Here is a 57,456-nt window from a genome sequence, read left to right on the forward strand (position 1 = left end):
TCCTCGCAAAAGTCGATGGCCAGGTCGGCTTCGCGATATTGCTGGTCGGCGGATACTGCCGAACCCGGCACCTCCTGGACAATGCGCTTTTCCAGTTCGGTGAGCCTGCGCCTGTTTTCCCGGCGTTCGTCAGCGCTTGCCGCGAAAACCCGGATCATCTTTCGCGTTGCCTGATCATAAGCGAAATAAAAAGCGCCATTTTCGCCGACCACGCCGGTGACCGGCCAGAACCGGGCAATCATGTCGCACCAGCCTGCCGGTCTCCCGGTAATGGGAGCAACGACAAGGCCCGCCTCGTGCAGGCGTTCGAGCGCACGGTAGGCGTCGGCCGGAAGACGACCCTCAGTGGTCAAGGTGTCGTCGATATCGCAGAAGACGCCGCGAATGCGCGATGCAGTTTCGGGTCCGAATTCGGCGAGGTCGCGCATCCGGTCAGGCTTCCCCACGCGCAAAATCCTCCAGCATTCCTGCATCCGCAGCAATGTCGAGGAACGAGAAGCGATTGCGCATCTCCCGGCAATGAACGACGGCTTCGCGATAGAAATCGGCCGGCGTGCCCAATTCGCCCGCTGAAATCGGCCCGCCGGTCGATTTCAGCAGGCGCTGCATCTCGTCGACAGGCACCATGAATTGCTTGAGCTCCTGCCTGAGTGTCGGCCAGAGCTCCTGCAACCGCTCGTTGAATGCCGCGGCGGAAGTCTCGTCGAAGGCCTTCTTCTTCAGTTCGTCGAGACATTGTGCGGCGACAGCCGGGCCCATGCGACGGATCATGTCGTCAGGATCGATCTTCGTCGCCTTCACCAACGGCGGCTTGTCGCTTGCAAGCATTGCCTGCTGCAATCGCGCCATGGTGAGCGAAGCGACGCCGACCTGGGTGCCGTGCAGCGTGCCGGGGTGACGCTCGCCGGCGAAACAGTCGATGTAGTGCGATATCTGATGCTCGCCCATGGAACCGTGATTGGAGACGCCGGTGAAGGAAATTCCGAGACCGCAGAGCGTCAGCACGCGATAGAGGTAGCCATTGGCCTCGATGTCGTGTTCGGCAAGCTTTGCCGCACGCTGGTTGAGCGCCGCCTCATCCTTTTCCTGGATGAGAAACGGGACCTGATGGTAGGCCGTGCCAAGCAGGCGGTGCGACATCCACCAGTCGATCTGGGCGACCGAGCGGCAAAGGCAGTCACCGAACCCCGCTGCCGACAGATAGGTCGGGGCGGCAGCGGAGACGCCAAGATCGACGAAAAAGCCTGATGGGGCGTGGGAAGGCAGCGATACCTTCAGGCCGCTTTCAAGTGTGATGGACGCAGTCGTCGATGTGTAGCCGTTCATCGAACCGGCCGTCCCGAACACGCAATAGCGCCGTCCATTCCTTCCGGTGACGAACTTGCAGAGATCGTTGATCGTCCCAGAACCGACCGCGACCACAGCGTCTGCATCGGCGAGTTTGACGGCCAGGCTTTCGACATTGGCCATGTCGGCATGTGGGTGATCCAGGATCACCACATCGACAGGGCCGAGCGTCTTCAGTTCGCGCGCAACGCGCTCGCCAAGCGCATCATAGGTGGCGCCATCCGCCACGACCGTGAACCGTTCGCCCAGATCGAGCTCCGAAACGAGATCGGCCGCCCGCCCTTCGAGGCTTTCTTCAATGACAATCCGGTCATACGGGACCACCGCCTTTTTCCCGGTCTCCGGGTTGGTCCAGCGCCCGTCCAGAATGTCGTCGATTAACGTCGTCCAGTATCCGGCTGCCGGATTCGTCATGGCGTCCTCATTCTGGGGCAACCCTCTAATCGAGGCGGAGGAGCGTTGCGTCATTGAACAATAGTCATCTATCTCTGTCTTTTGTCAAGCATTCGCCCGCGACGCTTGACTTCGTTCTGCAAACCTGCGGAAAAAGGGACATGAATGCCAACGCCGACATCGACATGGTCCGACCATCTGGGCTCTCGGCACTGCCGCCCGAATTCGACAGCGCGGTGGCGTGGGCTGCCTGGCTCTACTATGTCGACCAGCTCAACCAGAGCGATGTGGCCAAGGTCATGAACGTCTCCAGGGCGAGCGTGGTGCACTATCTGCAGGAGGCACGCGAAAGCGGACTTGTCGCCGTGCAGGTCGATCACGACGCTTTTGCCCGCACCTTGACCTCGCGGCGTCTCATGGAAAAATACGGGCTTCGCGGCGCCGCGGTTATCCCCGACCTTGATCCAAACGATGCCGACCGCCGCATCGGCGAAGCGGCAGGACGGCTGCTGGCGTCGATGGTCGATCCGGGCGACACGATCGGCGTTGCCTGGGGAAAAACGGTGCTCGCTGCCGCCCGCTCGATCCCACGACTACGGCATGATCGGAACCTCACCGTCGTCCAGCTCTCGGGAAGCTCGATCGGCACCAGCGATTTCTCGCCGGAATTCTGCACCTCGCTGATGGCCAACCGGCTCGGCGCCCGCTGCATAAACCTGCTTGCCCCGGCGATCGTCTCCACCGACGAACTGCACGACCAACTCATGCAGGAGCCGATGCTCGTCAACCAGTTCCGCATGATCCATGCCGCCGGCAAAGTCATCTTCGGGATCGGCGATATCGGGCCGGAGAGCACCTATGCCCGAGCCGGGATATCGGATGCCACAGCACTTGCCGGCATGATCGAGCAGGGCGCGCTCGGCGTCATCATCGGGCGGTTCATCGACGCCCAAGGAGCCCCTTTCGCAACACCGCTCGACGGACGCACCGTCGGCATCACGCTCGATGAATTGAAAGCGGTGCCGGTCCGCATCTGCGCCGCCGGTGGCGCCCGCAAGATGGCGGCGATCAGGGCCGGGCTCGGCGGCGGATATGCGACACATTTTGTCACCGACATGGCCACCGCGAACAGTCTCTTGGAATAACCGGCACTTGGACCAACCAGCACCGGTGGAACTCATCGTCTCGGGAGGACAATCATGGGCAGCAGCGACGGACCTCTTGTCGTCGGCCTCGACAGTTCCACCCAATCCTGCAAGGCGATTGCCTGGAGCCGGGACGGACGAGCCGTGGCGGAAGGCCGGGCGCCGCTCGAACTGATGAAGCCGAGGCCGGACTATGTCGAGCAGGATGTCACCGACTGGTGGCAGGCCGCAACAGCGGCGCTGCGACAGCTTGTCGACGCGGTCGACGCGACACGCATCGCCGGGATCGCGATCTCCAACCAGCGCGAGACCGTTGCCCTCATCGACGGCGCCGGCGCGCCGATCGGACCCGCCAGCCTGTGGCTCGATGAACGCGCCGCCGGGCTGGTCGACCGTTTCGCGGCGGAGATCGGCCGTGAGCGACTGCACCAGATCACCGGTAAGCCGATCGACGTGACGCCGGTCGTCTATCGCCTGAAATGGCTGCGCGAGAACGAGCCGGAACGGTTGGACCAGGCGAACAAAATCCTCGACGTGCATGGCTATCTGACGCTGAGACTGACGGGAACGCCAAGCGCGAGCTGGACCAGCGCCGATCCGTTCGGTCTCTTCGACATCTCGCGCAAGGCATGGTCGCAGCCGATCCTCGATCATCTCGGCATCAAATCGTCGCAACTTCCCAATGCGGTGCGGTCCGGCACGCGAGTCGGGACTGTTCATGCCGCAGCCGCCGCCGCAACCGGCCTTTCGGAAGGAACCCCGGTGATTGCCGCCGGCGGCGATGGGCAATGCGCCGGGCTCGGCGTCAATGCCATGCGCGACGGCGTCGTCTATCTCAATCTCGGAACCGCGATCATCGCGGGAATCTGGTCGCCAGAACCGGTGGTCGGCGCCTTCTGGCGCACCATGACCTCGCCAACCGGCGATGGCTATTTCCTCGAGGCCGTGCAGCGGGCGGGTGTCTATTTCGTCAACTGGTTCGTCGACATGTTTGCCGGCGGGCGCTCCGATCCGGCGATCTTCGACCGCCTCGAAAGGGAAGCGGCGGCCGTGCCGATCGGCGCGGACGGACTTCTCGCCGGCACCACCCTGGTCGGCTGCATGGACCCGCACTGGGATCCGAGCGCACGCGCCAGCTTCATCGGCATGCACCCCTCGCACACGCTCGGTCATTTTTATCGTGCAGGGCTCGAGGCAATGACGCTGCAAACCGCCCGGGCTCTCGAAGAGATGCGCAGCCATGGTCTTTCGCCGGCGCAAATGGTGGCGATCGGCGGCGGCGCCAACAGCAGGCTTTGGACAAAGATGATTGCGGACGCGACCGGGATCGCGATCCATAAGGGTCACAATGCCGAAGCCTCCTCGCTCGGCGCAGCGATCAGCGCGGCGGTCGGCATCGGATGGTTCGAAAGTTTTGCTGAGGCTGCGGATGCGATGACGAGCATTGCCGAGACAATCGAGCCCGACCCCAGCTGCCGCGCAGCGTGGGACGCGCTCTCGGCCAGGCAGGCCAAGGTCTTTTCCGCTACCCAATTCGCCTGGCGAACTGGAGCGTGAAAAGCGTCCGTCCGGCTACTTCAACCCACCTACCGCCTGCTGATAGACATCAGGCTTGAAGCCGACGAGGATACGATCGCCGAGATCGAGGACCGGCCGCTTGATCATCGTCGGTTTGGCCAGCATCAGCGCCTTGGCCTTCCTCTCGTCGAGGCTCAGCCTGTCCGTGTCCGACAGTTCGCGAAACGTCGTGCTCGACTTGTTGAGCAGGGTTTCCCAGCCGACCTTGCTGGACCAGCCGTCGAGCCTATCCGCCTCCAGCCCCTCGACCCTGTAGTCGTGAAAACGATAGGCGACATCGTGGCTTTCCAGCCAGATGCGCGCCTTTTTGATCGTGTCGCAATTGGTGATGCCGTACATGGTGATCGTCAATATTTTGGCCTCGGGCTGGTCGCTCATCGAATCAGCCGCACCCTAAACCACCGTTCAAGCATTGCCAGCCCCGCAGGCATGTGACGCGAGGAGACGACATGACCGTGGCAACAAACCTGCACTCCACCAGCCAGCAGTCGATCGACCGTGTCTTCCGGGCGCTTGCCAATCCAACGCGGCCGCCGAGCTGTCGAGCGACTGAACAGAAGCCCCGTCTCGGTCAGCGAGCCAGCTCAGCCGTTCGATATGGCCTGCCCTCCTTGGTCGAGCATCTCAGGGTTCTGGAAATCCGGTTTCAGCCTCAATAATAGAAGCGCTCTTCGGCAATTTTGCCGTTCTTGACCGTGTACAGACCAACCTCATCCATGCTGACACGCTCGCCTGTAGCCTTGGGCGTTATGTCAAACTTGAAGCGCACTGCGAACTGGTCGCCGTTGACATATGGGCCCTCGACCGAGCCGTCATGAATTCGTTGTTCTCCTCCCACCACTGGCCCTTCTGCTTCACGGCCTCCTTGCCATTGCAGACCGCCATCGGCCCTTCCATTGCTTCGTAGCTGACGATGTCGTCGGCCTTGTACTTTTCAGCCGCAACATCGTTCTGACCTTGCTTGAGCAGATCTGTGAAATCCTTGGCAATTTCCGCGGTGGTCATATGATCCTCCTGTTCAGGCTAATGGCCTGCAATTGTCGCCGCTTTTGATGCGACGAAGGCGTGAAACAAAACAGGAACAAACTGGAGCATCAAGTGGAGATCGAGTCGGCCGGGTAAGGCCGGTGCTCGTATGTAATGCGCTTTTGCATTACGTTTGCTGCCAATCAGAAGATTCTGCCATGACGACACTGACCGTAACGGCACGGGGGCAGGTCACTTTTCGGAAAGAAGTGCTTCAACACCTCGGCATCAAGCCAGGAGATAAAATCGAACTGGATTTGCTGCCGTATGGCCGCGCAGACCTAAAGGCATCGCGGCCGATGGGATCGTTTCGGGACCTTCATGGCTTCCTGAAAGGGAAGACGAATGGCCAAGCCCTCACTATTGAGGAAATCAATGAGGCAATTGCCGAGGCTGGTGCCGCCACCGGGACGGGCAAGGAATGAAGATCAAGGCTGGATACGAATGTTCCGCTCCGCGCCTATGTGGCTGACGACGCCAAGCAGGCGAGTGCCGCTGTCGAGTTGCTGGCAAGTGCTGAAATCGTGGCTGTAAGCTTACAGTCCCTTTGTGAATTCACTTGGGTCTTGGCGCGCCAATACAAGACTGCCTGTGAAGACATTTCCGCCGCGATCCGTGCCCTGCTGAACACGGAAAATGTCGTGGTCAATCGACCCGCAGTTGAAGCTGGCCTATCGGTCCCTGATGCTGGCGGTGATTTTGCTGATGGTGTGATTGCCTATGATGGAGCTGGCTAGGCGGGGAAGTCTTCGTTTCCTTTGACAAAAAGGCTGTGAAGCTTCTTTCTTCACAAGGGCGTTCCGCCCACCTCCTCAAGGCGAGCGCCTGATAAAAATGTCTCATACCAGATAGCAGCCGCGCTCGATGGCGAGGCGGCGCACCAGCGCCAGCACGCTGTCGATGGTCGGCGTCGGCTGGCCGGTCAGCCGGCCGAGTTCCTGGACCGCCGTCACCAGCGCGTCGATCTCCATCGGCCGGCCACGCTCCAGATCCTGCAGCATCGAGGTCTTGTGCTCGCCAACGTCGCCGGCACCCTTGATGCGGCGGTCGACCGAGATCGGGAAACGAACGCCGAGGCTTTCGCCGATCGCCTGCGCCTCCAGCATCATGGTGCGGGCAAGCGCGCGGGTGGCCTCGTCGGCAGCGATTGCCGCAAGCGTGCTGCCGGTCAGCGCGGAAATCGGGTTGAAGGAGAGATTGCCCCACAGCTTCACCCAGATCTCGCTGCGGATGTCGTCGCGAACCGGCGTCTGCAGCCCCGCCGCAACCATCTCCTCGGCAAGCCGCGTGACACGCTCGCTCTTCTCGCCCGAGGGCTCGCCGAGCGAGAACCGCTTTCCCTCGATATGGCGAACCAGGCCGGGCGCATCCACCTCGGCCGCGGGATAGACGACCGAGCCGATGACGCGATCCGGCCCAAGCCGGTCCCAGATCACCCCGCCGGGATCCACCGCTTGCAACCGCGTGCCTTCGAGCGGCCCGCCGATCCTGTGGAAATACCACCACGGCACGCCATTCTGCATGGTGACGACGGCCGTTCCCTCGCCCAGCAGCGGCGCGATCTGGTCGAGCGCTGGTGCGACCGAATGGGCCTTGAGCGCCAGCACGACATAGTCCTGGACGCCTAGCTCCTGCGCCTGCGCGGCGGCCCTGACCGAGGCGACGGCTTCATGACCGTCTTCGATCAGGCGAAGACCGGCCGTCCTGATCGCGTCGAGATGCGCGCCGCGCGCCACGATCGACAGATCGACGCGGCCGGCCATGGCAAGCTTGGCCGCGAGATAGCCGCCGATCGCGCCAGCGCCAAAAATGCTGATCCGCATTATCCCAGCCCAGGTTTGGCAAGACCGAGTTTGGTCGCGAGGCCGATGCGCTGCAGCTTTCCGGTCGCGCCCTTCGGGATTTCGTCCAGGATCAGGACAATGCGCGGCACCTTGAAGTCGGCAAGCCGTGTCGCGGCAAAGCTGCGGATGTCGCCTTCTGTGGCGGCCATGCCCTCGCGCAGCACGATCGCAGCCGCGACCTCCTCGCCGAGCTTGTCGTGCGGCGTGGCGAAGGTGACGACCTGCGCCACCGCCGGATGGTCCATCAGCACGTCGTCGACCTCGAGCGGCGAGATCTTCTCGCCGCCGCGGTTGATGATCTCCTTGAGCCGGCCGGTGACGCGCAGATAGAAGTCTTCATCGAGCACGCCCTGGTCGCCGGTATGAAACCAGCCATGCGCAAAAGCCGTGGCATTGGCGTCCGGATTGTTCTCGTAGCCCGCGGTGACATTAGGCCCGCGAATGACGATCTCGCCGGTGTCACCGGGCTGCAGCAATCGCCCGTCCGGCGCCATCACCGCCACCTCCGGTCCGGCGGCGGCGCCGACGCTGCCCGGCTTGCGCAAGCCAGGCGGCAGCCGGTTCGAAGCCATCTGGTGCGCGGCCTCGGTCATGCCGTAGGATTCGATCACCGGGCAGCCGAAGGTCGCCTCAAGCTCGGCCATCACTTGCGGCGGCAGCGATGCCGAGGACGAGCGGATGAAGCGTAAGGGCGCCACCGCCAATGCCTCGGCATTGCGCGTTGCGCGCGGCAGTATCGCCTGATGCATGGTCGGCACGGCCGTGTACCAGCTCGGCCGCGCCTCGCCCAGCCAATGGAAGAAGCGCAGGGCGTTGAAACCCGGCGTGCAGAAGACGCTGCCGCCGGCGGCGAGCGAGGACAGCACCGCCGCGATCAGCCCATGAATGTGGAACAGCGGCATGATGTTGAGGCAGCGATCACCGGCCGTCAGGCCGAGCGTCGCGCCGATATGGGCGGCCGAGGCGGCGAGATTGGCGTGGCTGAGCGGCACCAGCTTGGGCCGTGACGTGGTGCCGGACGTGTGCAGCAACAGCGCGATGTCGCCGTCTTCAGCCAGGTCGGGCGAAACAGACGGACCAACCGGTTTGCCCTTGATCTCAAAACTGCCGGCTGGTGCGTCACGCAGTGCCGTGAGCCTGAGCACCGCTATGCCGAGGCGCTCGGCCACGGTCACCGCCGGGCCGCTTTCGTCTTCGGCGACGAGGATCGCCTTGGCGCCGATGTCGGTCAGATAGAAATCGAGCTCGTCGGCCCGGTAGGCCGGATTGAGCGGCGCCGTCGACGCCGCCGCCGCCACTGCGACAAAGGCCGTCGCCATCTCCGGCCCGTTCGGCAGCACGATGGCCACCCGGTCGCCACGGCCGAGGCCCAGTGCATGCAATTGCGCTGCCGTCTCGGAGATCAGGCGGCGCAGTCCGCCATGCGCGAGCGTGATCCTGTCGGGTGCCGAAATCGCCGGCGCATCGTCGGCCCCGGCGGCAAGCCGCTCAATGATCGAGGCCGCTTCAGACAACGCGAACCTCTAGGTCGCCGACGCCATCGATATGACCGCGAAGAACATCACCGCGCACGACCGCGCCGACGCCCGCCGGCGTGCCGGAAAGAATGATGTCCCCCGGCATCAGCGTGAAGAGCCCTGAGAGATAGCTGATCATTTCCGGAACCTTCCAAATCATCTGGTTGAGGTCGCCGGTCTGCTTTCGCTGACCATTGACGTCCAGCCAGATCGCGCCCTGGCTGGGATGGCCGGTCGAGCTTGCCGGAACCAATGGCGTGCATGGCGCCGATGCCTCGAAGGCCTTGCCGACCTCCCATGGACGGCCCATGTCCTTCGCCTTCCCTTGCAGGTCGCGCCGCGTCATATCGAGACCTACGCCATAACCGAACACGCAGTCCAGAGCCTTTTCGACCGGGATGTCGGTACCGCCGCTCTTCAGCGCCACGACCATTTCGATCTCGTGATGAACATCGTTAGAGGCCGGAGGGTACGGAAATTCTCCTGTCGTATCGAGGTTGTCGGGGTTCTTCTGGAAGAAGAATGGCGGCTCCTTGTCGGGGTCGTGTCCCATCTCGACGGCATGCGCGGCATAGTTCCGCCCGACGCAATAGACCCGGTGCACCGGAAACAACTTGTCGGTTCCCGCCACCGGGATGCTCGGGATTGCGGTCGGTTCGATGACGTAGCTTGAAGTCGTGCCGTGCATGTTCACTGTCTTGCTCCTGCGTAGTATTCGACTTTGGCTTCGGCCCGTTCGATCAGTTCGGCGATCAGCAGGGCGAAGGCAAAAAGGATGATGGTCAAGGCCCAGAATTCGGCCATGCGGAAATTTCGCGAGAAGGTTTCGAACAGCGCACCGTAGCCGACTATGGCGACGAGCAACTGGCCGATGACGACGCCCTTGACGCCGCGGATGAGGCCGAGGCGAATGCCGGCAAGGATTTCCGGAAGGGCCGCCCACAGGATGATCTTGCTATAGAGCGCCGGGCGCGAGGCGCCGTAAGAACGCGCCATCTCGATCAGCGACGGCGAGATATGACGGACCCCGGCGCGGGTGTCGAGAACGATGATCCAGATCGCAAACAGGAACACCGCCGCAACGATCGTCTTCTCGCCGAAGCCGAACAGGATCATCAGCACCGGGACGATCGCCGAGAGCGGTGCGCTTGAAAAGATGTTGACCCACATGCCGAGCAGGTCGTCGGCGATCTTGACGCGTCCCATCAGGACACCCAATGGCACGCCGACAACAATCGACAGGGCCATGCCCGTCGCGAAGGCGCGAAGGGTCGTGACTGTCGCGCTCTGCCAGGACGGCGTCTGCACCAGGCTGACCGCTGCAACCAGCACGTCGCTAAACGGCGGCAGCAGAAAGACAAGGTCGAGCCGGCCGACGATTTCCCATACGACGCACCAGACCAGCAGGGACGCCATCATTGGCACACGGTAGCCAAACAAGGTCACGGCCGCTCACTCCACATACTGCTTCAGCCCCTGCCAGATCTCCTCGACAGTATCGAGATAGTGCCTGTCGCGATGGATGCGCTCGGGGTCGCCGGAGCGATCGATTTCCGGTTCGATGATCTGCGAAACCCGGCCGGGTCTCGGCGACAGCAAGACGATGCGGTCGGAGATGTAGACCGCTTCCTCGATCGAGTGCGTCACGAAGATGAAGGTCTTGTTCTGGTTGGTGCGCAGCCGGATCAGGTCTTCTTGGAATTTCCGCCGGTTCTGCTCGTCGACCGCCGAAAACGGTTCATCGAGCAGCAGGACGTCGGCATCGACCGACAATGCGCGCGCCAGGCCGACGCGCTGGCGCATGCCGCCCGACAGCTGATGCGGATATTTGTCCTCGAATCCGGCGAGCCCCACCTCGGCGATGTAGCGTCGGGCGATCGCTTCGCGCTCGGCCTTGTTGGTGCCGCGCAATTCAAGTCCGAAGGCGACGTTGCGCATCACGGTCGCCCACGGCATCAGCGCAAAATCCTGGAACACGAAGGCGCGTTCGGGGCCGGGTGCGGTGACGTGCTTGCCGTTGATCGCGACGGTGCCGCCATCGGCTCGTATCAGCCCCGCTATGATCTTCAGCAGCGTCGTCTTTCCGCAGCCGCTGGGTCCGAGAAGGCTGGTCAGCTTGCCCCTGGGAAAGTCGAGGTCGATGCCGCGCAGCGCCTCGACATTGCCGTAGGTCTTGGAAATCCCTCTCACTTCCACGACTGAATCGATCGGTGCGGGAACCGGCGACGGTCCATTTCGCAATGCGGTCGCGCCCATCTTAAGCACCTCTGCTCTCGGGCCTGAAAACGCGGACTTCCACCCACTGCAGAAAGACGAGCGTCAGGGTGGAAAGCGCAATGATCGAGGCGATTGTTGCGTACATCTCGGCGTAGTCTGCGCGCGAGCGGTGAAAGGTGATGAGGTCGCCGATGCCGGTCGGGGTAATCAGCAGTTCGGCGAGCACCACGCCGACGAAGCCGGCAGCGACTCCAAGGCGCAAGCCGGCAAAAATCACCGGGCTGGCGTCCGGAAGGATGATCTTGGCGACGGTCTGCCAGCGGGTGCCGAGGAAGGATCGGCACATGACCAGCAGCGACTCGTTGACGTTGCGCACGGCCTTGTAGGTGTTGAGCACGATGACCGGCAGCGCCAGGATCATGACGGCGAGCGTCTTGGCGGTCATGCCTATTCCATAGACAAAGGTGACCATCGGAATGAAGGCGGCGACCGGTGCTGCCTGAAGCACGATGAACACAGGGATCACCAGCCATTCGCCGGTGCGCCACAGGCCACAGATCGTGCCGAGGCCGACACCCAGGAACGCCGACAGGACAACGCCAAGCACCAGCGGCTGCAGCGTCGAAAGGTAGGCGGTCGCCAGGCTGCCGTCGGCGAGCAGTCCGAAGAACGCGACGACCGTGTCGGAAAAGGTCGGGAAAGCGAAGCTGACGGGAATACGCCCGGCCACCTCCCAGATTCCCGCGAACAGGGCGATCGACACCAGCCTGAGCAGGACCGGCTGGTCCCACGATGCGCCCGTTGCGCTGCGATTGGAAAGAGGAGCGAGGCCGGCAGCCTCGCCGTCGGTTCTGATGCTTACGGCCATCCGCTTGGGCGCCTATTTCTTGCCGAGCTTGGCGACGGCGCGGTCGATTGCGGAGACATCCCAGAAGTCCTCGACCTTGAGGCTGGCGGGATCGCCTTCGATCTGGCCGGCAAGGCTGAAGAAGGCAAAGTCGTCCTTGGCCGCATCGGCTCCGCCGCCATTCAGCGCAAGGCTGCCGGCTTCCGCGGTTTCCTTGTAGTATTCGGTGATCTCGCTGTCGGCTTCAGCGCCGAGATCCGGCAGCAGATTGTATTTGTTGCGAAGCTCGACCGCGACCGCCGGGTTCGCGGTGATCTCGCGCGCGGTCTTCATCAGTTCCTCGACCAGGATGTCGACGTCGGCGGCGCTGTTCTTCAGATAGTCCGCGGTCGCGAAAAGCGCTTCGTCCGAGGCGCCGAGATCCTCGACCGGCAGAACGATGAACTTGCCGGGGGCTTCGGCCTCGAGCGCGCGCCTGTTGGCGGCATCGACGATCGACGCCTTGATGGTCCCCTGGAGCAGCGCATTGCGGCGAACCTCGGAACCCGGGACATAGCTGATGTTGCCGAGCTTGATGCCGTGGTTTTTCGCCATCAGCAGCATGACCGCTTCGGTGCCTGAGCCGCGCGCCTGGACGGCGACCTCCTGCCCGTCGAGATCCTTCCATTCCTTGTAGAATTCGCTGTTGACGACGGGAAAGAAGCGCAGCGTCGATATCTGTGCGAAAATGCGGATCGGCACGCCGACCTTCTGGATCAAGGTATAGGGCGCGCCAATGCCGACATCGGCCTGGCCGCCGACAATGGCCTGGGCAGCCAGATCCTCGTCATTGAGAACAATGAGCTCGACATTCACGCCGCGCTCCTTGGCCCGCTCTATCGCGGCGAGCGTCTGAATGGATTCGATCCCGGGAAGGTCGCCGAATGCGATGCGCATGTCGCCCGCATTTGCGGCCAACAAGGGCGCTGCACATGCCAGGACCGCGGCGAAAGCGGTGGCAAGGATGGTACGTCTGGACACGCCGGCCATTGTCATTCCTCCCGTTTTTTGTAACCATTCTTTGATTGGTTAAGACTACGGGATGGATTGGTCAAGGAGAAACTGCACCGTATCGAACGGGCGTGCCCAGAAAACTCGGCAGTTGACGGTTTCCACTAATCGTTTTAACACCGGCAGAGGAAAATCATATGCGGATTGGTTAAATTGATGGACGATCCCGGTAATGGCGGCCACGCCGCCCTGGTTCAGCTGCAGGCCTATCTTGCCCAGATGGATCATGCCGGTGAGACGCGGCTGCCTGCCGAGCGGGAACTGTCGGAGAGCCTCGGCGTATCGCGCGGCGATCTGCGCAAGGCGCTGGCGGTTCTCGAGAAGGACGGCCGCATCTGGCGTCACGTCGGCAGGGGCACCTTCGTCGGCAGCGGGCCGGTCGAGGAGACGATCGGCATTTCGGAAATCGCCGGGCGCACCAATCCGGCCGACGTGATGCGCGCGCGCCTCATCCTTGAGCCCGAAATTGCGCGCGAAGCGGCGCTGCACGCCACGCTTTCGGATATCGCCGCGATGCGGCAATCGCTGGTGCAGACGCGGGAGGCCGTCACGTGGCGGCAATATGAGAATGTCGACAATCTGCTCCACCGGCAGATTGCGCAGGCGAGCCGCAACAATGTGCTGCTCGGCCTGTTCGACGTGCTGAACGCCGTGCGCCGCACCGTGGTCTGGGGACGTCTGCGTTCAGAAGGCGCCCGCCCTCCGGCAGACCATCACAGCTTCGCCGACCATGAACGGATCGTCGAGGCGATCGCCGAGCGTGACCTCGGCGGCGCGGCGGCAGCGATGCGCCTGCATCTCCAGCAGGTCGAGCGGCGCCTGATCCCTGTCCGCGAAGCCGCCGAATAGCTCAGATGACCCGCTACAGCGACCTTCTTGGATGCGCGGCGCTGTTCGGGTTAAGCCCTACGCGCCGTAGCCGATGATGCCCTTGATCTCGAGGAAATCGTGGATCGCCCAATCGGCATATTCGCGGCCGTTGCCGGATTGCTTGTAGCCGCCGACGGCGCGAAGGTGTCCCACCCCGGATAGTTGATCGAGACCTGCCCGGCGCGCAGCCGGCCGGCGACTTTTCGCGCGTGGTCGATATCCCCTGATTGCACGTAGGCGGCGAGGCCATAGACAGTGTCGTTGGCGATCTTCACCGCGTCATCGTCGTCATCATAGGAGATGACCGAAAGCACCGGCCCAAAAATTTCCTCCCGCTCGATGGTCATGCCCGGCGTGACGTGGCCGAAGACGGTCGGCCGCACGTAATAACCGCGATTAAGATGCTCCGGCCGGCCGGGACCGCCGGCGACCAGCGTTGCACCCTCGGCGATGCCGGCCTCGATCAGCCGCTGGATCTTGTCGAACTGGATGTTGCTGACCACCGGCCCGAGCTTGGTCTCTTCCGAGCGCGGATCGCCGACCTTGTGCGCCTCGGCCGCCTTCTTGGCGATCGCCAGCGCCTCATCGTGGCGGGCGGCCGGCACCAGCATGCGCGTCGGCGCATCGCAGGACTGGCCGCTGTTGCCGAAACACGCGTTGACGCCCTTGCGCACGGCCTTCTCGAAGTCGGCATCGGCAAGCACGATGTTGGGCGATTTGCCGCCGAGTTCCTGCGCTACGCGCTTGACCGTCTCGGCAGCCGTCTTGGCGACGATGATGCCGGCCCGGGTCGAGCCGGTGAAGGAAACCATGTCGACATCGGGATGTCCGGCCATGACCTGTCCGACATCCGGACCGGTGCCGTTGACCATGTTGTAGACCCCCTTCGGCGTGCCGGCCGCTTCCATCACTTCCGAAAAGACGATGCCGCTGATCGGCGCGATCTCGGAAGGCTTCAGCACGACCGTGCAGCCGGCGGCGATCGCCGGCGCCACCTTGCAGACGATCTGGTTGAGCGGCCAGTTCCATGGCGTGATCAGCGCGCAAACGCCGATCGGCTCCTTGACCACCATGGTGGTGCCGCGCTTCTCGCTGAATTCGTAATCCTCCAGCGCATGAATAGTGGCTTCCATATGTGCCCTGCCCGCCCAGGCCTGCGCCTGGCGCGCCCAGGTGATCGGCGCGCCCATCTCCTGGCTGACAGCCTGGGCGATGTCCTCGTAGCGCTCGTTGTAGACTTCGAGGATGCGCTTCAGCAGCTTCAGGCGCTCGGCCTTGCTGGTTTGCGAAAAGGCCGGAAAGGCCCCCTTCGCCGCCGCCACGGCGCGATCCACATCGGCCTTCGAGCCGACGGAGATTTTGGTGTAGGCCTCTTCGGTGGACGGATCGATCACATCCAGCGTCGCCGGCACCACCGGCGCGACCCATTTGCCGTCGATGAAGAAGTTCAAGTGATTGCTCATGGGTGGTGCTCCGGTTTTCTGGAAGGATAGGGTCAGATGGGCAGCATAGGGCAGTTAGCGCCGCGGCGCAGGCTGATATGCGCCACGTCGCCGACGCTGAATTGAAAACCTTCCGCCCGGCGTGGCGCATCGATCACCACTGGTATCCCCTGCCCCAATTCGGCGTGCAGGCGCAAGGTGCGGCCGTGAAAGACGATGCTGCTCACCCGCACCGGCGCGGTGCCGGTCGCTGCTTCGGTCGCCGCCAAAAGATCCTCCGGACGCACTCCGATGGTTCGCACCGCGCCTTCTCCCGGCACTTCGCCGGCTTCCGACGTGGCTTCGAGCGGCAGGGCGCCGGCGGCGAAACGCAACCGATCGCCGTCACGGCCGACAAAGCGCGACTGCAGCAGGTTCATCGTGCCGATGAAACTGGCGACGAATTTGGTGGCGGGCCGGTCGTAGAGCGTGGCCGGCGGCGCAATCTGCTCGATGCGGCCCTTGTTCATGACGACGATACGGTCGGAGATCGACAGCGCCTCGGTCTGGTCGTGGGTGACCATGACGAAAGTGGTGCCGAGCCGCGACTGCAGCCGCTTCAATTCGACCTGCATCTGTTCGCGCAGATGCGCATCGAGCGCCGACAGCGGCTCGTCGAGCAGCAGCACACGTGGTTCGCAGACAATCGCACGGGCAAGCGCGACGCGCTGACGCTGGCCGCCAGACAATTCGGACACGCGGGCGCCGAGCTTCTCGGCAAGGCCAACCATGTCGAGCGCTTCGCCGACGCGCTTTGCCTGTTCTGCCCCGGAAAGCTTGCGCAGCGACAGGCCGAAGCCGACGTTTTCGGCGACGTCCATGTGCGGAAACAGCGCATAGTCCTGGAACACGGTGTTGACGGGACGGTCGAACGGCCGCAGCGAAGTAATGTCACGGCTGTCGAGCAGCACCCGTCCGCTCGACGGGCTTTCGAATCCTGCGATCACCCGCAGGCTAGTGGTCTTGCCGCAGCCAGATGGGCCGAGCAAGGTCAGGAACTCGCCGCGGGCAATGTTGAGATCGACGGCGTCGAGTCCGACAATGCCGCCGGGGAAAATCTTCGACACCGCCTCCAGCCGGACGACAGGATCAGGCGCCATCGCGAACCTCGGACGGCTTGGTCGTGTTGACCCAGAGGATCTGGCAGCGCTCGGCGCCCGGATTGCGGAAGGCATGCAGCAAGGTGCTCTTGAAGGCGAAGCTGTCGCCGGTCTTCAGCCCGTAGGTGGTTGAATCGATCACGAGTTCGACCTCGCCCGACAGGACGAAACCGAATTCGTGGCCGGGATGGGCGTAGGCTTCGACGGTGCCGCCGCCGGCTTCCACCGTCACCAGCATGCCGTTGAGCGTCGCGGCCGGCGGCGACAGCAGCGCCTTGGCGATGCCTTCCGACTTCACCGGGATCTGGCGCCGACTGTTGGCGCGCACGCAATAGAGATCGCTGACGGCATCGTTGCCGTCAGCAATCAGCGCCGACGGCTCGATGTCGAGAGCGGCGGCGAGCGGCCAGATCACCTTGACGCGAAGCGAGGACAAGCCGCGCTCGATCTGGCTGAGCGCACCGATCGAAACGCCGGCCTTGGCGGCAAGCTCGGCCAGCGAAAGACTGCGTTCCAGCCTGAGCGCCCGCACGCGCCGGCCGACCCGCACATCGGCGTCGTCTTTCGGCTTTTCAGCCGCTTGGTCCAGTATATCCATGCATACTTCCTCGTTCGCCAGCACTTTCCCTTCTCCCCCTGTGGGAGAAGGTGGCCGAGCCCACGGGTCTTACCTCCGGCAAGCCCGAGGGCAGGCTCCGCTCGGACGGATGAGGGGTGTTCCAGCTTGGCAAACCCCGCATTCTGTCCAGCACCCCTCTACCGTCTCGACGCTACGCGCCGATCCACCTTATCCCACAAGGGGAGAAGGAAGAGCGAACTCAGCCGCCTGCCTTGACCTTCTCGAACATCTTGGCGAGTTCGTCATTCTGTTTCATCGGCCCGGTGAAGACGGTAGTCTTCAGCATCACTTCCGGATCGGACGGCAGTTGCAGCTTTTCCAGTTCCTCCTTCGGCACCGCGGCGAAGGCCGAGCTGTTTGAGCTGCCGTAACCATAGGTCTGAATCAGGTATTTTCCCGAATCCGTCTCCAGCCGGCTGTTGATGAAATCATAGGCGAGGTCGACATTCTTGGCGTCCTTGAGCATGACGAAGCCGCACGACCAGGTCAGCATGCCTTCCCTAGGCTTCATGAACTCGACCGGCACGCCCTGCTTCTTCAGCGAGGTGGCCGACGCGTTCCAGGTCATGGCGGCGACCAACTGGCCACTCGCCAGCGCCTGTTCGACCGAGGTCATGTCGGTGGTGTAGTTGGAGAGCAGCGGGCGCTGCTCGCGCAGTTTTTCAGCCACCTTTTCCATCTGTTCCGGCGTCATGTCGAACGGATTGACACCGGCGAGAAGCGCCGCCACCACCGGCGTGTCGTGGACGGCATCGATCGTCGCCATGCGCCCGGCATATTGCTTGTCCCACAAAAGGTTCCAGCTCGGCTCCGGGTTCTTCACCAGATCGGTGCGGTAAAGGATCGAGGTGTTGCCCCAGTCCCACGGCACCATCCAGACTTTGCCGTCGCCGGCCTGCAGGTCGGGCAGGTTCTTGAAAACCGGAAAGATCGAATCCCAGTTCTTGATGCGCTTGGTGTCGATTGGCTGCAGCAGGCCTTCCCTGTTCCAGCGCGCCACCTTGTCGTAGCAGGGATGCGCGACGTCAGGACGGAAACCGGCCTTGACCTTGGTGAAGGCGTCATCGTCGTCGCCGAACATCGAGGCCTCGACGCCATCGGGGTGTGCGGCGAGGAAGCTCTTGTTAAAGTCGGGAAGTTCGTAGCCCGACCAGGTGAAATATTGCAGCTTGTCGGCCGCAAGCGCGACGGTCGACGAAAGCGCCAGCGCGAAGGCTGCCAATCCGGCTTGGACTGTCTTGCGATTTATCGATTTCAGGTCGAATGCCATTGCAGTTCTCCTCTTTCGGTTTCTTCTGGTTTGGGCAGGTTGGCGGGCACTGGCCGCTGAGCGGCGGCGAGCCCGCGATGGCGCAGGATTTCGGCAATTGCCGCGATGACGAAGGACACGGCCAGGATGGCCGTGCCCAGTGCCATGACGGTCGGCAGCGATTTCGGGAAACGCAGTTGGCTCCAGATATAAAGCGGCAAGGTCGGTTCGGTGCCGGCGAGGAAGAAGGCGACGATGAACTCGTCGAAGGAGATCAGGAAGGCCAGCATGAACGCTGATACAATGGCGGGCAGGCTGAGCGGCAGCATGACCCGCCTGAATGTCGTCCAGTCGGAGGCGCCGAGATCGAGTGCCGCCTCGTGGATGGTCTTGGGTATAGCGGCGAAGCGGCTTTTCATGATCACCACCGTCGTCGGCAGCGCCACCAATATGTGGCCGAGCACGATGGCGGTGCGTGACGGACCGAAGCCAATGAGGTTGACCAGGATCAGCAGCGAGATGCCGACGATGACGCCGGGGATCAGTATCGGCAGCCGCGCGATAGCGCTGATCGTGAAGGCAAGCGGCGAACGGCCAAAAAGATCCATGTAGGACACGGTGATGCCGCAGAGCGTGGCACCGGTGGCGGCAATTGCACCGATGACGAGGCTGTTGGCAAGCGCGCCGGACAGCGCCGAATTGCCGGACAGCGTCGTGTACCATTCAAACGTGAAGCCTTGCAGCGGAAACGCCGCCTGGATCGAATCGTTGAAGGAAAACAGCGGGATCAGCGAGATCGGCAAATAGAGGAATACCAGATAGACAAGCACGTAGGCGCCGAGCCAGCGGCCACCTTGCGTTGCGTCTATGCGCGCGGCGCTCATGTGCGGCTGCCAAACCTGCGGTCGGCGGAACGCACGACCAGCACCACGGCAAGGATGACCAGCATGACGGCAACGGCGAGTGCTGCGCCGAACGGCCAGTCATTTGCCTTGCCGAACTGGGCCTGGATCAGCGAGCCGATCATGGTGCTGGCAGGGCCGCCGACCAGCGCCGGGGTGACATAATCGCCGACCGTCGGCACGAAGACGACGAGAGCCGCCGCCAGCACCCCCGGCATCGAATTCGGCAGCACGACGCGGCGAAAGCTGGTGAACGGTCTGGCGCCGAGATCGGAAGCAGCTTCGAGCAGCGATTTCGGGATCGTGTCCAGCGCCACATAGATAGGCAGGATGGCGAACGGCGCATAGGCGTGAGCCAGCGTGACGACGACGGCGGCCGGCGTGTTGAGAAACGCCAGTGTCGGTTCGGACCAGATGCCGCTTTCGATGAGCGCCGAGTTCAGCACGCCATTGTAGGCAAGCACGATCTTCCAGGCGAAAACGCGCAAGAGATAGCTGGTCCAGAACGGCAGCGTCACCAGAAACAGCAGCAGCCCGCGCCGCCGTCCGGCATGGAAGGCCAGGTAGTAGGCGACGGGATAGGCGGTGACGACCGTCGCCAGCGTCACCAGGCCGGCAATGGCCAGCGAGCGCAGCGTTACCGTCCAGTAGAGCGGGTCGGATGCCACGGTGATGAAATTCGCAAATGTGAAACCGGCGCCCAGCAGCGAACCGTCATTGCCGCGAAGGGCGAGGAAAACTACGAGGCCGAGGGCAAACAGGATCAGGAAGAAGGTGACCAGCCCGCCCGGCAGCAGCATGGCCAACCGGAAACCCGTCGAGGATCGGGACTCCGGCAGCGGCTGCCTTGCAACGATGGTCGACATCGGGGTTGCCCATCGAAATTTGAAATCACTCAAGAGTTTTTCAGAATCATGAAACTGTCAAGCTGATTCCTGCATCGGCATAAAATCAGCGCTCGAATGCATCCAGCATACGATACCAGGCGATCGTCGCGGCGACGCCGACCTGCCGAAAGACGTGGAATGGGATCGGCCGGATCTGCGAGACCGGGAACGGCAATTGCCTGGCGTCGCCGCTCGCCAGATAGCCAGCAATGCGCTCGCCAAGCGCGGTCATCAGGCCGACGCCACGGCCCTGGCAGCCGACCACTGCCATCAGGCCCTGCTCGGGCTCGTGGATATGCGGGAGGTGATCCGACGTCATCGCCACCCGGCCAAACCAGCGCTTTTCGATGGCGACTCCGGATAGCGCCGGATAGAGCCGGAGCAGCGCGCGCTCGAGATGCGCCCAATCACTTTCGCTGGTCGGCAGCGCCATTCGGCCGCGCCCGCCGAGCACCAGCCGCCCGTCGGCACTCTTGCGGTAATAAACGAGGATGCGACGTGAGTCCGATACTGCTTGCCGTTCCGGAAGAATCCCGGCCGCCAGATCGGACGGCAGCGGTGCTGTCGCGATCTGGAAGGAGTGCAGCGGAACGATCGTTTCGGCGAGACCAGGGAGCAGGTCGCCGGTATAGGCGTTCGTCGCCAGAATGACCGCTTTGGCCTGCAATTCGGCGCCGCCCTCCGTCGAGATGCGCCAAATGCCGGCGTTGTTGTCGAGGCGTATCACCTTCTGGTGTTCGGCGATCTTCACGCCCGCGGCCGAGGCGATCCGTGCCAGTTCCGACGTATAGGCAAGCGGATCAATCACGCCGGCGCGGCGGTCGAGCCAGCCACCGAGATAGCCCTGCGCGCCAGTCAACGCGGCGATCTCGGTCTGGCTCAGAAGCCGGACATCGGCGCCACGGTTCCGCCACTGCCGGTCCCTGTTCGCCGCCGCCTTCAGCGCCGTCTCGGTGTGCGCTGCCTGGATCCAGCCATTGCGGACGAACGGAACCGCCAGTTTCTCGTCGCGGATCAATTCGAAGACGGCGTCCGCCGTCGAGGCGGCAAAATTGACGAGGATCTCGCCGCGTTCGGAGCCAAAATGCTCCAGCAGCCATTCCGGATCATATTTCAGGCCGGGGATGACCTGACCGCCATTCAGGCCCGATGCGCCTTGGCCGATTTCGCCGGCTTCCAGCACCTGCACGGCAAGGCCGAACCGGGCTGCATGCAAGGCTGTCGACAGACCGAGAATCCCGCCACCCACAATGACGACATCGGCACGCTGGCGGCCGGGAAAAAGCGACCGGAACGCAGGGGCCGCCGGCGGCTTCCGCCAGATCGGATCGGAAAACGGTAGGGGCAAGAGTCACCTGAATGTACTTCGTCAAATGAAAATCCTAGTGACGATTTCATGATTTTGAAAGCGCCTTTGATCTCGGCATCAGGGGGATTGAAGAGGAAGGCGTCCGCCACTGCGAAATGCAGCGCAGGGGCTCGACCGCGAGGAACGGGATAGACCTTTGTCGGGAATTTGTTGAAAGTGCCGCCGCCGCGGCCAGGCTTTTGATGAACCATCGGTCCGCAGCGACGACGCAGAACAAGACAGCAGAGGACCGCAAGCCATGACGAACGCCACCCTCCTGCCCGACGAGGGCCTCTTCATTGGCCGCGCCCGGACGAGCGAAGCATCGCATCCGCTGGTGGTCACGGTACGCGGCGGCACGGTCTTCGACATCACCTCCAGCATGGCACCAACCGTGCGCGACGTCTGCGAGATGCCGGACCCAGCAGGCTACGTCCACACCGCCGCGGGCGAACCGATCGGATCGCTCGATGCAATCGCCGCCAACAGTTTCCAGGCCGCGCGCGATCCGCAAAAACCGTACCTGCTCTCTCCGGTCGACCTGCAGGCGGTCAAGGCATCGGGCGTCACCTTCGTCGTCAGCCTGCTCGAACGGGTCATCGAGGAGCAGGCGCGCGGCTCCGCGGAAAAAGCCGACGCCATTCGCGCCGACATTGCCGGGCTGATCGGCCACGATCTGTCGAAGCTCAAGCCAGGCTCGCCGGAGGCGATGGAGATCAAGACCAAGCTGATCCAGCGCGGCGCTTGGTCGCAATATCTGGAAGTGGGCATCGGCCCCGACGCCGAAATCTTCACCAAATGCCAGCCGATGGCGTCGGTCGGCTTCGGCGCCGATGTCGGCCTGCATCCGGTCTCCACCTGGAACAATCCCGAGCCGGAGATCGCCATGATCGCCGCCGGCAGCGGCAAGATCGTCGGCGCCACGCTCGGCAACGACGTCAATCTGCGCGACGTCGAAGGGCGCTCGGCGCTGTTGCTCGGCAAGGCCAAGGACAACAACGCTTCGGCCGCGCTCGGCCCGTTCATCCGGCTGTTCGACGATACCTTTTCCATTGGTGACGTGAAGCAGGCCACCGTGCGGCTGAAGGTCGAGGGCGAGGATGGTTTCTCGCTGGAGGGCGCCAGTTCGATGGCCGAGATCAGCCGCTCGCCCGAAGAACTGGTCGCCGCCGCCATGGGCCCGCATCACCAGTACCCCGACGGGCTGGCGCTCTATCTCGGCACCATGTTCGTGCCGTCGAAGGACCGCGGCGAAAAGGGCAAGGGCTTCACGCACAAGGTCGGCGACATCGTCACCATCTCATCGGAGAAATTCGGCGCCCTGATCAACCGGGTACGGCTGTCTCCCGACTGTCCCCACTGGACCTACGGCGCCAGCCATCTGATGCGCGACCTTGCCAGGGCCGACCTCATTTAGCTTCCGTCCCGCCTGCGCCTCGTCTTCGGCGCCGAGGCCGCTTGCCGCAAAAGATATCAGCCAAACTGATGCGATCTGATGGGATGGCTGATGGCGCATTGTCGTGCGCCAACTACCACTGGCAAATGGAGGCTTGCCATTGATCGAAAAAGCGGATGCTCTGATGCATCCAGATCGCCGCTGGCAAGAATACGGTCAGGCTTGCCGTGATCGTCGCCGGAGCTGGAGGACGTTTTCAAAATGGGAGGAAATCAAATGCTGACGAGGCTACGACTATTTGTATTCGGCTTGATCGTGGCGCTGGCGATTCCGGCGGCGGCACAGGCCAAGACCTTCTACTGGATTTCGCATGGCGGCCCGGCCGACCCGGTCTGGACCTACTTCCTCGCCGGCGCCAAGCAATGGGCGACGGACACCGGCAACACCGTCAACACCTCGTTCCACAATGGCGACGTGTCGTCCCAGCAGGAGGCTGTTCGCGCCGCCATCGCGGCAAAGGCCGACGGCATCACCACCACCAGCCCCGACCCGGGAAGCCTTGTCGAGCTCGTCAAGGAGGCACGAGCGGCAAACATCCCGATCATCAACTTCAACACGCCCGATCCGAAGGCGGACTTCAACGCCTATGTCGGCGGCGACAACGTCACCTTCGGCAAGAACTGGGCTCAGTATCTGGTCGACAAGGGCATGGTGAAGAAGGGCGATTTTGTCTGGATGCCGGTTGAAATCCCCGGCGCCACCTATGGCGTCCAGGAAGAAGAGGGCATCAAGAGCGTCTTCGAGCCGCTCGGCATCACCTATGAAATCACCGAAGCCACGCTCGACCAGGCCGAAGCAATCAACCGCATGGTCGACTATCTCACCGCCAACAGGGCCAAGGTCAAGGCGATCATCGGTCTTGGCGACCTGGTGACCGGCTCGATCAAGCGGGTGTTCGACCAGGCCGGCATCAAACCGGGCGAAATCCCGGTCGTCGGCTGGGGCAACTCGCTCGACACCACCCAGGAGGTGCTGACCGGCTACGTCAATGCCGCGCAGTGGCAGGATCCGCAGGCGACCAGCTATGTGGCGCTTTCGATCGCCAACATGGCCGCCAGCGGCATTCCGCCCGGCTTCGACGTGATCACCGGCGCGCTCTACGAAAAGGACACCGCGCAGGTCTACGACGACATCCTGTCCGGCAAATAAAACCGCGATCGGGATGGTCGCGGGCGCGCTTGCCGCAGCGATCATCCCCATCATCCCGCTGAGCCTCGAACCGCCTCATGCGGCGCCGGACTTGGCCAGTTCCAACCATGTCGCGGGTCCAACGTGGAAAACAGTTCCATCGTCCAACGCTCGATTGCCAGGCCGGAATTCGGGCCCTTCGTGCTGCTCGTCGTCGAGCTTGTCGTGTTCTGGGGGTTCAACCACGACTTCCTGTCACCGCAGAACATCAGCAACATACTCGCCTTCACGGTCGAGCTCGGCCTGATCGCGCTGGCGATGACGCTGTTGATGACTTCAGGCGAATTCGACCTCTCCGTCGGATCGCTGTTCGGCTTCTCGCCCGTCTTGATGTGGACGCTCTTCAACAGCGGCCTCACCTCGCTGGAGGCCGGCTTTGTGTTGGCCTTGCTGGTTGCCGCCTTCATCGGGCTGGTCAATGGCTGGTTCGTGACGCAACTCAAGATACCGTCCTTCCTGGTGACGCTCGGCATGCTGCTGGTGGTGCGCGGCACCGCTCTGTTCGTCACCAGCGGATTCCCGCAGCGGACCTGGAGCGCCGAAGGCAGCTGGCTCGCCGAGGCGCTGGTCGGTGATTTCTTCATCGGGCCGTTTCGTATCTACATGTCGCTGTTCTGGTTCATCGCAGCCGCGATCGCACTTGGCTACGTGCTGACGCAGAGCCGCACCGGCAACTGGATCCAGGCGGCCGGCGGCAACCCCAATGCGGCAAGGGCGCGCGGCGTCAATGTCAGCGGCGTCAAGATCGGCCTGTTCATCCTGTCGTCGATCATGGCCTCGCTTGCCGGCGTCATCAGCTCGCTGCGCACTTCGGCCGCCAACCCGAACAGCGGCACCGGCTACGAGCTCGAAGTCATCGCCATGGTGGTGATCGGCGGCACCGCGCTGACCGGCGGACGCGGCACCATCATCGGTACTGTGCTCGGCATCCTGATCCTGCGCGTGATGCGCAACGGCATCGTGCTGATCGGCGTGCCTGGGCTTGCCTACAACATCTTCATCGGCGCGATCATCCTCGGCATGATGGCGCTCCACTCATGGCTGGAACGCCGGCATCAGGCGGGGACTTGAACCATGGCTGAGCCGCTTGTCCGCATGGAAAACATCCGCAAGTCCTACGGGCGCGTGCAAGCGCTGGTGGACGCCAATTTCCATGTTAACGAAAAGGAGATCGTCGGTCTGCTCGGCGACAATGGCGCCGGCAAGTCGACGCTGATCAAAGTCTTGTCGGGTGCGGTCCCGCTGACCAGCGGCGACATCTTCATCCGCGGCAAGAAGGTGGACTTGCGCAGCACCAGCGACGCCATCGCCCACGGCATCGAGACGATCTACCAGGACTCCGCACTGGTCACGCAATTGTCGATCGCGCGCAACCTGTTCCTCGGGCGCGAGCCGATCAAGCCGCCGCGTTTCCTCAACCGTATGGACCAGGAGGCGATGAACGTGGTTGCCCGCGATCTGCTCAAGCAGGTCGGCATCTCGAAGGACATCCCGCCGACCACACCAATCGGCTCACTCTCAGGCGGCGAGCGGCAGGCGGTGGCGATCGCGCGCGCCATGCATTTCGACAGCGACCTCATCATCCTCGACGAGCCGACCAACAATCTCGGCGTCGCCGAGACGCAAGGTGTGCTGAGCTTCGTGCGCAGCGCCCGCGATTCGGGCCATTCCTGCATCTTCATCGCCCACAACATCCACCACGTCTTCCAGGTGGTCGACCGCATCGTCGTCATGCGCCGCGGCAAGGTGGTTGCCGACGATATCGATCCGAAGAACACCAACGTCGCCGAAGTCGAACGGATCATCACCGGCATGTCCGACAAGGAGATCCACGACGCCATCGCGCAGGGGAAGCAACCACAAGGCTGAGTGGCCAGTTGGAAGCCGGGTTGGCCGTATCTCTGGTACAAGATCACATCGGCTCCTATGACTGCGACTATGAAAGCCACCGTTGCGGACATCGCCAGAAGCTGCGGGCTGTCGACCGCGACGGTCGACCGGGTGCTGAACAACCGGCCGGGCGCCAGCGCCGCCAACCGGCAGCGGGTGATGGAGGCGGCCAAGCAGCTTGGCTATCTGCCGGTCGTGGATCAGGTCACGCTGCCCTCGCGGCCGGCGCATCTCGAGTTCTTCCTGCCGATCGGCTCGAACGCCTTCATGACGGATCTGGCAAATCATATCGAGGACTATGCCGCACGCTTGCCACTTGTCGCCTCCTGTCGGATCCACAAGCTCGCCGGGATCTCGCCGAACGCGTTGCAGGCGGCCGTCGAAAACCTCTCGCTTAGGGCGAACGGCGTCGGTGTCATTGCGATCGATCACCCGAGAACGCGCAACATCCTGCGCGAGATCGTCGAAGCCGGCATCCGCCTGGTCACGCTGGTGTCGGACGTTCCGGGCGCGCCGCGATCGGCCTATGTCGGCATCGACAACCGTGTCGCCGGGCGCACCGCAGCCCTTTTGATGGGACGTTTCCTGGGCGGCCGCACGGGCCATCTGGCAATGATCGTCGGCTCACGCTCCTATCGCGGGCATGAAGAACGCGAAATGGGCTTTCGCTCGGTGCTCAGCGAGGAGTTCCGCAATTTGACCGTGACCAGCGCCGTCGAGATCAACGACGAGCCTGATATCAGCTACACGGCGACGATGAAGGCGCTGCACAACGAGCCGGAACTGCTCGGCATCTATTGCGTCGGCGCCGGACGCTCTGGCGTGGCGAAAGCGCTGCTGGAAGCCAAGCCGCAAAGGAAGCCGGTGTTCATCTGTCACGACCTGACAAGGGCGACACGCGGCTATCTCGTCGACGATCTGCTCGATGTCGTCATCGACCAGAATGCACGGCTGATCGCCGAGCAATCAGTCATTCGCCTGCTCGGCTCGATCGCTTCCTCGGCGCCCTATCTGACGCGGAAATTCATCGAACCGCGCCTGATCTTCAAGGAGAACGTTCCGGTCCAGTGATGCCACGCAAGCGCCACGGTTGGTCGCGGCGATGGTTAATATTCGGTTGATAGCGCGAATCTGCACATCTGCTATGCATCTTTTGCTATTGCCGAATCATTGGGCAACCGCTAGTTTCGCAGTTGTCGGCCATCTACTCCTCCCAGATGCGATGCCGACGCTGAGTGCGGCGCACCTCCTCCCGCGTCGTATTCGAAATCGAGCCCGCTGCCACCTCCTCCCGGCAGCGGGCTTTTTTTGTTCTTGGGTGTCGGGCAAGGCGGCGGCAATCGCCAATGGCTGGTTCGGGCAGCGCCGCAGCCCCATTGGAATCCCGCCACACTTGTCACTCTCACCAATTCGCTATCGGGCCTAGCCTGCTCACAACCAGCAGCGACCGCCGCGCGCAAGAGCGCGGCGACAGACCGGCAACGGAGACGTGAGATGACAGCACATGCCTAGGCAAAAGAGTACTCGCGGCGCGGCTTGCAATGACACGCCAGCGATCGTTTCGCCGCTTGCGAGACTATCTGGCCCTGAACGAGGTGATCAGGCCTTCCGCCATGCGGACAAACTGCGCGCTGGGGCCTTCGGCTCCGACGCTTTGCAGGCTGACACGGGCGCCTTCAAGCAGTAGCGACAATGTATCGGCGAGAAGCTCTGCCTGGCCGATGCCGGCATCCCGACACAGGCCGACGAGGCGGTCGCGCTGAGCCTGCTTGAGTTCCTTGATTACCCGACGGGCCGGATGGTCGGTCTCGCTCAACTCGATGGCGGCGTTGGCCATGTCGCAACCGCGGCCGTCCATCATCAGGCAATCGGCTGCCATCCGGACCCAGGCATGCAGTTGCGCAAGCTTGTCGCCCGGATGCTCCGCCTCGAACTTTTGCCACATCGCGTTGGCGCTGCATGCGGTCGCCCGCAGGCACTCGATGACCAGATCGTCCTTGGACTCGAAATGACGGTAGAGCGTCATCTTGTTGGTACCGGCGGCCTCAGTGATCGCGTCGACGCCGACGCCCTTGATGCCATGCTTGTGGAACATATCCCGTGCCGTCTCCAGGATGCGATCCCGGGGGCGGATGCGTTCCGCAGTGCCGTCTTCCATCAAAACCTCCTTGGTTTCCGGGATTTCCGAAAAATCCCTCGGCACACCTCTTGACTAGGGTGTTACCGGTCTGTAACTTCTAGATGTTACTTACTGGTAACACCCTCATTGCCTCGTGTCAATCTCGCAGGCGCTTGTGAACAGCCTCCGCCAAATCGGCCCAGGCATGAAACTGCGCCCCAGGCGACTTTGGCCGCGAACAGGAAGACCACCCGATCTGCGGCGGCGTACGCCGCAGATCGCCAAGCCAGGAGCCGCTACGATGTCGCAGCGCAAAGATTTGACGATCGACGATGTTGTGAAGGATCCGATGATCCGGATGCTGATGAAAGCCGACCGTGTCGACCCGCACGCTTTCGAGACGATGCTGCGTACCCTTGCGGATGCGCAGCTCCGCGGCCGCAAGGCGCCGCCTCGTTTCCTGGAAGATTCCGGGCAAAGCCGCAGCCGGCGGCTGTCAAGGGTAGCCAAGGCCTTTGGCCAGGCAAGAGCATCGGGCGAGGCGTGCGTGTCATGGTAAATTTCTTCATCCACCGTCCGATCTTCGCATCGTCGATCGCCATCATCATGGTGCTCGCCGGGACGATCTGCTATTTCCTGCTGCCTGTCTCGCAGTTTCCCGACATCACGCCACCTCAGGTGGTGGTCAGCGCCAACTATCCGGGCGCCAGTGCGCAAGTTGTGGCCGACACCGTCACGACGCCGCTCGAACAGCAGATCAACGGCGTTCAAGGCATGACCTACATGTCGTCGTCGAGTTCCAATGACGGCTCCTCGACGATCACCGTCACCTTCGAGGTCGGCTATCCCCTGAGCACCGCCGCCGTCGACGTCCAGAACCGCGTGTCACAGGCGGCGTCCTCGCTGCCTGCCATCGTCAACCAGGGCGGCGTGACGATCAAGAAGCAGAACCCGAACTTCGTCCTGATCGTCAACCTCACCTCGCCCGATGGCTCTGTCGATCCGGTCGCGCTCAGCAACCTCGCCTACCTGCAAGTCGTCGACCCGCTGAAGCGCCTGCCCGGCGTCGGCGACGTGCAGATCTTCGGCGAGCGGCGCTATTCGATGCGCGTATGGCTCGATCCCGACAAGCTCGCCAATCTCGGCATCACCGCCGTCGATGTCCAAAACGCCATCGCCGAGCAGAATGTCCAGGTCGCGGCCGGCAAGATCGGGCAGTCGCCGGCGCCGGCCGGCACCGCTTTCGAAATGCAGGTCAACGCGGTTGGCCGACTGAGCGATCCCAAGGAATTCGGCGATATCATCGTGCGCGCCGATGCCGCGAACGGTTCGCTGGTGCGGTTGCGCGACGTCGCGCGCATCGAACTCGGCGCCCTGCAATATTCGTCGTCGGCGTTCTTCGGCGAGGACCCGACCGTGGTGCTCGCGGTCTACCAGATGCCGGGCTCGAACGCGCTCGATCTGCAGCAGCGCGTCAAGGACAAGATGCAGGAATTGTCGGCCCGCTTCCCCAAGGGCGTCAGCTACGCCATGCATTACGATACGACACGTTTCGTTTCGGCGTCGATGCACGACGTGGTGGTCACGCTCGGCGAGGCGCTGGTCCTGGTCGTCGCGGTGGTGTTCATCTTCCTGCAGAGCTGGCGCACCACGATCATCCCGACGATCGCGATTCCCGTGTCGCTGGTGGCCACGCTCGTCGTCATGTACATGTTCGGCTTCTCGCTGAACATGCTCAGCCTGCTCGGCATGGTGCTGGCGATCGGACTCGTCGTCGATGACGCGATCGTCGTCGTCGAGAATGTCGAACGCCAGCTGGAGGCCGGCCTAAAACCGCTGGCTGCGACGCGCGCGGCGATGGCCGAGGTCACCGGCCCGATCATCGCCACAACCGCCGTGCTGATGGCCGTGTTCGTGCCGGTCGCCTTCATACCCGGCGTTTCTGGCCGGCTCTACAATCAATTTGCCCTGACGGTGGCGATCTCCTTCGGCATCTCCGCCTTCGTCTCGCTGACGCTCACCCCGGCGCTGAGCGCCGCTTTCCTGCGCCACCGCCCGGCCACGCAATTCGTGCTGTTCCGCTGGTTCAACACGGGCTTCGATCGGCTGTCGCATGCCTATGCCAATGGTGTGCGCTTCCTCATCCGCCTGCGCTGGATCATGCTCGGCATATTCGCGGCTGGGCTTGTCGCGACCTATTTCGTCTGGCAGCGCCTGCCCTCGACCTTCCTTCCGGTCGAGGACCAGGGCTATTTCTTCGTGGTCATCCAATTGCCGGATGGGGCGTCGCTGGAACGCACCGACGCGGTGGCGCGGAAGGCACGCGAGATCCTGCAGAACACGCCTGGTGTCGATATCGTCGGCTCGATCAGCGGCTTGAACTTCCTCACCAGTGCCGCCCAGTCGAACTCGGCGGTGGAATTCGCCATCCTGAAGCCATGGGACGAACGCGGCCCTGACCAGAGCGCCTCGAAGCTCGTCGCCGACGTGCGCTCGAAGCTCATGGAACTTCCTGAAGCCTTCGCGCTGAGTTTCGACCCGCCTTCGATCCCGGGCATCGGCACGACCGGCGGCTTCGAATTCCAGGTGGAGGACCTGACCGGTCGCGGCAGCGCTGCGCTCAACGATGCGACGCAAGCCGTGCTGGCCGAAGCGCGCAAACAGCCCGAGCTCAACCCGCAGCAATTGTTCTCGTCGTTCTCGACCTCGACGCCGCAGTTCAACTACGACCTCGATCGCAACAAGGCGAAGCTGCTCGGCCTCAGCCTGCCCGACGTGTTCAACACACTGCAGATCTATCTCGGCTCGCTCTATGTGAACGACTTCAACCTGTTCGGCCGCACTTTCCGGGTGACGATCCAGGCCGACAAGGATGCGCGTGCGGGTGCGGCCGACATTTCGCGGCTCTATGTGCGCAATGCCTCCGGCGGCATGGTGCCGTTGAGCACGCTCGGCAAGCTGGTGCCTATCGTCGGCCCGGAAACCGTCCCGCATTACAACAACAATGCGTCGGCCCTGATCAATGGCGGTGCCGCACCCGGCTTCTCCTCGGGCCAGGCGGTCGCTGCGATGGAACGTGCCGCCGCCACGGCGCTGCCGAAGGATTTCGGCTACGAATGGACGGGCATCACCTATCAGGAGCTCAAGGCCGGATCGATCGCCTCGATCGTCTTCGGTCTCGCCATGGTCTTCGTCTTCCTGATCCTTGCCGCCCAATATGAGAGCTGGGCCATGCCCTTCATGGTCCTGCTCGCGGTGCCGCTTGCCCTGTTCGGCGCCTTTGTCGCCTTGCTTATGCGCGGCATGCAGATCGACGTCTATTCGCAGATCGGTTTCGTCATGCTGATCGGGCTGGCGGCAAAGAACGCCATTCTGATCGTGGAGTTTGCCCGGCGCCGGCGCGAGGAAGGTCTCAGCATCGTCGACGCCGCAATGGAAGCGGCGCGCCTGCGGCTGCGGCCCATCCTGATGACCGCCTTCGCGTTCATCCTCGGTGTGCTGCCGCTGATGTTCTCGACAGGTGCCGGTGCAGCCAGCCGCCAGTCGATCGGCACCACCGTCTTTGGCGGCATGGTCGCAGCGACGATCCTGTCGCTGGTGTTCGTGCCGGTCTTCTACGCGGTGATCGAGCAGCTGCGCGAGCGCGGCAGCAAGAGCGAGCCTGTCGCCGAACCGACTGAACCAACTGCCGAACCCGCTTTCGAGCGATTGGCCGAAGCGGCCGAATAGAATTGGAGAATGATCATGCGTAAATGGAAAATTGCGTTGGGAGCGGCTGTTGCCGTGGGGGCGGTCTCGATGGCCAGCGTCCACTTGCTCGACATGGGTAATTTCGGCCTCAACGCCGGCACGGCAGGGGCGGCAACGCCTGAGCCCGCGGCGCCCGAGCCCGCGGCTTTTGTCATGCCGGTGCCAGTGGTGAGCGTCGTCAAGAAGACGATCCCGATCTATCTCGACTATGCCGCTCGCACCGAGCCGATCCGCAGCATCACGCTGCAGGCGCGCGTGCCGGGGTATCTGCAGGAGCAGGTCGCGCCCGACGGCAGCGATGTCAAGAAGGGCGACCTTCTCTACAAGATCGCTCCAGAAGATTTCCAGGCTGCCCTTGAACAGGCGAAGGCTCAGGTCCAGCGCGACGAGGCAACGCTCGACTATGCACGATCCAACCTTGGTCGCGGCACCGAACTGGCCAAGAGCGGATACATCGCCAAGGATGCGTTCGACCAGCGCACCAGCAGCTTGCGCGAGGCCCAAGCATCGCTCGCCGTCAACCAGGCGGCTGTGCGGACCGCCGAGCTCAATCTGAGCTATTCGGAAATCAAGGCGCCGTTCGCCGGGCGCGTCGGCCGCAACCAGGCCTCGGTCGGAACGCTGGTCAGCGTCGCCGGCACAGTGCTCAACACGCTGGTGCAGCTCGACCCGATCTATGTCACCTTCAATCCGAGCGAAACGGATCTGGCGCAGATCGAGGAAGCCCGCGCGACGGGAGCCATCGATGTCGACGTCCTGCTTCCCGGCGATACGGAACCGCGCCAGAGAGGTCAGCTCACCTTCATCGACAACACGGTCGATCGCTCGACCGGCACCATCACCGCACGCGCGACGATCGGCAATGCCAAGTTCACGCTGCTGCCGGGCCAATATGTTCGCGTCAGGCTGCATATCAAGCAGCAGCCAGATGCACTGATGGTGCCGCAGACGGCATTGGGATCGAGCCAGCTCGGCAAGTATCTCTACGTCGTCGGCAAGGACAATACTGTCGACCAGCGCATTGTTTCGCTGGGGCCGACCAACGGCGACCTGGTGGCGATCTCGAGCGGCGTAGCGGAAGGCGACCAGGTGATAACAGGCAATCTGCAGAAGATCGGCCCGGGAATGCCTGTCTCGCCGCTGCCACAGAAACCTGCCACCTGATACCCCCATCAGGCCCGGTCCAGCGGCGCCCCCGGCTATGCCGAGGGCGCCGTTTTGCTGAGCAGTTCGACAAGGCCGGCGACATCGGCACAGCTTCGAAGAATTGCTTGCCTATGCGCGCTGCCTCGAACAGTGTGTTTCCAGAGGCGTCAAGGCCGATCGCGCCGGCCTGACGCGCAACCGGCCTGACGGCAGTTGAGCCCAGCGGACGATGCAGGTTGGCGGCTTCGTCAGGGCGTCACAGCGACGGACAGAAAAATTGCGGATCAAAACCATCAAGGCCTACCATGTCGTGCAGCCGTTTGTGGACGGGCCCTACCGCATGTCCAAGGGGCGTGTCGCCGCCGCGTTCGACGCGGTGATCGTCGCAATCACCTCCGACAGCGGGCTGACCGGCTGGGGCGAGATGGCGCCGCTCGGCAATTTCTACTCGCCGGCATTCGCGGCCGGCACTCGCGCCGGCGTCATCGAAATTGCGCCGCATCTGCTCGGCCTCGATCCTCGCGCCTTGGCCAGTATCGGCAGGCTGATGGACACGGTGTTCAAGGGCCATCCCTACATCAAATCGGCGCTCGACATGGCCTGCTCGGATCTCGCTGCACGCGCCGCCGACATACCGCTGGTGACGCTGCTCGGCGGGCGCGAGAGCGAGACGGCGGAACTCTACAAGGTCGTCACCCATGGCACCGTCGACGCGATGGCCGCACTGGCCAAGCGCATCGTCAGGGACGGGTTTCACCGGCTGCAGGTCAAGGTCGGCGGCAACGTCCATGACGACATCGAGCGCGTCACCGCGGTCGCCGCTTCGGTGCCGAAGGGCACCGTCATCTTCTGCGACGCCAATGCCGGCTGGACGCCCTATCAGGCGCGCCAGTTCGCTGACGCGACGCGCGCCATCGACTACACGTTCGAGCAGCCCTGCACCACGATCGACGAATGCATGTCGGTGCGCCGCTCGCTCGACAAGCCGATGGTGCTCGACGAATCCGTCACCTCGCTGGACGACATGCTCGACATCCACCGCAAGGGGGCGGCTGACGGGCTGACGCTGAAAATCTCGCGGCTCGGCGGCGTGACCAAGACGCGCCAGATCCGCGACCTTGCCGTCGACCTGGGCTTCATGATCACCGTCGAGGACACCGGCGGCGCCGAGATCGACACATCAGCCATGGCGCATCTGTCGCTGTCGACGCCGGAGGAGCGCCGGCTGCACGCCATCGCCTTCCACGAATGGGTGACGGTGCGCACTGCATCGAACAAGCCGCCGGTTTCGGGCAGCCGCATGGGCATTCCGGACGGGCCGGGCCTCGGCATCGACGTTGTTCCCGACCTGCTTGGCGCGCCCTTCTTCGAGGTCGGCAGCTGACTGATATGCTGGCATGCGCCGACTGAGCATGCCGGCCAGCGCCCTCTGTTGCGCGGCTTCGTCGCAGGCGATAGGCGCAGCGGCAGCTGAGCAGCCATGAAATCAGTTTTTTCGTCGCACTCGCTTGCTTGCGAGAAGGGATGTCACGGTCGTCGCCGCCTGCATCCCAAGAGATCACCGCTTTCTGCGCCCCTCACTGACCGCGCTGCCAAGCCGCAAGCCAAGGCTTGCAAAAATTAAAACACAGAATGTTTGCGGGGACGGCTGCCGAATTGCCGGTTGAAATATTTTTCATTTGGAAATAGGAATGTTCAAAATGATGACTTCGACGCTGCGGCGCGTCAGGAACTGGAGGAAGCGACATGGCCCATCCGCAATTTGCAGCGGAACTTTTGCAGCGCGCTGAACAGCAGGGACCGATCACCATCGGGCTTGCCGGCGCCGGGCAGATGGGCACCGACATCGTCGTCCAGGTCGCGCTGATGCCGGGCATGCGGATCGGCGCCATTTCCGAGGTCAGGCCGCAGGCGGCGATCGATGCGGCGCTGCTCGCCGGCCACGACCGCTCGGATATCGTGCAGGCCGGCAATGCGGCGGCGATCGACCGCGCCATCGAGGCCGGCAAGATCGCCGTGACCGAAGATTTGCATGCGCTGGCGTCCGCCGGCCGCATCGACGTCATCATCGACGCGACAGGCAATCCCAACATCGGCACGCTGTTCGCGCTTGAAGTGATGAAGAACGGCAAGCATATCGTCATGCTCAACGTCGAGGCCGACATCACCATCGGCCGCTTCCTCAAGGAGGAGGCGCGCAAGGCCGGCGTCGTCTATACCGGTGCGGCCGGCGACGAGCCGGCCTGCACGCTGGAGATCATCGGCTTTGCCAGGAGCCTCGGCTTCAACATCATCGCCGCCGGCAAGGGCAAGAACAATCCGCTGAAGATCGACGCCATGCCGGCCGACTACGAGAAGGAGGCGGCCGAGCGCAACATGAATGCGCGCATGCTGGTCGAGTTCGTCGACGGCTCGAAGACGGCGATCGAGATGGTGGCGATCGCCAACGCCACCGGCCTGGTGCCCGACGTGCCGGGCATGCACGGCCCGACCGCGACGCTGGAGGAACTCGCCGGCGTGCTTTGCCCGCGCGAGGATGGCGGCGTGCTGCACCGCAAGGGCGTGGTCGACTATTCGATCGGCAAGGGCGTGGCGCCCGGCGTGTTCTGCATCATCGAGACCAGGCATCCGCGCGTGCTGGAGCGCATGATCGACCTCAAGGTCGGCAAGGGCCCGTATTTCACGATCTTCCGCCCCTATCATTTGACCAGCCTGGAAGTGCCGCTGTCGGCGGCGCGCGCCGTGGTCTACAAGCGCGCCGACATGGAGCCGCTCGACCATCCGGTCGCCGAGGCGGTGGCGGTTGCCAAGAGCGAGCTTGCCCCTGGCCAGTCGCTCGGCATGATCGGCGAGAACGACTATCGCGGCTTCGCCATGACCTGGGAGGACGCGCGCGCCCGCGGCGCCCTGCCGCTCGGCCTCGCCGAACGCGCCAAGGTGGTCAAGCCGGTCAAGACAGGCGATTTCCTCACCTATGAAAATTGTGTACCCGACGATTCGATGGTGATAACCCAGATCCGCCGTCGTCTCGACCAGTCGGACGGACGGTTCGTTACGAACGCCGCCTGATCCGCTGGATTCCCGCCTGATGGACGATGTCGTAATCGGGATCGACGCCTCGACCACGGCCGTGAAAGCGATTGCCTTCACGCGCGACGGCAAGGAGCTGTTCCAGGCGCGCGAAGCCTATCCGCTTTCAAATCCCAGGCCCGGCCATTTCGAGCAGGATGCCGAACATTGGTGGACCGCGCTGCTCGGCGCCTTGAAGCAGGTCGCTGAGGCGGTTGGCGCTGCCCGGGTGGCGGCGATCGCCATCGCCCACCAGCGCGAGACATTTACGCTGATCGATCATGCCGGCAAGCCGCTTATTCCGGCGATCCTGTGGCTGGACGAGCGGGCGCGCCCGCAAGTCATCAGGCTTTCGGCGGAGCTCGGCCGCGAGACGATCCGCGACTGGAGCGGCAAACCGCCGGACCCGACGCCCGCGCTCTATGCGATCGCCTGGCTTGCCGAGCACCAGCCGCAAACGCTTGATGACGCAGCCGCACTTGTCGACGTGCATGGCTTCTTCGTCCACCGGCTGACCGGACGTCTGGTCACCAGCACGGCAAGTGCGGATCCGCTCGGGCTGCTCGACGTCAAGAATGGCACTTGGCACCCTCAGCTCGTCGAGGCCGCGGGGCTGCGCCCGGACCAGTTGCCGCGACTGGTCGCGCCCGGCGCGATCTGCGGCGGGCTTGGCGAAAGCGTGGCCCGGCTGATCGGGTTGAAGGCCGGCACGCCTGTTGTCGCCGGCGCCGGCGACGGCCAGGCGATGGGCCTTGGCATGGGCGTCTATGGCGACGGCAAAAACTACCTGTCGCTCGGCTCGGGCATCGTCAGCGGCTGTTACTCCCATGGGATCACGACTTCGGACGCGTTTCGAACGCTGGTCTCGCCGACCGGCTCGGGCTTCATGCTGGAGACCGTGCTGCGCTCGGGCATGCAACTGGTCGACTGGATCGTTCGCACCACCGGCTCGCCGTCGGCTGCAGCGCTGGAGAAAGCAGCGGTCGACGTTGCCGCCGGCAGCGAGGGCCTGCTCGTCATGCCGTATTGGGCCGGTGTCATGAGCCCCTATTGGGACGGCGCGGCGCGCGGCGCCATTGTCGGCCTGTCGCTCGACCATGAGCCGAAGCACCTTTTTCGAGCGGTTCTGGAAGGCATCGCCTTCGAGCAGGCCATCGCCAGCGAGGCAATGGAAACTCAAGCGGCCGAAACCCAAGCGGCGCAAACGCAGGCGGCGGAAACTCTGGCCGGCGGCAAACCGGCTGCGATGATCGCCGCCGGCGGCGGCACCAACTGCGCCCTGCTGATGCGGATCATGGCAAGCGTGCTCGAGCGGCCGCTCTCCGTCTCGCCGGTCAACGAAGCCGCAGCGCTCGGCGCCGCCATGCTGGCGGCTTCCGCTATCGGATGGTTTGCCTCGCCTGAAACGGCGGCTGAGGCGATGGCCGCGCCGCCGACCCAGCATGTCGACCCCGTCGACGGGCTGGTCTCCGGTTACCGTGTGCGCAAGGCAATCTACCGCGACCTCTATCAGGCGACGCGCGAGACCCATGTGCGGCTCGGTGAAGTCGGGCAGGTTTAGCGGTTGAGCAGGCCCTTGGCGGCGTCCTCGTCGGTGATCAGAACCGATATCCTGGTGTTGGCAAGCGCCGCCCGCATGATGGCGATTTTTTCCTGCCCTCCCGAAACCAGGATGATGGCCGGGATGTCCGACAGGTCCTGCAGCGGATAGGCGCAGACCCGGCGGTTGACCTCATGGTCGACGAGCCGGCCGTCGGCGTCGATGAAATGGCATAAAATATCGCCAACTGCGCCGGCCGCCTGAAGCTCTTCGAGTTCGCTGGGCTTGATGAAGCCGTAATTGGCGATCGGGCTGTCAGTGGAAAACGATCCGACGCTGAGCACGGCGATGTTTGCCCGGCGCGCGCGGAAGACGACGTCCTGAACGCTGCGCTGGCTCATGAAGGCTTCGCGCTGCTCCGGCCTGTCGGCATAGACCGGCACCGGCAGCAGAAAGCACTCGGCGCCGATCTTTTCGGCGAATTCCCAGGCGCTTTCGGTCGGGTTGAGCGGCTGGGCATGGGTGAGGCCGCCCAGCATGGAAACCACCGTCGTCCTGGCGATCGGCCGCCGCGGCAATTCACTGATGGCGAACTTCAGCGTGCGCCCCCAGCCCAGCGCGATGACATCGCCGGCATTCACATTGTCGGCCAGATAGGCGCCCGCGGCATGGCCGATCATCAGCGGCGCGTTGCTTCGGTCGGCGGCCGACGGCACCACAACGGCCTGGCTGAGCCCAAAACGCTGCTTCAGAGCCTCTTCCAGCACCAAGCATTCGACGACGCTGTCACGGATGCGGAACTGGACGACGCCCTCCTCACGCGCGGCGGACAGGATGCGATGCACCTTGATGCGGCCGATGCCGAGGATCTCCGAAATCCTCTCCTGCGTCAGACCCTCGATATAATAGTGCCACGCGGCACGGGCCTTCAGCTCGGCATCCGGGAAGCGCGAGGCCTTGTCATTCTCTGTCATCGCCATCTTTTTGCCCTCCCGCGGTCGTCCGAATCCTTAAATGCCATTCAAATGGCGTTATCCGACCAAGCGACGCGAAATTATTCTGCATGCCCGGGATTCGAGATTCAGGACATCGACAGGATACCTCTACAACGTGAGTGAAAGCCAAAATGGTCAACATTTACTTCGTCTTGGCCGTCCTGCCCTGCTCAAGCAGCCGACATGAATCCGCAGGATGAGACCGGACCTGAAAACGCGGCATTTCATGCCCTTTCGTACGGCAAACCGGCTGGCGGCGCAAACCGGCGTGGAATGATGCGGCGGGCCTTGACAATTTTCCGACGAACAGTTTAGCTGAACAAAATTGCATATCAAAGATAAATTGTTCACAGGGAGGTGCCTAGTGAACAAGAGTGAGCCGACGACGTATCGCCGGAGCGCTGATGGAGGAGACAAAATGGCTGTGAGCAACGGTGCAAGCGAGTTGAAGGCCGGCCCAAATGCACAGGCCGCGGCGGGCGCGAAGCTTTCGGCCCTGTTCGCCGGAACCATGGGACCGCTAATCGGGCTGGTGCTGCTGTGCCTTGCTCTGTCGCTGACCACCGACACGTTTCTGACTGTCCGCAACATCCTCAACGTGCTCGACCAGGTCACCGTGCTCGGCATCATGGCGATCGGCATGACGCTGGTCATCCTGATCGGTGGCATCGACCTGTCCGTCGGTTCCGTGCTGGCGCTCGCCGCCATGGTGATGGGCTTCGTCGCCCATCCCGACCACCTCAATCTCGGCATGCCTGCCGGCATCGTCACAGCGCTTGTCGTTGCTGGGCTTTGCGGGCTGGTTTCAGGCCTGCTCGTGACCGTCACCAGACTGCCGCCCTTCATCGCCACGCTGGCGATGATGTCGGTGGCCCGCGGTCTTGCCAACATGATCACCGACGGCTCGCAGATCATCGGCTTCCCCGACTGGTTCACCAGCCTGTCGATCATCCGCCATTTCGGCTTCCTGTCGGTCACCGTCGGCTTGATGATCGTTCTGGCCATCATCTTCGCGATCTTCCTGAACTATCGCGCGACCGGCCGCAGCCTCTACGCGATCGGCGGCAGCGCCGAGGTCGCCAGGCTGTCCGGCATACCGGTCAAGTCGCTGACCAACTGGGTCTACGCCGTCTGCGGCGTTCTGGCGGGGCTCGCCGGCATCGTGCTTGCGGCACGGCTTGATTCCGTCCAGCCGAGTTCCGGCTTCGGCTACGAGCTGGACACGATCGCGGCGGTGGTGATCGGCGGCGCCAGCCTGTCGGGCGGCGTCGGCTCGATCGGCGGCACCGCCATCGGCGTGCTCATCATCGGCGTGCTGCGCAACGGGCTGAACCTGCTTGGCGTGTCGCCCTTCATCCAGCAGGTGGTGATCGGCGTGGTGATCGCGCTGGCGGTGGCCACGGATACATGGCGGCGCAGAGCGCAATGAAGAGTGGGGCGCAATGAGATTCACCCGGATGTCCGGGCGAAAACGGATCGGTGATCCGAAACTGGGAGTTGTTCGGCCAAGGGGCGCCGTGATGCGCCGGCGGGACAGATTGAACATCAACGGAGGAAACACATGCTGACCAAACGTTCATTGCTGCTTGCTGCCGCGGCCGTCATTCCGCTGCTCGGACTGTCCGAGATGGCCTCGGCCAAGGAGGCCAAGAAGCTTGGTCTCGCCGTCGCCAACCTGCAGGCCGACTTCTTCAACCAGATCAAGCAGTCCGTCGAGGCCTATGGCAAGGAAAAGGGCATCGAGATCGTCACCGTCGACGCCAAGGGCGATTCGGCGACCCAGGTCAGCCAGGTGCAGGACCTGATCACGCAGAACATCGATGCGCTGATCTACATCCCGGCCGGCGCCACCGCCGCCACCGTGCCGACCAAGACGGCCAAGGCGGCCGGCATCCCGGTCATCAATGTCGACCGCAACGCTGAGGGCGCCCCCGGCGACACCTTCATCGCCACCAACAGCGTGGCATCGGCCAAGGCGGTTTGCGACTACATCGCCAAGCAGGCCGGCGGCAAGGGTGAGTTGATCATCATCCATGGCCAGAAAGGCACGACGCCCGAGGTCGACCGGTCGAAGGGCTGCGGCGAAGCGCTGAGCGCCTATCCCGACATCAAGGTGGTCGGCGAGCTGTGGAGCGAAGGCTGGCACCAGGACGAGGGCTTCAAGCTGACGCAGGACCTGTTGCAGTCGCATCCCGACGTGTCGATCGTCATCGGCCAGGCCGATGCGCTGGCGCTCGGTGCCGCGCAGGCGGTCAAGGTCGCCAATCCCGGCCACAAGGTCTGGATCGCCGGTTTCGACGGCGACGTGGCGGCGCTCAAGGCACTGAAAGGCGGCGTCTTCGACGTGACTGCGACGCAGCAGACGCAAGGCATGGGCCGGCTTTCGGTCGATGCGGCGATCAAGCTGGTGGCCGGCGAAACCGTTCCCGCAGAACAGCTGCAGGATGCGACGCTGACCACCAAGGACAATGTCGATCAGTTCATCGCCAAGCATCCTTAGTATCAGGCATCCCTGATCCCAAAAGAGTCCGGCAGTTGATGAGCGGAACGATGTCCCTGGATCCCAGCCATACGCAGACCCCGCATCTGGGGCTCTTCGTCAGCAGCCTCTGCAAGAGCTACGGGCCGGTGCAGGTCCTGGCCGATGCGAGCTTCGAAGTGCGGCCGGGAGAGGTCGTGGCGCTGCTTGGAGAAAATGGCGCCGGCAAGTCCACCGTTTCCAACATCATCGCCGGGTCGACCAAGCCCGATGCCGGCAGCATCACATGGCGGGGGAAGCCGTATTCCCCCGCCTCTCCCGCCGCGGCCATTGACGCCGGCGTCGGCATGATCCACCAGGAACTGAAGCTGCTGCCGGACCTGTCGGTTGCCGAGAACGTCTATGTCGGGCGCCTGCTGATGCGCGGCGGCCGCATCGACCGCGCGGCCATGAATGCGCGGGCATCGGCCCAACTGAAGCGGCTCGGCCTCGATGTCTCGCCGGAACGCAAGGTGGGCACGCTGCGTATCGCCGCACAGCAGCAGGTCGAGATCGCCAAGGCACTGACGCTCAATGCCGAGCTTCTGATCTTCGACGAACCGACAGCGGCACTTGGCAGCGAGGAAACGGAGCTGTTGTTCAAGCAGATCCGCAAGCTCAAGGCGGAAGGCATGTCCTTCATCTATATCAGCCACCGGCTGGACGAGGTCGCCGAGATCGCCGACCGCGTCGTGGTGATGCGCGACGGGCGCATTGTCGCCCGCCACGAGCGCGCCGACATTCCGGTGCGCGCGATCGTCGAGCAGATGGTCGGCCGCAGCGTCGAGCGGATGTTCCCGCCGCTGTCGGAACCGGGCAGCGAGGCGTTGCTCGAGGTCGAGAATCTGTCCTCGCCGGAACGTAGCTTTCAGAATGTCAGCTTCTCGGTAAGGGCCGGCGAAATCCTTGGCATCGCCGGCCTGATCGGCGCCGGCCGCACCGAACTGGTGCGGGCGATCGCCGGCGCCGATCCGATTTCCTCGGGGTCGGTGCGTATCGCCGGCAAACCGGTGCACCTCACTGGCCCGGCGGCGGCGATCAAGGCCGGCGTCGTGCTGGTGCCGGAAGACCGCAAGGCGCAAGGCGTGGTGCTCCACCAGACCATCGGCGAGAATCTGGCGATCGGCAATTTCGACCATGTCGCGCCGAATGGCTGGGTGTTTCCCAAGGCGGTGCAGAAATTCGCCGAGGCCGGCATCGGCCGGCTCGGCGTCAAGGGCCGGCCTAACCAGGCGATCAGCAAGCTTTCCGGCGGCAACCAGCAGAAGGTGATCATCGCCAAATGGATCTCACGGCCGCCCAAGGTGTTCATCCTGGACGAGCCGACACGCGGCATCGACGTCGGCGCGCGCGCCGCGATCTACGATGTCATCGCCGAACTCGCCCGCTCCGGCATGGCGGTGGTGGTGGTGAGCTCCGACCTTGAGGAAGTGCTCGGCCTGTCGCATCGCGTGCTGGTGCTGAGCCGTGGCCGGCAGCGTGGCATTCTAGACCGCAGCGAAGCGAGCAACGTCGCCGTCATGGAGCTCGCCACAAGCTGAGGGCGGCATAAAGGATCGGAATAGAGCGCAGCAGGTGGTATCCTCCCAGGCACCGGACCGCGCGGGGCGCCAGCCAGGACTGGCGCCCCTTCCTTCCCAGGGCAGCACCGGCGGCTCAACAGGAAAACATTTTCGATGAAACTATTCGATCTTCAGGGGGACGTTGCCCTCGTCACCGGCGCCGGCAGCGGCATCGGGCAAGCAATCGCCATCGGCCTCGCCGAAGCCGGCGCCGATATCGCCTGTTTTGGCCATACCTCGAAGGGCGGGCTGGACGAGACCGCGCACAGGATCTCGGCGCTCGGCCGCAAGGCATTGGTGCTGACCGGCACGGTGACGTCAGAGGCCGATTTGGCAGCGGCGATCGAACGCGCGGAGAAGGAACTCGGCCCGCTGACCATCGCCGTCAACAATGCTGGCGTCGCCGGGGCCGAGCCGGCCGAGACGCTGTCGCTGGAGAAATGGCAGAAGCTCTACGACGTCAATGTCAGCGGCGTGTTCCTGTCCTGCCAGGCCGAAGCGCGCGTAATGCTGACGCGGCGCAAGGGTTCGATCATCAACATCGCCTCGATGTCGGGCTCGATCGTCAACCGCGGCCTGACCCAGGCGCACTATAATTCGTCGAAGGCCGCCGTCATCCACATGTCCAGGAGTCTCGCCATGGAATGGGCCGATCGCGGCCTGCGCGTCAACGTCGTCAGCCCCGGCTACACGCTGACGCCGATGAACAAGCGGCCGGAGGTCGCCGACCAGGTCAGGATCTTCGAACGCGACACGCCGATGGGGCGGATGGCGGCGCCGGAAGAGATGGTCGGCCCGACCGTGTTCCTGGCCAGCCGCGCCTCGAGTTTCGTCACCGGCATCGACTTGATCGTCGATGGCGGCTTCGTCTGCTGGTAGGAGAGAAAATGAAGCGGTTCGAGGGAAAGACGGCGGTCATCACCGGCGCCAGCGGCGGCATCGGTGCAGCCATAGCCCGGCGCTTCGCGGCTGAGGGGGCGGCTGTCGTCGTCAGCGCCATCGACGCGCGCGTCGAAGAGGTCGCCGCCGGACTGAAGGCGGAAGGCGCCAAGGTGGCATCGCTGCGCATGGACGTGACCAGGAAGGACGAGGTCGCCGCCCTCTATGATCTGGCCGAACAGCAGTTCGGCCGCGTCGACATCTCCGTGCAGAATGCCGGCGTCATCACCATCGCCAGGATCGAGGCGATGACCGAGGCCGAATGGGACAAGGTGATGGCGGTCAACACCAAGGGCGTGTTCCTGTGCTGCCAGGAGGCGATCGCGCGCATCCGCAAGCATGGCGACGGCGGCCGGCTGATCAACACCGCTTCCGGCCAGGCGCGCCAGGGTTTCATCTACACGCCGCACTATGCTGCCTCGAAATTCGGCGTCGTCGGCATCACCCAGAGCCTCGCCAAGGAAGTGGCCAAGGAGAAGATCACCGTCAACGCGATCTGCCCCGGCATCATCGACACCGACATGTGGGCCTACAACGACGCCGCATGGGGCAGACTGATGGGCGACTACAAGCCCGGCGAGTTGATGGCAGAATGGGTGAAGAACATCCCGATGGGCCGCGCCGGCAGCGGCGAGGATGTTTCGGGTCTGGTCAGCTTCCTGGCCAGCAGCGACGCCGCCTACATCACCGGCCAGACAATCAATGTCGATGGCGGCCTGATCATGTCGTGAGCAACGCGGCGGGTTCACGCGTCAATCTGCTGATATAATCGGCAGGCGGCGAAACTGCAGCCGAATTGCGCGATTCGCGCCGCGTTAGTCGTTGCGCGACATGAATGTTGGTATATATAATTTCATCCCATGAAAATGGCTTCGGCGACTGCCGAGAGCCGACAGCATGGGACCTTGATGGCTCGCAAGCTTGACGGCGCCGCAAGAGCGGCGATCGATCCGCGGATCACTGCTTCGGCAGCACGGCAGCCATGACGCGGTCGCACGACCTCTTCATCGAATTGGGCATCATTCCCGTCTGCGCCGACTTCAGCGCCGACAGCAATTTGCTGCCAATGGACTTGCGCAACGACCAGCTTTTCCAACACAATCAAAAAGACGCAAGAAGGGAACGAACGATAACTTCCACCAGAGCTTGACAGGAGCACAGGCATGTCACTTCGGAGTTTGATTTCGAGATTATCAATGGGAGCCTTAACACTTGCCGCGGCAAGTGCACTGACGCCTTCGGCCCAAGCGGCGGCGCCAGAATCGAACGACCCTATCAAGATCGCGCTGTTCGACTGGACCAGCGTCAATCTGAACGCAAAGATCCTCGGCGGCATTCTTGAAAAGCTGGGATACACGGTCGAGTACCCGACGGCCGATTATCTCTCCAGCCTGACCACCGGCCTTACCAATGGCGATCTCGCTGTCGCCATGGAATTCTGGGACACGACGGCCGGCGAAGCCATGAAGGCCTCGGATGCGACCGGGCAGACCGAACGCCTCGGCCCGCTCGGGCCCAAAGCCAAGGAGGAATGGTGGTATCCTGAATACATGAAGGAAAAATGCCCGGGCCTGCCGAACTGGGAGGCGCTGAAGGACCCGAAATGCGCCGAGGCCTTCTCGACCGCCGAAACGGCGCCGAACGGCCGCTATCTCGGCGGCCCGGTGACATGGGAAGGTTTTGACGACGAACGTGCCGCGGCGCTGAAGCTGCCCTTCACCGTCATCCATGCCGGCACCGACGCGGCGATGTTCGCTGAGCTGGATTCGGCCTATCAGCGCAAGGCGCCGATCATGCTGTGGGTCTATTCGCCGCATTGGGCGCCGGCCAAATACAAGGGCGAATGGGTCGAATTCCCCGACTATACGCCGGAATGCTACACCGACCCGAAATGGGGCGTGAACCCCGAGGCAAAGTATGACTGCGGCAAGCCGCATGGCGAGATCTGGAAATATTCCTGGGCCGGCATGAAGGACAAATGGCCGGTCGCCTACAAGGTCGCGAAGAACTACACGATCGACACCGACGAGCTCAACAAGATGAGCGGCCAGATCGATCTCGAAGGCAAGACGCCGGAAGACGTCGCCGCCGCCTGGATCGCCGCCCACGAAGCCGACTGGAAAGCCTGGGCCGAGTGATCGCTCCAACTGGAAACTGCGAGATCCGGTCATTCATGGCCGGGTCTCTATCCCATATTCCAGAAGGACGACGGCATGGCCGATACGACTGAACAGGTGCTGCAAGCGGCAGGCACGCCAATGGATGCCCGCCCGATAAAGCTCGCCTGCCGCAACGTCTGGAAGCTGTTCGGCGCGAACGCGGCCAATTTCATCCGCCAGCGCGACGGCAAGGCCAGCATGACGGAGGTCGCCGCGGCCGGGCTGGTCGGCGCGGTGCGCGCCGTCGACCTCGAAATCCTCCAGGGCGAGATCTTCATCATCATGGGGCTTTCGGGGTCGGGCAAGTCGACGCTGGTGCGCTGCATGTCGCGGCTGGTCGAGCCGACGCATGGCAAGGTCGAGTTCGAGGGCAAGGATCTCCTCAAAATCTCCGATGCCGCTCTGATCGAGCTGCGGCGCCACCGCATGGGCATGGTGTTCCAGAATTTCGCCCTGCTGCCGCATCTGAATGTGCTGGAGAACATCGCCTTTCCACTGGGCATACAAGGGCAGGACCGGCCGACGCGCGAGAAGCGCGCGCGCGAAGTGATCGAGCTTGTCGGCCTGCGCGGCCGCGAGCATTTCTATCCGCGTGAGCTTTCCGGCGGCCAGCAGCAGCGTGTCGGCATCGCCCGCAGCCTCGCCACCAAGCCGGAAATCTGGTTTCTCGACGAGCCGTTTTCGGCGCTCGATCCGCTGATCCGCCGCGAGATGCAAGACGAATTGATGCGGCTGCAGACCATGCTGCACAAGACCATCGTCTTCATCACCCATGATTTCGACGAAGCCATCCGGCTGGCCGACCGCATCGCCATCATGAAGGACGGCGAGGTCATCCAGATCGGCACCCCGGAACAGCTGGTGGTCAACCCGGCGACCGACTATGTCGCCGAGTTCACCCGCGACGTCGACCGCGCCAAGGTGATCTCGGCGCGAAGCCTGATGCGCGCCTGCGCCGGCGCCGAGCATGGCGGCGTGGTCGCGCCGGATGCCAAGATATCGAGTTTTTCGGCTGATATCGTCTCGGCCGGCAAGCCGTTCGCCGTCGTCAACGGCACCGGCAAGCCGATCGGCGAAGTCACGCCGCAAGCGGTGATCGATCTTCTGGCCGGCATCGAGCGTTCCGGGGCCAACGCATGACAGTGACGGCAAGCGCCAGCGAAGCGAGATCGCGGCCGGTTCAGCTCTGGCTGGTGGTCTGGGCCTGCGCCCTTGCAGCCGTGCTTGCCGTGTTCCTGCTGCAGGACAGACTGCCCTGGGCGGTCAATTATCCGGCCAGCGCAGTCGTTCCGGTCGCCGACTGGGTCAGCGCGCTGATGAGCCTGATAAAGTCGAACTTTTCCTGGCTGACGCGCTCGATCACCGCGGCGCTCGGTGTGCCGCTCGATTTTGCGCTCGGTCTGCTCGCCAAGAATTTCAAGATCGGCCATGGCGCCGACATGCTCGTCCTGCCGCGTCTGTCCTGGGTCGGTGTCTGCATCGCCGCATTCCTGGCCGGACGTGCCGCCGGCGGCTGGAAGCTCGCCGCGCTGGTCGGCGGCTGTTTCCTCTACATCGCGCTGTTCGGCCAGTGGACCAGCGCAATGCTGACGCTCGGGCTGATCTCCATCGCCGTGCCGTTCTGCATCGTCAGCGGATTGTTCGTCGGCATCTGGGCGTGGCGCAAGCCATGGGCGGAGAGGCTGCTGATCTCCCCTGCCCTCGACCTGATGCAGACCATCCCGACCTTCGCCTATCTGATCCCGATGCTTCTTCTGTTCGGCAACAGTCCGGTTTCGGCGATGATCGCGACGGCCATTTTTGCGACGCCGCCGATGGTGCGCGCGACGATGCTGGGGCTGTCGCGGGTGCCGTCCGAAATCGACGATTTCAGCGAGATGGCCGGCTGCACGGCGCGCCAGAAACTGTGGCGCGTGCTGCTGCCTTCGGCGCGTCCGACATTGATGGTCGGCGTCAACCAGGTCATCATGCTGGCGCTCAATATGGTGATCATCGCTTCGATGATCGGCGCCGGCGGCCTCGGCTACGACGTGCTGTTGGCGCTCAGGGCGCTGAAGGTCGGCGAGGCGATGGAAGCCGGCCTTGCCATAGTGGCGCTGGCAATCGCGCTCGACCGGCTGAGCCAGGCGATCGCGCGCAATCACGCGAAGGGCCATGTCTATCAGGAGGTCAGCCCGAGCTTCTGGCGGCGCTACCCCAATCTGACGCTGGCCGTCGCCATCCTTGCCGTCACGACACTGCTTGGTCTGTTCGTGCCGGCCTTCGCCGCGGTGCCGAAGGCGATCACCTTCACCACCGCGCCGATGTGGAAGACAGCGGTGAGCTGGATCACGATCAACTTCTTCGACACGATCGAAGCCTTCCGCGTGGCGCTGATCCTCAATGTGCTGAACCCGGTGCGCGCCTTCTGCGAGGGTTTTCCGTGGCTGGGCGCGGTGTTCCTGCTCGGCCTTGCCGGCTACCAGCTCGGCGGCCTGCGCCTCGCTGCCCTGGTCGCGGCGCTGACCGTCTTCTGCGCGGTGACCGGCCTCTGGGAAAAGACCATGGCGACGGTCTACCTCTGCGGCATCTCGGCCTTCATCGCCTGCCTGATCGGAATTCCGATCGGGCTGATGGCATCGCGCAGCGACCGTGTCGAGAAGATCGTCACCCCTGTTATCGACACGCTGCAGGTGCTGCCGTCGTTCTGCTTCATCATTCCGGTGGTGATGCTATTCAGAGTCGGCGACGTGACGGCGATGATCGCGACCGTCGCCTTCGCCGTGGTGCCGGCCATCCGCTACACCAATCACGGCCTCAGGCAGGTGCCACCGGCACTGATCGAGGCGGCAAAGGTGTCGGGCTGCACCAAGCGCCAGACGTTCCTGCGCGTGCAACTGCCGCTGGCGCTGCCTGAGATCATGCTCGGCGTCAACCAGACCATCCTGATGGCGCTGGCGATGATCATCATCTGCGCCATGGTCGGCACGCGCGATCTCGGCCAGGAGGTGTTCATCGCGCTGTCCAAGGCCGATTCCGGCCGCGGCATCGTCGCGGGCCTCGCCATCGCCTTCATCGGCATCGTCGCCGACCGGCTGTTCAACGCCTGGACGGCCAAGGCACGGGCAAAGCTGGGATAGCCGGAGATAGAGGCGAGAGGGCTCGTTCTCCAGCGATTCTCGAAGGCGAACTCGCCGACCTTGCCAAAGCCGGACTGCCAAAGAAACGAAAGGCTCGCAAGCGTCGGCGTAATCGTTCCAGAGTTAGAAAGGCTGAACGATGTCTTTTCCATCCTTAGCTGCTACCGCAATCGCGGTTGTGCTGGCGACAACTGCTGCTGGATCTGATGATCAGTTCGATGAGTTTGCCGTGCCTTTTAACAGCGCGGATTTGACGCTTCCGGATCAGACGCGGGACCTTGCGGCCGGACGCGAAAGCATGATGTTCAAGCCTGTTGGCGAGGGCCCTTTTCCGGCGCTCGTCATCATGCCCACCTGCTATGGACATCTCTACACTTCGAACACGTTCGATTGGGCGCGGCGTGCCGTCGAGCACGGGTACGCGGCGCTCGTCATTGATCCGCTGGCTCCGCGCGGAGTCGACGACAACTGTGTCCGGCCCTTGGCCATCCCTGCTTCTCGGCTCCTGAAGGATGCGTTTGATGCTGCCAACCACCTCCGTCGGCAGCATTTCGTCGATCCCGCTCGCGTCGCTCTGATGGGTTTTTCGCAAGGCGCGATGACAGGACTCGCCGCCGCGGGATCGAGGCGGTCGCGACCGGATGGAACCGAGCCATTTCGCGCTATCGTCTCGGTTTACCCGGTTTGTCTTTTCGCGAACTTGCTGATGCCGGGAATGCCGCATCCCGTCGACATGCACTTCATTCCGGAAAAGATCGTCATACCTTTGCTGGTTGAAATAGGCGACCAGGACACGCAGGGCGGACCGCCGATGAACGGCTGCAAGACGCTGCTCGAAGAACGGAAGGCGCAGGGGGATCCGGTCGAACACATCGTCTACCATGCGACACATGTTTGGGATCATCGGGAATTGGGCAGCGCGGGGGAGCGCATACGCGGCGTCTATGGCCAGGAGATCGTGTATCAATACAGCGCAGAGGTGACCGAACAGTCGGCGAAGGACACGTTTGCCTTCCTCGATAAGCAAATGAAGGGGCCATGACGGCATTCTCTCATTCAACGAAGATCGGCAACTACGGCTGGCAATTGGATAACACCGCGTAGATCGCGTCGTCAGCCCAAGCGCCCTTAAACCAATCAGACTGGCGGAAATGGGCCTCTTTCACGAAGCGGCGCGGCAATTGGTGCGCTCTCCATGACCGGACTAAATTTTGAGGTAATGTTTGTCTAATCTCGCACCGACGCGAGCACGAAGTCTTCGAAAACATCCATCGATACCCCATCTAGGCAGGCGTCTTTGCCCGCCGCCCCACCTTCGTCTTGCCCAAAATGCATCCCAAGCTGGCTTCATGCTGAAGCGTCCCACCGTGATTCTCGCCTTTCTCCTCATCCTTTCCGTCGCTGCTCACGCTGCCGACGGCCTGGAGCAGCGGCTTGGAAAGCTGCTTGACGAGGCCGAGCGCCTGACGCCGCTGCGCACGGTTGCCATCGCGCATGAGGGCGCGGTCGTGGCGGAGCGCGGCTATCGCGGCCACTCTCCGGCACGTCCTGCCAACATAAAATCCGCCTCCAAGTCGATCATCTCGGCGCTTGTCGGCATCGCCATCGACAAGCGCGTGCTCAAAGGCACTGACCAGAAGATCGCTCCGCTTCTTCAGGCCGACCTGCCGGCGAACGCCGATCCGCGGCTCCAGCAGGTGACGATCGGTCATCTGCTTTCCATGCAGGCAGGGCTCGGACGGACCTCCGGCCCAAACTACGGGCGCTGGGTGGCAAGCGACAACTGGGTGCGGGCAGCGCTCGCCATGCCCTTCGACGACGATCCGGGCGGCACCATGCTATATTCCACCGGCTCGACCCATCTCCTTTCGGCGATCCTGACGCGGCGGACCGGCCGCTCGACCCTGGAACTGGCGCGCGAATGGCTCGGGCCGCAGCAGGGCTTTTCCATCACCGCCTGGGACCGCGACCCACAGGGCATCTATCTCGGCGGCAACCAGATGGCCATGAGCCCGCGCTCGCTGCTGGCCTTTGGCGAGCTCTACCGCAGCGGCGGGATGAGCCGCGGCGGACGGCAACTCGTGCCGGCCGATTGGATCAAGCTCTCCTGGCAGCCACGCACCGCCTCGCGTTTCACCGGTGACGGTTACGGCTATGGTTGGTTCATCCGCCAGATCGCGGGCGAAGCGGTCTTCTACGGGTGGGGGTATGGCGGGCAGATGGTCTATGTTGTGCCCGGGCGCGCGTTGACCGTGGTCATGACTTCGGACGAAAACGGCCCCGCCGGCCGCAGCGGCCACCGCGACGATCTCCATGCCCTGCTCGGCCGGATCATTGAAGCGACGAAAGAGATGCGCGAGGCGCGCAGCAACTGACGCATGTCGCGCAAAGCTGTGTGGTGAAGAAGCCGCTACTCCGCCGCGACGCCTTTCACCTCGAGATAGGATTCCATTGAATCGTCCATCGCCTGCAGCCAGGGCGTATGGTGCAGCGGCGCCATCGTGCCGGTCATCAGCGAGCGGTAGGCGTGGTCGCGGAAACCCATGATGTCTTGCGCCTTGTGGTGCTCCCATTCCATGAAGGTCTGATTGACGGCCTCGACGTCGAAGCCCGGATAATCGGTCTGCTCCATCAACTCCCTGGTGTAGTCGCCCTGGAACCAGATCATCTGCTCGGCGTCTTCCAGCGTTTCCTCACGCGCCCGCCAGTTCCTGCCGTGTTCGGCCATCGCCTCGGCCGAAGGCAGTTTTATGCGGCCCATGATGACGTCGCGCGCGAACCAGGCCTGCGCGTCGAACATGTTGAACGTGTAGAACTGGTCCTGCATGCCGATATAGAACAGCTGCGGGTTCCTCTCCCAGACGACGCCCTCATAGAGCCCGTCCGGCCACATGCGGTTGGCGGTCTTGAGCTTCAGATCTTCGGTCAGGAATGGGAACGAGTGGAGATAGCCGGTGCACAGGATGATGGCGTCGACATCCCTGGTGCTGCCGTCCTTGAACTGCGCGGTTTTGCCGACGACCTTCTGCAGCAGCGGCACTTCCTTCCAGTTGTCAGGCCATTTGAAGCCCATCGGCTTCGAGCGGTAGCTGGAGGTGATCGATTTGGCGCCGTATTTGTAGCATTGCGAGCCGATGTCCTCGGCCGAATAGGAGCGGCCGATGATCAGGATGTCCTTATCCCTGAATTCCATGGCGTCGCGGAAATCATGGCTGTGCAGGATGCGGCCATTGAAGCTCGAAAAACCCTCGAAATAGGGGACGTTGGGCACGGAGAAATGCCCCGAGGCGACGACGACGTTGTCGAACTCCTCCGAATAGGTGACGTCGTTGCTGCGGTCATGCGCGGTGACGGTGAACTTTTTCGTCGCGTCGGAGAAGGTCACCATGCGCACCGGGCTGTTGAAGCGCACCCATTGGCGCACGTCGGATTTTTCGACGCGACCCTTGATGTAGTCCCACAGCACGGCGCGCGGCGGGTAGGAGCCGATCGGCCGGCCAAAGTGCTCCTCGAAGGTGTAGTCGGCGAATTCGAGGCATTCCTTCGGCCCGTTCGACCAGAGGTACCGGTACATCGAGCCGTGCACCGGGTCGCCATGCTCGTCGAGGCCGGTGCGCCAGGTGTAGTTCCACAGGCCGCCCCAGTCGGACTGCTTTTCGAAGCAGACGATTTCCGGAATATCCGCGGCCGTTGTCGGCTGCCGACTTGAAGGCTCGAAGCTGGGCCATGCCGGACGGTCCGGCTCCGATGACGGCAACACGACTTTTCATTGCGAGCCTCCCGGTCTCATTTCCCTAACGAAACAAATTTCACTGACAGGACAGTAATTGCCCCTTCGATGCTGTCAACAGGCCTTCTGCTGAAACCACGTGCACCAGATCGGATTCTGGGCAAAACCGCTGACGGCGGAAAAATCGGAGAGCACGCTGTTCGACAAAGTGCCTTCGCAGTTGCGCTCAGGTACCCGCACCGAATATGTTCACCCCGAGTGAAATAAATCCGCAGAACCCGGGGTGGCGACATGGCGAAAAAAGCTTTCAATTCCAGGAATGGGGCAGCCCCTTCCAAGGCCAAGCCATCGCCGAAGGGCGTGGCAACGATCCGGACGCCACTAAGCCAGGACCCGCACGCCGTTCGCGACACCCGCGAAAAGGTGCTCGAGGTCGCGATCGGCCGCGAGGTGCGGGCGTTTCGCAAAAAACTCGGCATCACTGTTGCCGATCTTGCCGCTGCCACCGACATTTCGCTTGGCATGCTGTCGAAGATCGAAAACGGCATCACCTCGCCGTCGCTGACCACCTTGCAGGCGCTGTCGCGGGCGCTCGGCGTTCCGGTCACCGCCTTCTTCCGCCGCTTCGAGGAAGAGCGCAGCGCCGTCTTCGTCAGGGCCGGCGAAGGCCTCGACGTCGAGCGCCGCGGCACGCGCGCCGGCCACCAGTACAATCTGCTCGGCCATATCGGCTCCAACACCAGTGGCGTCGTCGTCGAACCCTATCTCATCACGCTGACCGAGGATTCCGATGTGTTTCCGACTTTTCAGCACGAAGGCATGGAGTTCCTCTACATGCTCGAAGGCGAGGTCACCTACCGGCACGGCAGCAACCTCTACCCGATGAAGCCCGGCGACAGCCTGTTCTTCGACGCCGACGCGCCGCACGGGCCGGAGGTGCTGACAGTCCTGCCGATGCGCTATCTCTCGATCATCTGTTATCCGCAGGGCAGCGCAGGGTGAGAGGGTTCGGACGCAAGCGAAGTCCCCTCATTGAGCCCGTGGCCGCGAAGCGGCCGGATGGAATGTTACAGGTCCAGACTAGAGCGGTTCATCGTTTCACGGAAACGCCGAACCGCTCTATCTCTTTGTTTATGCGCAATTCCCTAGGGAAAGCGCTATGCGCTTTTCCGGGAAAACCGTTTCACGCTTTTCCTGGAATTGCTCTAATGCATGTCGCGCAAAAGTGTGCAGCGGTTTTGCGATATCGACATGCATGAAACAACAACCTAAAGCGCGTCGCATGGGGCCGGTCAAATGCGACGCGCTTTAGGATGGCGGCAGGCCGAAGGCCGCAAACAAACTGGGGCCGAGCGGTGGCACATAGATCGTCAGAGCCGCGATACCGCCCTCGGCGGGCTCGATCACATGCAGCGAATGGGCTCGCCAGGCAGGGTCATTCTGGCTGCGGGAATAGACCCCGACTGCCGGCTGGGCATTGGCTCCAATGGCTACGGTGCGGAAGCCCGAAAAATTGCCCCAGATGGTCTCGAGGAAACTGCGGATCGCCGCGCGTCCACGATACCATTCCTGCCAGGGCGGCATGCGATAGGTGGCGTCCTCCCGCAGGAGTTCGATCAGGCTGTCGAGATTGGCGGCCTCCCAGGCTCGCATGTAACGTTCGAGCAGCAGGCCTTCGTCGGGGTTGGGCTTCGATCGATGGATGGGACGTCCTTGGGGATATCGCGCCGCAAGGGTTATGCGGGCCCGCTGCAATGCGCTGTTGATCGAAACCGTCGACCCGCCCAGCAATCCCGCCGTTTCGACAGCCGACCAGCCCAGCACGTCGGAAAGCAGTAGAGCGGCGCGCTGCCTGGGCGGCAGATCCTGGATCGCGGCGACGAAAGCGAGTTGGACGGCTTCGCGGGTCTCGTAGCGCGCTTCCGGACCCGGCTCACCATCAGCGCGGCCCGGTAGCTCTGCGTCCGGGTAAGGCTCCAACCAGGTGACCTCGGCTGCAGGGCCGCCTGTGGCCATCCCGTGGGAAGCCGGCCGTTCGGGCTGCTGGAGAATGCGATTCGCCCTCGACCTGGCCTTGAGCGCGTTGAGGCAAGAGTTGGTCGCGATCGTGTAGAGCCAACCGCGAACCGAACCCCGCCCATCGAACTCCGATCTTGCGCGCCAGGCGCGCAGAAGCGTGTCCTGGACAAGGTCGTCCGCCTCGTGCAGCGAGCCCATCATGCGATAGCAATGGAGCTTGAGCTCCCGGCGATGGGCAGCCGTGAACTGTTCGAAGGCCAGCCGATCGAGGATCGGCTGGCCCGGCTCACGTACCGGCTTGAGAGGTGCCTGCGAGTCTGTCATGCGGATCCGGCAATTTTGAGTTTGCATTACGCGCGTCTCAGGCGGCCGGCGCAAGTCCGCTCGCGCTCACTGCGAAGGAACATCCTTGCGATTGTTGGGTGGCGAGTGCCACCACCGCCCGTCCGACGTCGGCCGGCGTCTGCATGTCGAGGATGCCCGCGATGAACTCCATGGGCCGGACGCCCCTATAGGCCGAAATGCTCTCGATGCCGGCGTCGCCCACGCCGGTCCCTGGCATGATGCGCATAGGCGCAAGCGCCATGAAGCGCAGGTCGAGGCCGCGCCGATCCGATTCCTTCTGGCTATGACCGGCCAGGAACATCTGCATGCGTTTTGCGCCGGCATAGCCGCCGGAATTCGGTGGCCCCCCGGTCAGAGCCGCGCCGCTGGAGATCAGAACAACCCGGGCGCCCGGTTTGAGCGGACGCCGAAGCGCGGCCTTGCAAAACAGAAACGACGCCTTGACGTCCGTTTCCCAGTTTGCGGAGAACGCCTCCCAGTTCTGTTCATGTAGGGGCGCGGAGGGGGCAAGAGCACCTGCGCATATCACCAGGACGTCCGGTTCCAGCGCGGCGAAGACCTGATCGGGAGCGATGTCCACAGTTGCATCGACCGCGAACGTCTTCACGCCCGAAGTCTCCCGGGCAAATTCCGCCAGGGTCTGTTCGCTGCGGGCGACTGCGAGGACCGTCGCCCCCTCGCTGAGGGCGGCTTCTACGATCGAGCGGCCGACACCACGGCTTCCTCCAACGACGACGACATTCTGACCTTGTAACAATCTCATGGACCCACCTTGCTATCCGGGCAGCTGGACCATCCAGGCACGCCCATTGATAAGGACAGCGCAGGCGGTCTGAAATCATCGGTGCGGGGTCAAAAATCTTCTCAGGTGATCGGAAGCGCCGGTGCAAGCCTCCTTAATCCGGCCCGAAGCCGGGCGATGTCGGGCTGCCGTCGTCCAGCTTCGACAGCCATTCGACCAGCGTCGCGCGGTAGCGTGTCAGGCCTTTGTAATTGGCGAGCTCTTCGGGAAGGTCGCGGATGACGCGGTGCAGGCGCCGCGCCCATTTCGGCTGGGTCACCAGCTCGTCCATTTTGATGAGATAACAGCGGATCGGGAAGACGATGCCGTTCGAGCGCGGCAGCCGCCAGAAGCTCTGCAATTCGACACGCAGATGGACCTTGTCGCCGACGTTTTCGGGCGTCACCGTCGCCCGGTCCGGACCCCATTTGTGGTAATTTTCCGGACTGGTGTCGAGGCGCGGATTGATGGTCATCGTCCAGTTCAGCCGCCGCGCCGGCTTGCCCTGCTGGATGTTGGTGAGGAATTTTAGCGCCCGGGTGAAAATCCCCTTCTCATGCGCCAGCGGCACCGGCGCGTGCCATTCGAAGAAGTTCATGCCGATGTCGAAATCCAGCGACCAGTCGGCCTGGGTGGTGACCATGCCGGCATCCATCCACAGATTGCCGTCGCGCTGGTCGAGGATGCAGAAATCGCCCTGGCTTTGCCGCGTGATGTATTCCATCGGCCCGTAGGGCAGCGTCGAGACATCGCCGAAGGTGAAGCTGTCGTCGATGCCGAGCGGCCGGTTGATCCAGCGCCATTTGTCGCCGTCGCGCGTCAGCGTGAAATGCTCGGGATAGCCCAGCGCCTGCTGTTCCATCAGAAGTTCGAGCAGGTCCCAGCCGGCCAGCGTCATGTGCGGCAGTGACTGGCAGCGCAGCGGGTCTTCCGCCAGCACCAGCGCGCGGTCCTGCATCTCGGCGACATAGTGCTCGTCGACGTCGATCAGGTTTTCGAGCGCGCTGCCCTTCGGTCCGACGACGTGCGGCTCGATGTTGACCGCATACATGTAGCTGTCCTCGTGGAACGGGAACGGGAACCGCCTGATGTGCTCCGGGCTGTTCCTGAAGGTGAAATCGTTACGGAACGTTTCGTTACGAAAGGTGATGCCCAAGCTCGCCTCCTATCTTTCCAGAACCAGCGACCTGCCCTCGAAGCGCGAGACGCAAGGCATGATCTTCTTGCCGCAACGGTGCTCTTCCTCGCTCAGCCAGTGGTCGATGTGGATGAAGTTGCCGTCATGCGCGATGACATTGGTCTCGCACTGGCCGCAGACGCCGCCGCGGCAGAGATAGGGCGGATCGACGCCGGCGGCCTCGATCGCTTCGAGCAGGCTCTGCTGCTCGCCGACACGGATCGACTTGCCGCTCAGGGCCAGCGTCACGTCGAACGGCGCGCCGGGCTGCGGAGCGGCGAAATGCTCGAAATGCACGGTCTCCGTCGGCCAGCCCAAGGCAGCGGCGCGGTCACGCACCCAGCCGATCATGCCCGACGGGCCGCAGACGTAGAGATGCGTGCCAAGCGGCTGCGACGACAGCAGCCGGTCGAGCTCGATCCGCTCGTCGCGGTCGTCGTGATAGAGCCTGACGCGGCGGTCGTAGCGTTCTCTAAGCACATCGGCATAGGTGCCGAGCGAGGCGGTGCGGCAGGTGTAATGCAGCTCGAAATT

The 57,456-nt window shown here is 63.3% G+C and carries 49 protein-coding genes and 4 pseudogenes (2 of these 53 only partly in view); 27 read left to right on the top strand and 26 right to left on the bottom strand.

Annotation, left to right across the window (positions count from 1 at the left end; all coding sequences use genetic code 11):
- Positions 1-428, bottom strand: partial view of an HAD-IIB family hydrolase gene (locus AC0L2M_RS02320; protein WP_473533952.1) — the 5' portion only. Its footprint begins 382 nt before the window's first position; the window shows 428 of its 810 coding nt (coding positions 1-428); it begins with the start codon at positions 426-428; the stop codon falls past the left edge of the window.
- 4 nt (positions 429-432) lie between these two features.
- A complete protein-coding gene (locus AC0L2M_RS02325; protein WP_128171995.1) occupies positions 433-1,761 on the bottom strand; it encodes a sn-glycerol-1-phosphate dehydrogenase in 1,329 nt (442 codons plus the stop codon).
- 140 nt (positions 1,762-1,901) lie between these two features.
- Here AC0L2M_RS02325 and AC0L2M_RS02330 point away from each other — a divergent pair, with 140 nt between their 5' ends.
- Both AC0L2M_RS02330 and AC0L2M_RS02335 read left to right on the top strand, forming a co-directional pair.
- Positions 1,902-2,885, top strand: a complete 984-nt coding sequence (locus AC0L2M_RS02330) for a sugar-binding transcriptional regulator (protein ID WP_473533920.1) — start codon at positions 1,902-1,904, stop codon at positions 2,883-2,885.
- Positions 2,886-2,939: 54 nt separating this feature from the next.
- Positions 2,940-4,442, top strand: a complete 1,503-nt coding sequence (locus AC0L2M_RS02335; RefSeq protein ID WP_473533921.1) for a xylulokinase — start codon at positions 2,940-2,942, stop codon at positions 4,440-4,442.
- Between the two features lie 15 nt (positions 4,443-4,457).
- Here the strand turns inward: AC0L2M_RS02335 and AC0L2M_RS02340 are convergent, their stop codons facing one another.
- The gene (locus tag AC0L2M_RS02340) at positions 4,458-4,814 is read right to left on the bottom strand and encodes an ArsC family reductase (protein WP_031255011.1); all 357 of its coding nucleotides are present in this window, start codon (positions 4,812-4,814) and stop codon (positions 4,458-4,460) included.
- A gap of 301 nt (positions 4,815-5,115) precedes the next feature.
- Positions 5,116-5,468: pseudogene (locus AC0L2M_RS02345) on the bottom strand (SnoaL-like domain-containing protein).
- 179 nt (positions 5,469-5,647) lie between these two features.
- Between AC0L2M_RS02345 and AC0L2M_RS02350 the strand changes: the two are divergent.
- Together AC0L2M_RS02350 and AC0L2M_RS02355 are read left to right on the top strand one after the other, a co-directional pair.
- The gene (locus AC0L2M_RS02350) at positions 5,648-5,914 is read left to right on the top strand and encodes an AbrB/MazE/SpoVT family DNA-binding domain-containing protein (RefSeq protein ID WP_128171992.1); all 267 of its coding nucleotides are present in this window, start codon (positions 5,648-5,650) and stop codon (positions 5,912-5,914) included.
- 9 nt (positions 5,915-5,923) lie between these two features.
- Positions 5,924-6,318, top strand: a pseudogene (locus AC0L2M_RS02355) (type II toxin-antitoxin system VapC family toxin).
- Positions 6,319-6,328: 10 nt separating this feature from the next.
- On the opposite strand, the gene AC0L2M_RS02360 reads toward AC0L2M_RS02355, so the two are convergent.
- The 7 genes from AC0L2M_RS02360 to AC0L2M_RS02390 are packed head-to-tail and all read right to left on the bottom strand — an operon-like array spanning position 6,329 to position 12,943.
- Positions 6,329-7,312: a 2-dehydropantoate 2-reductase gene (locus AC0L2M_RS02360; protein ID WP_023799430.1), complete on the bottom strand. Its 984-nt coding sequence runs from the start codon at positions 7,310-7,312 to the stop codon at positions 6,329-6,331.
- A complete protein-coding gene (locus tag AC0L2M_RS02365) occupies positions 7,312-8,847 on the bottom strand; it encodes an acyl--CoA ligase (RefSeq protein WP_128167732.1) in 1,536 nt (511 codons plus the stop codon). Before AC0L2M_RS02365 ends, AC0L2M_RS02360 begins: the two co-directional genes overlap by 1 nt.
- Positions 8,840-9,538 carry a fumarylacetoacetate hydrolase family protein gene (locus AC0L2M_RS02370; RefSeq protein WP_031255013.1) on the bottom strand — a complete coding sequence of 233 codons (699 nt, stop codon included), beginning with the start codon at positions 9,536-9,538 and terminating at the stop codon, positions 8,840-8,842. The genes AC0L2M_RS02365 and AC0L2M_RS02370 overlap by 8 nt, the downstream gene beginning before the upstream one ends.
- Before the next feature lie 2 nt (positions 9,539-9,540).
- Positions 9,541-10,296, bottom strand: a complete 756-nt coding sequence (locus AC0L2M_RS02375) for an ABC transporter permease (protein ID WP_473474900.1) — start codon at positions 10,294-10,296, stop codon at positions 9,541-9,543.
- Between the two features lie 6 nt (positions 10,297-10,302).
- Complete coding sequence (locus tag AC0L2M_RS02380; RefSeq protein WP_128171989.1) at positions 10,303-11,106, bottom strand: ABC transporter ATP-binding protein; 804 nt, start codon at positions 11,104-11,106, stop codon at positions 10,303-10,305.
- Position 11,107: 1 nt separating this feature from the next.
- Positions 11,108-11,935 carry an ABC transporter permease gene (locus AC0L2M_RS02385; RefSeq protein WP_023799435.1) on the bottom strand — a complete coding sequence of 276 codons (828 nt, stop codon included), beginning with the start codon at positions 11,933-11,935 and terminating at the stop codon, positions 11,108-11,110.
- Positions 11,936-11,947: 12 nt separating this feature from the next.
- Complete coding sequence (locus tag AC0L2M_RS02390) at positions 11,948-12,943, bottom strand: ABC transporter substrate-binding protein (RefSeq protein ID WP_473533922.1); 996 nt, start codon at positions 12,941-12,943, stop codon at positions 11,948-11,950.
- Between the two features lie 177 nt (positions 12,944-13,120).
- Between AC0L2M_RS02390 and AC0L2M_RS02395 the strand changes: the two genes are divergently transcribed.
- A complete protein-coding gene (locus tag AC0L2M_RS02395; RefSeq protein WP_023799437.1) occupies positions 13,121-13,813 on the top strand; it encodes a FadR/GntR family transcriptional regulator in 693 nt (230 codons plus the stop codon).
- Between the two features lie 57 nt (positions 13,814-13,870).
- Here the strand turns inward: AC0L2M_RS02395 and AC0L2M_RS02400 are convergent.
- The 7 genes and pseudogenes from AC0L2M_RS02400 to AC0L2M_RS02430 form a co-directional block, all read right to left on the bottom strand.
- Positions 13,871-15,297, bottom strand: a pseudogene (locus tag AC0L2M_RS02400) (aldehyde dehydrogenase family protein).
- Between the two features lie 32 nt (positions 15,298-15,329).
- Positions 15,330-16,415 carry an ABC transporter ATP-binding protein gene (locus tag AC0L2M_RS02405; RefSeq protein WP_473533923.1) on the bottom strand — a complete coding sequence of 362 codons (1,086 nt, stop codon included), beginning with the start codon at positions 16,413-16,415 and terminating at the stop codon, positions 15,330-15,332.
- Positions 16,405-17,013: a cupin domain-containing protein gene (locus tag AC0L2M_RS02410; protein WP_473533924.1), complete on the bottom strand. Its 609-nt coding sequence runs from the start codon at positions 17,011-17,013 to the stop codon at positions 16,405-16,407. The genes AC0L2M_RS02405 and AC0L2M_RS02410 overlap by 11 nt, the downstream gene beginning before the upstream one ends.
- Positions 17,014-17,233: 220 nt before the next feature.
- Positions 17,234-18,304: an ABC transporter substrate-binding protein gene (locus tag AC0L2M_RS02415; RefSeq protein WP_023799441.1), complete on the bottom strand. Its 1,071-nt coding sequence runs from the start codon at positions 18,302-18,304 to the stop codon at positions 17,234-17,236.
- Positions 18,289-19,167 (bottom strand): ABC transporter permease, encoded by an 879-nt coding sequence (locus AC0L2M_RS02420; RefSeq protein ID WP_023799442.1) that lies wholly within the window; start codon positions 19,165-19,167, stop codon positions 18,289-18,291. The genes AC0L2M_RS02415 and AC0L2M_RS02420 overlap by 16 nt, the downstream gene beginning before the upstream one ends.
- Positions 19,164-20,051: an ABC transporter permease gene (locus AC0L2M_RS02425; protein WP_128167739.1), complete on the bottom strand. Its 888-nt coding sequence runs from the start codon at positions 20,049-20,051 to the stop codon at positions 19,164-19,166. Before AC0L2M_RS02425 ends, AC0L2M_RS02420 begins: the two co-directional genes overlap by 4 nt.
- Before the next feature lie 85 nt (positions 20,052-20,136).
- Positions 20,137-21,420 (bottom strand): NAD(P)/FAD-dependent oxidoreductase, encoded by a 1,284-nt coding sequence (locus AC0L2M_RS02430; protein ID WP_473533925.1) that lies wholly within the window; start codon positions 21,418-21,420, stop codon positions 20,137-20,139.
- A 259-nt stretch (positions 21,421-21,679) separates the two neighbouring features.
- On the opposite strand from AC0L2M_RS02430, the gene AC0L2M_RS02435 reads away from it, so the two are divergent.
- From AC0L2M_RS02435 to AC0L2M_RS02455, 5 genes are all read left to right on the top strand, one after another.
- Positions 21,680-22,837 (top strand): fumarylacetoacetate hydrolase family protein, encoded by a 1,158-nt coding sequence (locus AC0L2M_RS02435; RefSeq protein ID WP_473533926.1) that lies wholly within the window; start codon positions 21,680-21,682, stop codon positions 22,835-22,837.
- A 255-nt stretch (positions 22,838-23,092) separates the two neighbouring features.
- A complete protein-coding gene (locus AC0L2M_RS02440) occupies positions 23,093-24,025 on the top strand; it encodes a substrate-binding domain-containing protein (RefSeq protein ID WP_473533927.1) in 933 nt (310 codons plus the stop codon).
- Positions 24,026-24,148: 123 nt separating this feature from the next.
- Positions 24,149-25,135, top strand: a complete 987-nt coding sequence (locus AC0L2M_RS02445) for an ABC transporter permease (RefSeq protein WP_473533928.1) — start codon at positions 24,149-24,151, stop codon at positions 25,133-25,135.
- 3 nt (positions 25,136-25,138) lie between these two features.
- A complete protein-coding gene (locus AC0L2M_RS02450; RefSeq protein WP_287341477.1) occupies positions 25,139-25,933 on the top strand; it encodes an ATP-binding cassette domain-containing protein in 795 nt (264 codons plus the stop codon).
- 69 nt (positions 25,934-26,002) lie between these two features.
- Positions 26,003-27,025, top strand: coding sequence for a LacI family DNA-binding transcriptional regulator (locus tag AC0L2M_RS02455; protein ID WP_287341476.1), 1,023 nt, complete (start codon positions 26,003-26,005; stop codon positions 27,023-27,025).
- A 505-nt stretch (positions 27,026-27,530) separates the two neighbouring features.
- Here AC0L2M_RS02455 and AC0L2M_RS02460 read toward each other — a convergent pair.
- Positions 27,531-28,112, bottom strand: coding sequence for a TetR/AcrR family transcriptional regulator (locus AC0L2M_RS02460; RefSeq protein WP_023799451.1), 582 nt, complete (start codon positions 28,110-28,112; stop codon positions 27,531-27,533).
- A gap of 262 nt (positions 28,113-28,374) precedes the next feature.
- Between AC0L2M_RS02460 and AC0L2M_RS02465 the strand changes: the two genes are divergently transcribed.
- The 6 genes from AC0L2M_RS02465 to AC0L2M_RS02490 all read left to right on the top strand — a co-directional run bounded on the left by AC0L2M_RS02465 (position 28,375) and on the right by AC0L2M_RS02490 (position 37,599).
- Positions 28,375-28,632 (top strand): hypothetical protein, encoded by a 258-nt coding sequence (locus AC0L2M_RS02465; RefSeq protein WP_027152252.1) that lies wholly within the window; start codon positions 28,375-28,377, stop codon positions 28,630-28,632.
- Positions 28,626-31,802 carry an efflux RND transporter permease subunit gene (locus tag AC0L2M_RS02470; protein WP_473522578.1) on the top strand — a complete coding sequence of 1,059 codons (3,177 nt, stop codon included), beginning with the start codon at positions 28,626-28,628 and terminating at the stop codon, positions 31,800-31,802. The genes AC0L2M_RS02465 and AC0L2M_RS02470 overlap by 7 nt, the downstream gene beginning before the upstream one ends.
- A gap of 15 nt (positions 31,803-31,817) precedes the next feature.
- On the top strand, positions 31,818-32,987 hold the full coding sequence (locus AC0L2M_RS02475) for an efflux RND transporter periplasmic adaptor subunit (RefSeq protein ID WP_128171977.1): 1,170 nt from the start codon (positions 31,818-31,820) through the stop codon (positions 32,985-32,987).
- 259 nt (positions 32,988-33,246) lie between these two features.
- A complete protein-coding gene (locus AC0L2M_RS02480) occupies positions 33,247-34,353 on the top strand; it encodes a mandelate racemase/muconate lactonizing enzyme family protein (protein ID WP_473533929.1) in 1,107 nt (368 codons plus the stop codon).
- A gap of 362 nt (positions 34,354-34,715) precedes the next feature.
- Complete coding sequence (locus AC0L2M_RS02485) at positions 34,716-36,038, top strand: NAD(P)H-dependent oxidoreductase (RefSeq protein WP_287175611.1); 1,323 nt, start codon at positions 34,716-34,718, stop codon at positions 36,036-36,038.
- 19 nt (positions 36,039-36,057) lie between these two features.
- Complete coding sequence (locus tag AC0L2M_RS02490) at positions 36,058-37,599, top strand: xylulokinase (protein ID WP_473533930.1); 1,542 nt, start codon at positions 36,058-36,060, stop codon at positions 37,597-37,599.
- On the opposite strand, the gene AC0L2M_RS02495 is transcribed toward AC0L2M_RS02490, so the two are convergent.
- Complete coding sequence (locus AC0L2M_RS02495) at positions 37,596-38,558, bottom strand: sugar-binding transcriptional regulator (RefSeq protein WP_473533931.1); 963 nt, start codon at positions 38,556-38,558, stop codon at positions 37,596-37,598. The two genes, AC0L2M_RS02490 and AC0L2M_RS02495, sit on opposite strands and share 4 nt — an antisense overlap.
- 433 nt (positions 38,559-38,991) lie before the next feature.
- Here AC0L2M_RS02495 and AC0L2M_RS02500 point away from each other — a divergent pair, with 433 nt between their 5' ends.
- The 5 genes from AC0L2M_RS02500 to AC0L2M_RS02520 all read left to right on the top strand — a co-directional run bounded on the left by AC0L2M_RS02500 (position 38,992) and on the right by AC0L2M_RS02520 (position 44,323).
- A complete protein-coding gene (locus AC0L2M_RS02500; protein ID WP_128171973.1) occupies positions 38,992-40,002 on the top strand; it encodes an ABC transporter permease in 1,011 nt (336 codons plus the stop codon).
- 132 nt (positions 40,003-40,134) lie between these two features.
- A complete protein-coding gene (locus AC0L2M_RS02505) occupies positions 40,135-41,073 on the top strand; it encodes a sugar ABC transporter substrate-binding protein (RefSeq protein ID WP_128171972.1) in 939 nt (312 codons plus the stop codon).
- A 50-nt stretch (positions 41,074-41,123) separates the two neighbouring features.
- Complete coding sequence (locus tag AC0L2M_RS02510) at positions 41,124-42,632, top strand: sugar ABC transporter ATP-binding protein (protein WP_473533932.1); 1,509 nt, start codon at positions 41,124-41,126, stop codon at positions 42,630-42,632.
- Positions 42,633-42,767: 135 nt separating this feature from the next.
- A complete protein-coding gene (locus tag AC0L2M_RS02515; RefSeq protein ID WP_473533933.1) occupies positions 42,768-43,532 on the top strand; it encodes an SDR family oxidoreductase in 765 nt (254 codons plus the stop codon).
- 8 nt (positions 43,533-43,540) lie between these two features.
- Positions 43,541-44,323, top strand: coding sequence for an SDR family oxidoreductase (locus AC0L2M_RS02520; RefSeq protein WP_473533934.1), 783 nt, complete (start codon positions 43,541-43,543; stop codon positions 44,321-44,323).
- Between the two features lie 226 nt (positions 44,324-44,549).
- Here AC0L2M_RS02520 and AC0L2M_RS02525 read toward each other — a convergent pair whose 3' ends face one another.
- On the bottom strand, positions 44,550-44,672 hold the full coding sequence (locus AC0L2M_RS02525; protein ID WP_268931792.1) for a hypothetical protein: 123 nt from the start codon (positions 44,670-44,672) through the stop codon (positions 44,550-44,552).
- An 83-nt stretch (positions 44,673-44,755) separates the two neighbouring features.
- Between AC0L2M_RS02525 and AC0L2M_RS02530 the strand changes: the two genes are divergently transcribed.
- The 5 genes from AC0L2M_RS02530 (at position 44,756) to AC0L2M_RS02550 (ending at position 51,245) form a co-directional block, all read left to right on the top strand.
- Entirely contained in the window at positions 44,756-45,730 is a 975-nt protein-coding gene (locus tag AC0L2M_RS02530; protein ID WP_128167754.1) for an ABC transporter substrate-binding protein, read from the top strand.
- A 75-nt stretch (positions 45,731-45,805) separates the two neighbouring features.
- Positions 45,806-46,891: a quaternary amine ABC transporter ATP-binding protein gene (locus tag AC0L2M_RS02535; RefSeq protein WP_473533935.1), complete on the top strand. Its 1,086-nt coding sequence runs from the start codon at positions 45,806-45,808 to the stop codon at positions 46,889-46,891.
- Positions 46,888-48,870 carry an ABC transporter permease gene (locus AC0L2M_RS02540; protein ID WP_287226108.1) on the top strand — a complete coding sequence of 661 codons (1,983 nt, stop codon included), beginning with the start codon at positions 46,888-46,890 and terminating at the stop codon, positions 48,868-48,870. The genes AC0L2M_RS02535 and AC0L2M_RS02540 overlap by 4 nt, the downstream gene beginning before the upstream one ends.
- A 139-nt stretch (positions 48,871-49,009) precedes the next feature.
- On the top strand, positions 49,010-49,912 hold the full coding sequence (locus AC0L2M_RS02545) for a dienelactone hydrolase family protein (RefSeq protein WP_473533936.1): 903 nt from the start codon (positions 49,010-49,012) through the stop codon (positions 49,910-49,912).
- Between the two features lie 307 nt (positions 49,913-50,219).
- Positions 50,220-51,245 (top strand): serine hydrolase domain-containing protein, encoded by a 1,026-nt coding sequence (locus tag AC0L2M_RS02550; protein WP_287226112.1) that lies wholly within the window; start codon positions 50,220-50,222, stop codon positions 51,243-51,245.
- Positions 51,246-51,280: 35 nt separating this feature from the next.
- On the opposite strand, the pseudogene AC0L2M_RS02555 reads toward AC0L2M_RS02550, so the two are convergent.
- Positions 51,281-52,640, bottom strand: a pseudogene (locus AC0L2M_RS02555) (NAD(P)-binding domain-containing protein).
- A 251-nt stretch (positions 52,641-52,891) separates the two neighbouring features.
- Between AC0L2M_RS02555 and AC0L2M_RS02560 the strand changes: the two are divergent.
- Positions 52,892-53,602: a helix-turn-helix domain-containing protein gene (locus AC0L2M_RS02560; protein WP_473533937.1), complete on the top strand. Its 711-nt coding sequence runs from the start codon at positions 52,892-52,894 to the stop codon at positions 53,600-53,602.
- Between the two features lie 306 nt (positions 53,603-53,908).
- On the opposite strand, the gene AC0L2M_RS02565 is transcribed toward AC0L2M_RS02560, so the two are convergent.
- The 4 genes from AC0L2M_RS02565 to AC0L2M_RS02580 all read right to left on the bottom strand — a co-directional run.
- Positions 53,909-54,943, bottom strand: a complete 1,035-nt coding sequence (locus AC0L2M_RS02565) for an RNA polymerase subunit sigma-70 (protein ID WP_287226120.1) — start codon at positions 54,941-54,943, stop codon at positions 53,909-53,911.
- Positions 54,944-54,980: 37 nt separating this feature from the next.
- Entirely contained in the window at positions 54,981-55,727 is a 747-nt protein-coding gene (locus tag AC0L2M_RS02570) for an SDR family oxidoreductase (protein WP_128167759.1), read from the bottom strand.
- Positions 55,728-55,860: 133 nt separating this feature from the next.
- The gene (locus AC0L2M_RS02575; RefSeq protein WP_287226122.1) at positions 55,861-56,901 is read right to left on the bottom strand and encodes a heme-dependent oxidative N-demethylase family protein; all 1,041 of its coding nucleotides are present in this window, start codon (positions 56,899-56,901) and stop codon (positions 55,861-55,863) included.
- A 9-nt stretch (positions 56,902-56,910) separates the two neighbouring features.
- Positions 56,911-57,456, bottom strand: the 3' portion of a protein-coding gene (locus AC0L2M_RS02580; protein WP_287226124.1) for a PDR/VanB family oxidoreductase. 420 nt of this gene lie beyond the right edge of the window; 546 of the gene's 966 nt are visible here — the last part of the coding sequence; its start codon lies off the right edge, out of view — the gene reads right to left on this strand; its stop codon occupies positions 56,911-56,913.

The sequence above is a fragment of the Mesorhizobium sp. WSM4806 genome (assembly GCF_055811635.1).

Excerpts from the sequence above, each read along its gene's own strand:
- AC0L2M_RS02420 (WP_023799442.1), bottom strand. The coding sequence starts at position 19,167 with ATGAGCGCCGCGCGCATAGACGCAACGCAAGGTGGCCGCTGGCTCGGC.
- AC0L2M_RS02520 (WP_473533934.1), top strand. The coding sequence starts at position 43,541 with ATGAAGCGGTTCGAGGGAAAGACGGCGGTCATCACCGGCGCCAGCGGC.
- AC0L2M_RS02415 (WP_023799441.1), bottom strand. The coding sequence starts at position 18,304 with ATGGCATTCGACCTGAAATCGATAAATCGCAAGACAGTCCAAGCCGGA.
- AC0L2M_RS02440 (WP_473533927.1), top strand. The coding sequence starts at position 23,093 with ATGCTGACGAGGCTACGACTATTTGTATTCGGCTTGATCGTGGCGCTG.
- AC0L2M_RS02455 (WP_287341476.1), top strand. The coding sequence starts at position 26,003 with ATGAAAGCCACCGTTGCGGACATCGCCAGAAGCTGCGGGCTGTCGACC.
- AC0L2M_RS02435 (WP_473533926.1), top strand. The coding sequence starts at position 21,680 with ATGACGAACGCCACCCTCCTGCCCGACGAGGGCCTCTTCATTGGCCGC.
- AC0L2M_RS02475 (WP_128171977.1), top strand. The coding sequence starts at position 31,818 with ATGCGTAAATGGAAAATTGCGTTGGGAGCGGCTGTTGCCGTGGGGGCG.
- AC0L2M_RS02550 (WP_287226112.1), top strand. The coding sequence starts at position 50,220 with ATGCTGAAGCGTCCCACCGTGATTCTCGCCTTTCTCCTCATCCTTTCC.
- AC0L2M_RS02405 (WP_473533923.1), bottom strand. The coding sequence starts at position 16,415 with ATGGCGCCTGATCCTGTCGTCCGGCTGGAGGCGGTGTCGAAGATTTTC.
- AC0L2M_RS02450 (WP_287341477.1), top strand. The coding sequence starts at position 25,139 with ATGGCTGAGCCGCTTGTCCGCATGGAAAACATCCGCAAGTCCTACGGG.
- AC0L2M_RS02490 (WP_473533930.1), top strand. The coding sequence starts at position 36,058 with ATGGACGATGTCGTAATCGGGATCGACGCCTCGACCACGGCCGTGAAA.
- AC0L2M_RS02335 (WP_473533921.1), top strand. The coding sequence starts at position 2,940 with ATGGGCAGCAGCGACGGACCTCTTGTCGTCGGCCTCGACAGTTCCACC.
- AC0L2M_RS02395 (WP_023799437.1), top strand. The coding sequence starts at position 13,121 with ATGGACGATCCCGGTAATGGCGGCCACGCCGCCCTGGTTCAGCTGCAG.
- AC0L2M_RS02380 (WP_128171989.1), bottom strand. The coding sequence starts at position 11,106 with ATGGGCGCGACCGCATTGCGAAATGGACCGTCGCCGGTTCCCGCACCG.
- AC0L2M_RS02530 (WP_128167754.1), top strand. The coding sequence starts at position 44,756 with ATGTCACTTCGGAGTTTGATTTCGAGATTATCAATGGGAGCCTTAACA.
- AC0L2M_RS02545 (WP_473533936.1), top strand. The coding sequence starts at position 49,010 with ATGTCTTTTCCATCCTTAGCTGCTACCGCAATCGCGGTTGTGCTGGCG.
- AC0L2M_RS02350 (WP_128171992.1), top strand. The coding sequence starts at position 5,648 with ATGACGACACTGACCGTAACGGCACGGGGGCAGGTCACTTTTCGGAAA.
- AC0L2M_RS02515 (WP_473533933.1), top strand. The coding sequence starts at position 42,768 with ATGAAACTATTCGATCTTCAGGGGGACGTTGCCCTCGTCACCGGCGCC.
- AC0L2M_RS02425 (WP_128167739.1), bottom strand. The coding sequence starts at position 20,051 with ATGTCGACCATCGTTGCAAGGCAGCCGCTGCCGGAGTCCCGATCCTCG.
- AC0L2M_RS02385 (WP_023799435.1), bottom strand. The coding sequence starts at position 11,935 with ATGGCCGTAAGCATCAGAACCGACGGCGAGGCTGCCGGCCTCGCTCCT.
- AC0L2M_RS02460 (WP_023799451.1), bottom strand. The coding sequence starts at position 28,112 with ATGGAAGACGGCACTGCGGAACGCATCCGCCCCCGGGATCGCATCCTG.
- AC0L2M_RS02560 (WP_473533937.1), top strand. The coding sequence starts at position 52,892 with ATGGCGAAAAAAGCTTTCAATTCCAGGAATGGGGCAGCCCCTTCCAAG.
- AC0L2M_RS02510 (WP_473533932.1), top strand. The coding sequence starts at position 41,124 with ATGTCCCTGGATCCCAGCCATACGCAGACCCCGCATCTGGGGCTCTTC.
- AC0L2M_RS02570 (WP_128167759.1), bottom strand. The coding sequence starts at position 55,727 with ATGAGATTGTTACAAGGTCAGAATGTCGTCGTCGTTGGAGGAAGCCGT.
- AC0L2M_RS02495 (WP_473533931.1), bottom strand. The coding sequence starts at position 38,558 with ATGGCGATGACAGAGAATGACAAGGCCTCGCGCTTCCCGGATGCCGAG.
- AC0L2M_RS02410 (WP_473533924.1), bottom strand. The coding sequence starts at position 17,013 with ATGGATATACTGGACCAAGCGGCTGAAAAGCCGAAAGACGACGCCGAT.
- AC0L2M_RS02535 (WP_473533935.1), top strand. The coding sequence starts at position 45,806 with ATGGCCGATACGACTGAACAGGTGCTGCAAGCGGCAGGCACGCCAATG.
- AC0L2M_RS02370 (WP_031255013.1), bottom strand. The coding sequence starts at position 9,538 with ATGCACGGCACGACTTCAAGCTACGTCATCGAACCGACCGCAATCCCG.
- AC0L2M_RS02565 (WP_287226120.1), bottom strand. The coding sequence starts at position 54,943 with ATGACAGACTCGCAGGCACCTCTCAAGCCGGTACGTGAGCCGGGCCAG.
- AC0L2M_RS02465 (WP_027152252.1), top strand. The coding sequence starts at position 28,375 with ATGTCGCAGCGCAAAGATTTGACGATCGACGATGTTGTGAAGGATCCG.
- AC0L2M_RS02505 (WP_128171972.1), top strand. The coding sequence starts at position 40,135 with ATGCTGACCAAACGTTCATTGCTGCTTGCTGCCGCGGCCGTCATTCCG.
- AC0L2M_RS02360 (WP_023799430.1), bottom strand. The coding sequence starts at position 7,312 with ATGCGGATCAGCATTTTTGGCGCTGGCGCGATCGGCGGCTATCTCGCG.
- AC0L2M_RS02500 (WP_128171973.1), top strand. The coding sequence starts at position 38,992 with ATGGCTGTGAGCAACGGTGCAAGCGAGTTGAAGGCCGGCCCAAATGCA.
- AC0L2M_RS02470 (WP_473522578.1), top strand. The coding sequence starts at position 28,626 with ATGGTAAATTTCTTCATCCACCGTCCGATCTTCGCATCGTCGATCGCC.
- AC0L2M_RS02540 (WP_287226108.1), top strand. The coding sequence starts at position 46,888 with ATGACAGTGACGGCAAGCGCCAGCGAAGCGAGATCGCGGCCGGTTCAG.
- AC0L2M_RS02485 (WP_287175611.1), top strand. The coding sequence starts at position 34,716 with ATGGCCCATCCGCAATTTGCAGCGGAACTTTTGCAGCGCGCTGAACAG.
- AC0L2M_RS02325 (WP_128171995.1), bottom strand. The coding sequence starts at position 1,761 with ATGACGAATCCGGCAGCCGGATACTGGACGACGTTAATCGACGACATT.
- AC0L2M_RS02330 (WP_473533920.1), top strand. The coding sequence starts at position 1,902 with ATGAATGCCAACGCCGACATCGACATGGTCCGACCATCTGGGCTCTCG.
- AC0L2M_RS02390 (WP_473533922.1), bottom strand. The coding sequence starts at position 12,943 with ATGGCCGGCGTGTCCAGACGTACCATCCTTGCCACCGCTTTCGCCGCG.